Genomic DNA, 54,620 nt, shown 5'->3' with positions numbered 1-54,620 from the left:
CTTGTGCGGCGCCAACTGCTGGCGCAGCGCCGCGGCCGCCTGGCGCTGGGCTTTCTTGTCGGTCTTGTCCGGGTTGGCCGGCGTGCTGCTCACCGGCGCGTTGCGCTGGCGGAACTCGACAAGCCAGCGGCTGTAGTCGTCGAGGTCGCCGTCGAAGGTATCGACCTTGCCGTCGGCCACCAGCAGGAAGTCGTTGGTGGTGCTCTTGAGCAGGTGACGGTCGTGGGAGACCACCACCACGGCACCCGCGAATTCCTGCAGCGCCATGGTCAGCGCCAGACGCATCTCGAGGTCCAGGTGGTTGGTCGGCTCGTCGAGCAGCAACAGGTTCGGCCGCTCCCAGGCGATCAACGCCAGGGCCAGGCGGGCCTTTTCGCCACCGGAGAAGTTCACCACCGGTTCGTCGACACGGTTGCCATGGAAGTCGAAACCACCAAGGAAGTCACGCAGGGTCTGCTCGCGCTCACCCGGGGCAATGCGCTGCAGGTGCAGCAGCGGGCTGGCCTTGTCGTCCAGCGAGTCGAGCTGGTGCTGGGCGAAGTAGCCGACGGCGAGGTTTTCGCCACGCACCAGGCGCCCGGACAATGGCTGCAGCTCACCGGCGAGGTTCTTGATCAGGGTCGACTTGCCCGCGCCGTTGGGGCCGAGCAGACCGATGCGCGCACCCGGCGCCAGCTGCAGCTTGACCTTCTCGAGGATGGCCTTGTCGCCATAGCCCAGACGGCCTTCGGACAGGTCGAGCAAGGGGCTGGAGATCTTCTCGGACTCACGGAAAACGAAGTCGAAGGGCGAGTCGACGTGGGCCGCCGACAGCTCCTCCATGCGTTCCAGGGCCTTGATCCGGCTCTGCGCCTGGCGGGCCTTGGTGGCCTGGGCCTTGAAGCGGGCGATGTACTTTTCCATGTGCGCGCGCTGCGCCTGCTGCTTCTCGTAGGCCTGCTGCTGCTGCGCCAGGCGTTCGGCGCGAGTGCGCTCGAAGGCGCTGTAGCCGCCCTTGTAGAGATTGAGCTTGCGCTGTTCGACGTGCAGCACATGGTCGACCACGGCATCGAGGAAGTCGCGGTCGTGGGAGATCAGCAGCAGCGTGCCCGGGTAGCCCTTGAGCCAATCCTCCAGCCAGAGGATGGCGTCGAGATCCAGGTGGTTGGTCGGCTCGTCGAGCAGCAGCAGGTCGGACGGGCACATCAGTGCCTGGGCCAGGTTCAGGCGCATCCGCCAGCCACCTGAGAAGTCGCCGACGCGGCGGTCCATCTGCTCGTTGCTGAAGCCAAGGCCGGCCAGCAACTTGCGCGCGCGGGCGTCGGCAGTGTAGCCGTCGGCGCTGTCCAGTTCACTGTGCAGGCGCGCCAGGGCAGTGCCATCGTGGGCCAGTTCGGCGGCGGCCAGATCTGCCTGGACCTTGCGCAGGCGCACGTCGCCATCGAGGACATAGTCCACGGCGATACGGTCGAGGGTATCGACCTCCTGGCGCATATGGGCGATGCGCCAGTCGCCGGGCAGCTGGCAGTCACCGGCATCGGGCGACAGCTCGCCGCGCAGCAAGGCGAACAGGCTGGATTTGCCGGCACCATTGGCACCGATCAGGCCGGCCTTGTGGCCGGTGTGCAGGGTCATCTCGGCGCCTTCTAGCAGGCGCTGGGGACCACGCTGTAAAGTGAGGTTCGATAGTCTGATCATGATGGTCGCGGAGTCTACCAGCTTCCCCGATCACTGGCGCGAGTGAAACCATGCACACCGACCTGTGGAATCATGCGCTGGCCCTGTATGCCCGGCCGGGTGTCGAGGCAGCTTGCCTGGCCCTCCAGGAACTGGGCGGTGATGTCTGCCTGCTGCTCTGCGGCACCTGGCTACAGGCCCGCGGCATAGCCCCCAACGAACAACGGATTGCCACCCTGCAGGCGCTGGCCCGGCCCTGGCAGCGCGATGTTGTGGCGCCGTTACGCGCCCTGCGCCGGCAATGGCGCGAACATGCGCTGGCCGACCCGCAACTGAGCGTGATGCGTGAGCAGGTGAAAGCCCTGGAACTGCAGGCTGAACGCACGTTGCTGGAACGCCTGGAGGCGTTGGCGCGTGAGTGGCCGGCGCAAGCGGGCGCGGCGCCGGACTGGTTAGCCTGGCTGGCGCCGGACCAGGCCAGGAACCACGACGCGCTGCATCAGCTGCGCGCCGCGGCCCGTGGGCTTCAGGACGCCGAAGTCGGCGACTGAGTCGGAGTGCCGGTGGCCGCAGGCGCGGTGCCGCCGGTCACTGGTGCCGGAGTGGCGCTGGCGGCCGGAGTGGCAGGCTTGCTTTCGGCGGGTTTGCTGGCGGCAGGTTTGGCCGGGGCTTTGGCGGCGGCCGGTCTGGCTGCAGGTTTGGCTGCCGGCTTCGGGGCGGCTTTGGCAGCAGCAGGCTTGGCCACTGGCTTGGCGGTGGCAGGCTTCGCCGGGGCCTTGGCGGCAGCAGGCTTGGTCGCTGGCTTGGCGGCAGCAGTCTTCGCCGGAGCCTTGGCAGCAGCAGGCTTGGCCGCTGGCTTGGCAGCCGGTTTGGCGGCGGCAGTCTTCGCCGGAGCCTTGGCGGCAGCAGGCTTGGCCGCTGGCTTGGCAGCTGGTTTGGCCGCGGCAGTCTTCGCCGGAGCCTTGGCGGCAGCGGGCCTGGCCGCTGGCTTGGCAGCCGGTTTGGCGGCGGCAGTCTTCGCCGGAGCCTTGGCGGCAACAGGCTTGGCCGCTGGCTTGACGGCTGGCTTGGCGGCGGCAGTCTTGGTCGCTGCCTTGGCAGCAGCAGGCTTGGCCGTTGGACGGGTTGCCGGCTTGGCAGCAGCCTTGACCGGGGCTTTGGTTGCAGCGGGCTTGGCGGCAGCTTTCGGTGTTGCCGTACGTGCGCCCAGGGCCTTGGCGGCCGCCTCGCGCACCTTGCCGACACCCTGGGCCAGCTTCAGGCTCTCCTGGGCATCACGCTTGAGTTGCTGGATATAAGTACGGGTCTGCGCCTGGCGATCCTTGAGCGAATCGAGCAAGTCTTCAAGTTCGCCAGCAGCTTTTTGTGCCTTGCCTTGTGCCTTGGCTTTACCGGCCTTGGCGGCGTCCTGCAACTTCAGGCGGGCGTTGTGCAGTTTCTCCTGGGCCTTGCCACGTTGTTTTTCCAACTTGGCCAAGAGTTTCTCGGCATCCGCCAGCGCTTGGGAGCAGGCATCTTCCAAATGTTCGAGCAGGCTACCCGAAAGTTGCTGGAGCAGGTGCAACGGCGTACTTACTGGCTTCTTTTTGGCCGACATGGTTTACCTCCTGGCTGACGAGAGTGCGGCTCATACTATGCTTCTGCTGCTACCGCCGCTAGGGCATGTTGACAGTCTCGGTAGCGCCGCGTTGCATGCCTGGGCAAAGTTGTTGTCTTGCAGCTGGAAACAAGTGTAGTTGCCCATTAGTGCAGTGCCGATATTTACACATCTCTGGCCAACAACGCTGGCATACTTCGCGCTCATTGCCGCAGGAGACCTCCATGCCTCGTTATCTGATTCTCGGCCTGTGCCTGGTGACGCCGCTCTCCCTGGCCAATGCCGAGACCACCCCCGTCAACGACAGCGACCTGGCCTATAGCCTGGGCAGCAGCCTCGGTGAGCGGTTGCGTCAGGAAGTGCCCGGCCTGCAGCTCGACGCACTGGTCGAAGGGCTGCGCCAGGCCTACCAGGGCGAGCCGCCACGGATTGCCAAGTCACGCATGCAGGCCATCCTCGAACAGCACGAAACACAAGCCAACGCCGCCGCAGAGCAGGCCCAGGTGGACAAGCTGGGGGAGGCCGAAAAGCGCTTTATCGCGGGTGAGCGGGCCAAGGCCGGAGCCCGTGAGTTGCCCGAGGGCGTTCTCTACAGCGAACTGGCCAGCGGCAGCGGTGCGCAGCCCAAGACCAATGGACGCGTGCAAGTACGGTATGTGGGCAAGCTGCCGGATGGCACGGTGTTCGACCAGAACCTGCAACCTCAGTGGTTCAAGCTGGACTCGGTGATCGAGGGCTGGCAGGTGGCGCTGCCACGAATGAAAGCGGGGGCCAAATGGCGCCTGGTGATCCCGTCGGCGCAAGCCTACGGCGCCGACGGTGCGGGTGACCTGATCGCACCCTATACCCCACTGGTGTTCGAGATCGAACTGCTGGACGTGGCCGACTGAATCAGGCCTGCACCGGATCCTCTACCTTGTGCGCAGTGTGCAGCACTTCGATGAGACAGTCCTCCAGCTCGAAGCGCTCTCGCAGCAAGCTTCCTAGCTTTCCCAGCTTCTCGGCGAAGCGCTCGATATCGGTGCATTCGCCCTTCTCGCAGTGGTCATTAAAGGCCAGTGCGATCTGGGTGCTGTCGTTGATTCGCGGGTTGATCTCTTCAGCCAGTTTCAGGGCCTTCTGATCACCGAATGCCTTGGCCTCGGTGACCAACTGCTCACTGACTTCGAAATGCCAGGCTGACACGTAATCGACCAGCACAGCGCAAAAATCGCGGTTCTTATCCTTGTCCGCAAAAGCCGGCTTGGCATCGCGCAAGGTGCGGAAGGCTTGCACCAGCTCCTCGCGCTCCTTGAGCCAACGGTCGATCAGCTTGTGAACACCGCCCCAGCGTTCCTGGGCGTTCTGGCAACTATCGAGCATGGCGATCTCTTCCCTTCTGGGTAGATGCCGCTGCACCTCGCGACACAACACCGTGGCACAAAGGTGACATCAGCAAACGGCATCGAGCAGTTGTATTTTCGGTATGCGTGCTGGGAGATTATTCCCGCGCGACCTGCCCATCAAGGTACGCAGCAGACTAAGTTCATACAAGCGTTTAATCCCTCTGCCGGCCACCACTGGTCGCGCAATCCCCGGCTCGTTGCGCTGGATCAAGCCACCGCGCCGTGGCGCAATCGATACACCACCAGCCACGACAGTGGTTGCGCGGCCAGCAACAGGAACGCCAGCAGGCTCCATTCAGGCAGGGTCAGGTCGAGAAAGCTCCAGTTGATCGACACGCATTCCGGGCTGCCCAGCAGGAAGGTTCGCAGGATCTCGCCCCAGGGACGCTCCATCAGGTGCGCCAGCGGCAGATGACAACCGCTGAGCGGCAACGGCTCGGCCTGCAACCAGACATGTCGACCGGCGAGCAAGGCGCCGGCAACCGAGAACCCCAAGGCCAACCGGGCATGCAATCGCTGCTGACCGGCGTGGACGACCGCACCCAGGCAAGCCAGCGCATAGAGCCCCAGCATCAGGCGCTGGCTGAAGCACAGCGCGCAAGGGTCGAGGCCGACCACGTTCTCGAGGCGAAACGACGCCACCAGCACAGCGACGGCGGCCAGGAAGGCGGGAAAGAAAAAGCTGCGCAGGCAGGCCAGCGACATGGGCGAAGGTGATCCGAAAAGAGGAGATGTGATTTGAAACGGTAGAGGAAAGGGGCGCTTTGTATCAAGTCGCTACAGCGCAGACAAGTCGCTGAATGGATAGGGAATCATTTTCGTAGAAAGTGGGAACATTCCGACACGGACGAAGGAAAGTTCAGCGCCCGCCATTTACGCATGCCAAGGCAACAAAACCGGTGCCAGGCACGGCCCCACGAGGGCAATGAGCTCTGCGTGGGGCGAGCCCAGGCCCCTTCAGGCCCGAACCCCCTCCGGCAACGGCAGCGCCAGCAGACGTTCATCCAGCAACCCCAAGCCTTCCTGGAACAGCTGGTTGCTGCGCTCGGTCTCGCCAAGGCCAGCCAGAAGCCGCGCCAGCTCCGCGCAAGCCTCTGGATTGCGCTCCATGCGCAGGCTGCTCTCCAGGTAGTCACGGGCCTTGCCCCACAGGCGATTCTGCAGGCTCAGGCGCCCTAGGGTAAGCAACAGACTAGGGTCCTGCGGATGCTCCTTCAGCCAGCCTTCGGCCGTCTGCAACTGGCGCCCAGGATCATCGCCGCGCACCAGCCCATACAAGCGGGCCAGATGGCTTTCGTAGCCACGCTTGAGCGCGCCGCGCAACACCTGCTCGGCTTCACCCTGGGCGCCGATTTGGCGCAGCTGCTCGGCATAGGCCGACACCAGTTGCGGCTCCTGGCGCTGGGCGTTGGTCAACTGCTGCCAGGCGCGCTCGAGCGCCTGGCGCGCCGTCTGCGGGTCCTCGTCACGGGTCGCCGCCAGGCCCAGGTTCTGGCCCCAGGCACGCTGCTCCAGGTCGGCCAGTTCGGCCGCTGGCAGCACCTTGTGCTTGCGCAGGTCAGGCAGCAGGCGGATCAGCGCCGGCCAGTCACCACGCTCCAGGTGCAGGCGGTGCAGCAGGCGCAGCACCTGCGCATTATGCGGATGGCGCTCCTGCATGGCCTGCAGGGCCTCCAGCGCCCCGTCGCTTTCGCCGCGGTCCATCTGCAGTTGGGCATGGGTCAGGGCCACGGCAAGCTCTGCCTGGGGTTGGCGCTCCAGGGCGCGCTCGAGCAACTGGTCACGCTCCTCGACCCGGCCCAGTTCGTTGGCGGCACGGGCGGCGCCGAGGTAGTAGAGCAGTGGCTGGCGATCGGATTCGGCGGCACGCTGCAGGTGGCGTTGGGCACTTGCCCAGCGCCCCTCGGCCAGGTCCAGCTGCCCCTGCTCGATGGCGATGCGCTTGCGGCGGCTGCGGTTGCGCCGCGACCAGGGGTTGACCACCCCGGAGGACGTCAGCACCAGCCCGACCAGGTAACGCGCCAGCAGCAACAGCAGGACGATCCCGACCAGCGCGCCCAGTGCCGCCCACAGCCCCGACTGATAGCGGAAGCCGCCGTAGGCGATCAGCACGTAGCCGCTGTGCTTGGCGATCGCGATACCCAGCGCCGCGGCAATAACGATCGCCAACACTGCCAGCAGGTAAACGCGCTTCATGGCTTGGCCCCTTCCGTGGTAGCCGGCAGGTGGCGACGCTGGATATAGGCCTGCACCGCAGCCAGGCTCTCGCTCAGGTCAGGCGTGACCACCGACACCGGCTGGTCGGCCAGCTGGTTGAGGTTGTCGAGCATCGCCTTGCTCTGCGGATTGTCCGGGTTGAAGTTGGCCAGCAACACACTGCGCGCATCGTCCAGGGCCTGGGTGTAGACCTTGGCTTCGCCATTGAGCGCCGCCCATTGCGCCTGTTCGATGGTCAGGCTCAGGGCCAGGCGCAGCTGGTTGAGCGACTGGCCGGACAGCAGCGGGCGAACGTTGTCGTCGGCATTGAACTCGATCTGGAAGTACTTGGACATTTCCGCCCACCACTGTGACCAGCGGCTGGCGCCATCGCCATCGGCGGTCAGGGCGCCCATGGCGTCGGCCTGGCTGTCGAACTCGGGCGACTGGGCGCTGAGCTGCTGGACCATCTCACGCTGCGCGGCGAGCTTGAGGAACAGGCCGGTACGGTCCGGCTGCTGGGTGCTGGAAAGCGTCGCCAGGCTACGTGCCAACTGCTCGCGGGCAGCGAAGGCGCCCGGGTCGCTCTGCTCACGAAGAATTTCATCGGCGCCCTCGACCAACGCCTTGGCACTGGTGATGTCCTGCAACGCCGACAGGCGCAGGGTCGCCAGGCGCAGCAAGTGCTCGGCCTCGGCCAGGCGCCACTCCTTGCGGCTTTCGCCCAATACGGTCTCCAGGCGCTGGCTCAGGCGCTGCTGGTCGCCCTGCAGTTGCGCTACAAGGCGACGGCGATCTTCCAGTTCGCTGGCAGCCGGCAGGCTGGCCAGCTGCGCGCTGAGCTGCTGCTCGCGCTGCTGCAGCGCGTCGGCGCGCTGGTTGAGGGCTTGCAGGTGTTCGCCCTGGCCTTGTTCGCTGCCTTGCAGCTGGCGAACCTGCCAGACGCCCCAGCCGCCGACCGCGACGCCTGCGGCGCCCAGTAGCAGAGCCAGCAGCGCCAGGCCGTTGCCGGAGCGTCGGGCGGGCTTGGCGGTGGCGGATTCCGGCGCCTCGGACGCCACGGGCTGTTCGGTGTTGGACAAGACAGTTTCGCTCACGTATCCATCCTTTGCATGGTGGCGCATCGCTCTCTAGCTTAGCGCCTTAAGAGGCAGGCGCAGCGGTTCGCTGCACGGCTGCCAGCAAGGCCGCGGCGCTGGCGCCACGGCAATCCACAATATCCAGCGCCCCGAGTGCGCGGGCCTGTTCAGCGACCCGTGGGCTGGGCACGAACAGCGGCAATCGGGAAAACCGCGGCCAGTGCGCACCCGCGAGTCGATGCAAGTGTTCCAGCCCCTGCCCACTGCTGACCACCAGGCCATTGAGGCGTTCCCCATCGATGCGTCGGGCGAGGGTTCCGGCAGGGTAGTCGGGCAGGCAGCGGCGATACAATTCCAGATAATCGACACTAGCACCTTGCTCGGCAAGACGCTCGGCCAGCAGTTCACGACCTCCGACGCCGCGCACGATCAGGACGCGAGGCCTCGGTGACTCAGCAATAGCCTCGCGCAAGGCGGGCAGCCCGAGCAAGGCCTCGCTGTCGTCACCGGCCGCTGGAAAGGCCACTTGCAGCCCATGCTCCTGAAGAATTCGCGCCGTCGCCTCACCTACCGTGAACCAACCTGCGGAAGGCGGCTTCACTCCCGCCTGGGCGAGCTGCTCCAGCAGCAGGCGGGCCGCCGGCTTGCTGACCACGATGATGGCCTGAGCCCCGGCGATCGTCCGCAGGCACTGCATCTGCGCCGGGTCCGGCGCGAGCGCCTCGATCACCAGCAAAGGCAGGCTGGCGCTGGCGATACCCGCGTCGGCCAGCGTCTGCGCCAGTGCCGCACAGTCCTCTTCAGGGCGGGTCAGCAGCAGGCGCCAGGGGCTCACGGGTGGCCGGCCTCGCCGTAGACTTCCTTGAGGATCGCCTCGGCGCCCTGCCCCAGCAGGTCTTCGGCGACCTGTATGCCCAAGGCCTCGGCATCCACGCGCGCAGCGCGGGCTTCGGCCACCAGCAAGGTGCCACCGGAGGGCTGGCCAACCAGGCCACGCAGCCACAGCTGCTCGCCTTCAAGCACCGCGTAGCAGGCGATCGGCACCTGGCAGCCACCATTAAGGCGCTTGTTCAGGGCACGCTCGGCCACCACCCGGTCAGCGGTGTCGGCATGGTGCAGCGGCGCCAGCAAGGCATGAATCTCGGTATCAGCGCTACGGCACTCGATCCCCACCGCGCCCTGGCCACCAGCCGGCAGGCTGTCATCGACACTGATGGAGGCGGTAATGCGGTCCTCGAAGCCGAGGCGGATCAGGCCGGCGGCGGCGAGGATGATGGCGTCGTACTCGCCGGCATCGAGCTTGGCCAGGCGCGTATTGACGTTGCCGCGCAGGAAGCGGATCTGAAGATCGGGCCGACGCGCCAGCAGTTGCGCCTGGCGGCGCAGGCTCGAAGTGCCGACAACACTGCCGGCCGGCAGTGCCTCGAGGCTTGCAAAGGTATTGGAAACAAAGGCATCGCGCGGGTCTTCGCGCTCGCAGATGCAGTACAGGCCCAGGCCTTCGGGGAAGTCCATGGGCACGTCTTTCATCGAATGCACGGCGATGTCGGCTTCGTTGTCGAGCAGGGCGGTTTCCAGCTCCTTGACGAACAGGCCCTTGCCGCCGATCTTCGCCAGCGGCGCGTCGAGCAGCTTGTCGCCGCGGCTGACCATGGGCACCAGGGTTACGACGAGACCTGGGTGCGCCTGCTCCAGGCGGGCTTTTACATATTCGGCCTGCCACAGGGCCAAGGCACTTTTACGGGTGGCAATGCGGATTTCGCGAGTGGACATGAAACGCCCCGAACCAGAGAAATGCCGTCGATGATAACAGCTCCTCCGGGTGTGCCCGCAGATTCAGATCAGCAAAGCGCCACGTGGGAACGGGCTTGACCCGCGATTGCGATGGTGGGCAATGCACCTTATCGCGGGGCAAGGCCGCTCTCACGCTGTCGAAGGGTATTCAGTGCAAGGACTGCATCATCTTGCGCACCCCGGCCACATGCCGACGGCTGACGGTCAGGGCATCGCCCTCTAGCCCCTTCAGGTAGAGCTGGAAATGCCCCAGCGGCGTGCGCTGCAACCGTTCGATGCGCTCACGGGCAACCAGTGCGTTGCGGTGAATACGCACAAACCGCTCGCCGAACTCGTCTTCCAGAGCCTTGAGGGGTTCGTCGAGCAGCACTTCGCCTGCCTCGTGGCGCAAGGTGACGTACTTGTGGTCGGCGATGAAATAGATGACCTGGGGAATAGGGATCAACTCGATGCCCTTGCGCGTGCGGGCACTGATATGGCTGCGTGGGCCGCCGCCGGTATCGCCTGCGGGGCGGGTCAACGCCGCCAGCTGGGCGCGGTTGGGTTTTTCAGCCCGACGCAAGGCGTCACGCAGCGCCTGGGGCTGGATGGGCTTCTCGACATGGCTCAAAGTGCTGTCCCTGAACGCTTCGCTGCCGTATTCGTCGTCGCCGGTGCAGAACACCACCGCCGGCGGCGACTCGCGCTCGCACAGCCGGGCGGCGACCTGCAGGCCATCGAGGCCCGGCATGCCGATGTCCAGCACCACCACGTCGGGCTTGAGGCTTTCGATCAGGGTCAGGGCCTCCTCGCCGTTGGTGGCGCTGGGCTCCATCACGGTGTAACCCTCCAGCTCGCCAAGCAGCCGGCTCAGGCGCTCGCGGGCCTGGGGTTCATCATCAACGATCAGGACATTCATAATTGCGCTGGATTCCTGAGTGAGTCTCGCACGGGTATAGCGTAGACAAGTGTGGGGCGACCGAAACGCGGTCACGCTACAGACCGGTGCGAAGGCCAAAGATTCACTGGCCTGGCAGATTCACCGCCAGTCCTTTGTCCAACTGTAGACGCTCCGTGGAACACTGCCGTTCAATCGTTGAATATGCCGCACCCCCTTGTTACCGGACGATTCTCGCGACCAGCGCCCTGCGGCGGCGGGCGCAACCCTGCTATGATCGGCGCCACTTTTCCGTTCACGCCTTCAACGAGTGAATCCATGAGCACCGACAAGACCAATCAGTCCTGGGGCGGCCGCTTCAGTGAGCCCGTCGACGCCTTCGTCGCCCGCTTCACCGCCTCGGTCGATTTCGACAAGCGCCTGTACCGCCACGACATCATGGGTTCGATCGCCCACGCCACCATGCTGGCGCAGGTCGGCGTACTCAGCGACGCCGAGCGCGACACCATCATCGATGGCCTGAAGACCATCCAGGGCGAGATCGAGGCCGGCACCTTCGACTGGCGCGTCGACCTGGAAGACGTGCACATGAACATCGAGGCGCGCCTGACCGACCGCATCGGCATCACCGGCAAGAAGCTGCACACTGGCCGCAGCCGCAACGACCAGGTGGCCACCGACATCCGCCTGTGGCTGCGTGACGAGATCGACCTGATCCTGGCCGAGATCACCCGCCTGCAAAAGGGCCTGCTGGAACAGGCCGAGCGTGAAGCCGAAACCATCATGCCCGGTTTCACCCACCTGCAGACCGCCCAGCCGGTTACCTTTGGCCACCACCTGCTGGCCTGGTTCGAAATGCTCAGCCGCGACTACGAGCGCCTGGTCGACTGCCGCAAGCGCGCCAACCGCATGCCCCTGGGCAGCGCCGCGCTGGCCGGCACCACCTACCCGATCGACCGCGAGCTGACCTGCAAGTTGCTGGGCTTCGAAGCCGTGGCCGGCAACTCGCTGGACGGCGTCTCGGACCGCGACTTCGCCATCGAATTCTGCGCCGCCGCCAGCATCGCCATGATGCACCTGTCGCGCTTCTCCGAAGAGCTGGTGCTGTGGACCAGCGCGCAGTTCCAGTTCATCGACCTGCCCGACCGCTTCTGCACCGGCAGCTCGATCATGCCGCAGAAGAAGAACCCGGACGTACCCGAGCTGGTACGTGGCAAGAGCGGCCGCGTGTTCGGCGCCCTGACCGGCCTGCTGACCCTGATGAAAGGCCAGCCGCTGGCCTACAACAAGGACAACCAGGAAGATAAAGAGCCGCTGTTCGACGCCGCCGACACCCTGCGCGACTCGCTGCGCGCCTTCGCCGACATGATCCCGGCGATCAAGCCCAAGCACGCGATCATGCGCGAAGCGGCCCTGCGCGGCTTCTCCACCGCCACGGACCTCGCCGACTACCTGGTGCGCCGCGGCCTGCCGTTCCGTGACTGCCACGAGATCGTCGGCCACGCGGTGAAGCATGGCGTCGACACCGGCAAGGACCTGGCCGAGATGAGCCTGGAAGAGCTGCGCCAGTTCAGCGACCAGATCGAGCAGGACGTGTTTGCCGTGCTGACCCTGGAAGGTTCGGTCAACGCCCGCAACCACATCGGTGGCACCGCGCCGGCCCAGGTGCGCGCGGCAGTGGCTCGCGGCCAGGCACTGCTGGCTTCGCGCTGACAACGCACTCGCGGGGCAAGCTCGCTCCCACAAGGCCTGGACAAGGCTCGTGGGAGCGGCGATGCGGCGGCCCGACTTGCCCCGCGATTGTTTACAGCGTTAGCGCTTGTTCTTGATCATTTCGAGGAATGCCGGCATCGCCGCGTCCTTGTCCGCCACGATCCGCGCCATGTGCGGGTTCTCGCCCAACAACTGCAACAGCGCCTTCGCTTCCGGGAAATCCGCCAGGAAGTCGATGTTCAGCACCTTCTTGCCCACCGCGCAGGCCAGGTCGACCGAGAAACAGAACATCAGGTCGGCGATGGTCAGCTGCTCACCGGCCACATAAGGCGCGAACCTGCCATTGCGCTTGAGGGTGGCAAAACCCGCCAGCAGGTCGGCCCGCGCCCGCTCCTTGATCAGCGGCTCCACCGCCGCGCCGAAGAACGCCTCGGCGTAGCAGGTACGCGCTGGCAGCTCGATATACAGCTCGATTTCCCGCAGCAGCTCGCGCACCTTGGCCTGCCCGAAGGCATCGGCCGGCAGCAGCGCCTTGCCCGGCTGGGTCTGCTCGATGTAGTCGAGGATGACCCCGGTCTCGCTGATGAAACCGTGCTCGGTCTGCAGCACCGGCACCTTGCCACGGGGGCTGATGGCCAGGGCTTGAGGCAACTGGCCGCCGAAGAACGGCACCTCTTCGAAGGGCACGCCTTTCTCCAGCAAGGCCAGCTTGACCATGTTGTAGTAGTTGCTGACCGCGAATCCATGAAGCTTGAGCATTGAGACAGCCTCCAAGGCCGTATGGGGTTGGCCCGGCTGTTATAGCTCCCTTGCCCACCCTTGGCCAGTGCCATGCCCGGCGCTGATGGCCGGGCATTGCCAGCGCAGGCGTGGCACACTGTGCGCCTTACCACAGGAGCACCGCCATGAGCGAACCCCAAGACATCGACAGCAATGATGAAGAAGACTTCGCCGAGGCCACCCTGACCCAGGCGATCGAGAACCAGATCGAAAGCGGCGAGCCGCCGGCCGCCAAGGCCACCTTCAACAAGCTGACACTGGTCGGCTACGAGCGTGAAGACATCCTCAACCTCATGGCCCACGTGCTGGCCATCGAGATCGACGCCATGCTCGACGAAGATCGCCCGTTCGATACCGAGTGGTACGAAACCGCCCTGCGCGCCCTGCCGGAGCTGCCACCTGAGGCGGATCAAGGCGCCATCGAATAAACCTGACTACACTCCTGACTTCCATCCTTGTCTCGAAGTCAGGAGTAGCCCATGCCCTTCAACCCCGAACTGATCGCCGAACTGGAAGTCCTTTCCCAGTTCAACCTGGACAGTCACCAGGAAGGCATCAAGGTGTGCAGTGACGCCTCCCCGGCATTGGTCGCCGCAGCCAAGCGTCTGCACGACAAAGGCCTTACCGACCAGCCCGACGGCGGCTATCTCACCAGCCTGGGCACTGACGCCGCCGAGAGTGTGCAGTTGCTCCTCAGGGTTCTGAAAACGCCTCAGCCTGCCTGAAATTCGCCAAGCCCGCCCCCGCAAAAACATGGGGGCGGGCCTACCCCGTTGCAGAAGCCAAGCAAGATGTGTGCAATCTGACGTCAAAAAGCCACCAACCCCTTATCCGACCGCGCCACTCAGGCTAAACTCGCCAGTGCTTCCCCCGGCCTGCCTGAGCGCGCAATGAACCACCCCCACGAAATCCGCCCCGACCTGGAACAAGGCATCGACCGCAAGGAGCTGGCCAAGCTGCGCGCGCGCTTCCTGAAGATCAACCAGGGCCGTCTGGCACGGGCGATGGAAGGGTTATCCACACGCCAGCAACAGGTCCTTACGCTGCTGCCGCTGTTCTTCCACGTCAATCATCCGCTGCTACCAGGCTATGTTTCCGGCACCACCCCCGCCGGTGTCTCCGGTTTCGAGCCCGACGACGAGCTGCTCGCCGAAGCCCAGCGCCTGACCCGCTCATTCACCTACAAGCCACGCCACGGCAAACCACCGCAGCCGATCCACGGCCTGTTCCTGATGGGCAGCCTCGGCACGCTGGCCCAGGCCGAGCAGAGCGACATGGACCTGTGGGTGTGCCATGCACCGGACCTGGACGAGCAGGCCGTGGCCGACTTGCGACGCAAGTGCCAGCTGCTCGAAACCTGGGCGGCCAGCCAAGGCGCCGAAGCTCATTTTTTCCTGATCGAACCCCGGGGCTTCGTCCAGGGCGAGCGCGATGGCCAGCTCAGCTCCGACGACTGCGGCACCACCCAGCATTACCTGCTGCTCGACGAGTTCTACCGCACCGCCATCTGGCTGGCCGGGCGCACGCCGCTGTGGTGGCTGGTGCCGGTGTACCAGGAACACAACTACCGCGACTACACCCAGACCCTGCTGTCCAAGCGCTTCGTCCGCGCCCAGGACGATCTCGACCTGGGTCACCTGGCGCACATTCCGTCGGGCGAGTTCGTCGGCGCCGGGCTGTGGCAGCTGTTCAAGGGTATCGACTCACCCTACAAGTCGCTGCTCAAGCTGCTGCTCACCGAGGCCTACGCCAGCGAGCACCCGCAGGTGCGTTGCCTGAGCCTGGACTACAAGCGGGCCGTGTTCGCCAACCAGCTGGATCTGGATGAGCTCGACCCCTACGTGATGGTCTACCGCCGCATCGAACGCTACCTGCTCCTGCGCGGCGAGCCGGCACGCCTGGAGCTGGTGCGGCGCAGCCTGTACCTGAAGGTAAACAAGAAGCTCGGCGACCAGGGCCGCACACGTAGCGGGGGCTGGCAACGCCAGCTCCTGGGGCGCCTGACCGAAGAATGGGGCTGGGACGAGCGCCAACTGGCACTGCTCGACAGTCGCAGCCAGTGGAAAGTGCGCCAGGTGGCGGTCGAGCGCCGCGAACTGGTGGCAGAGCTGAACCACAGCTACCGCTTCCTGACCCAGTTTGCCCGCCAGCAGAACGCCAACAGCCGCGCCGACCAGCGTGACCTCAATGTGCTTGGCCGCCGCCTCTACGCCGCCTTCGAGCGCCGGGCCGGCAAGATCGAGGTGATCAACCCGGGCATCGCCCCGGACCTGGCCGAGGATACCCTGACCCTGGTGCAATCACCCAACCGCAAGGAACCGGGCACACACCACTGGGGGCTGTACAACGGCAACCTGGGCGTGCACGAGTGGGAGCACTTCAGCCCGATCAAGCGCTGCCGCGAACTGTTAGAGCTACTCACCTGGGCCCATCGCAACGGCGTGATCGACAGCAGCACCCGCCTGGCCCTGCACCCAGGTGTCAGCGACCTGAGCGAGTTCGAGCTGTTCAACCTGATAGGCAGCCTGCAGCAGAGCATCCCTCTGCCCCTGGAGACAGTCAGCGAGGTGCGCCTGCTGCAGCCGAGCGTGGCCGACGAGATCCTGCTGTTGGTGAATGTCGGCGTCGACCCGCTGCGCCATCAGCGCGACCTGAACATTCTGATGACCACTGAGCGCACCGACTCGCTGAGCTACGCCGGGGTGCGCGAGAACCTGGTGCTGACCCTCGACCAGATCACCCTCAACAGCTGGAACGAGGTGCTGGTGCAACGCTACGACGGCGAGCATGCGCTGGCGCGCTGCCTGCGCGACTTCCTCAACAGCCTGGGCCAGCGCAGCCACCGCCCGCGGGTGCGGGTACGCTGCTATTGCCACAACCGCGCCCAGGCCATCAGCCAGCGGGTCGAGGAGATCTTCGACACCGTGCAATTGCTGCTCGACCAGGGCCTGAATCACCGTTACCTGCTGCAGGTGGCCCAGCACACCCACATCCTCGACCTGCAGCCCGGGCAGGTGACCCTGGCCAGCCTCGCCGACCACGACGCGGTGCTGGCGGCCCTCGGCGAGGAGCGCGGCAGATACAGCCCGTTGCACCTGGACACCCACGCCCTGCAGGACCACGACCTGCCGCTGGTCCTGGCCCAGGGCCAGCCCGGCTGCATCCAGGTGTTCTACCGCCTGTTCGAGGGCTGGGCCGACCTGTACGTGCTCGATGAGCACAACGCGCTCTGGCAACAACGGCTGCCACTGCAGGACGAGCCGCACCTGCTACTGCCGCTGCAACGCTTCCTGCAATCGATGCTGATGCGCCGCGACGCCCAGTTGCCACTGGACAGCCTGCCGCTGGCATCGCTGCGCATCCTCTATTACCAGTTGCTGCCCTCAGGCATCGGCAAGGCACGCAGCCTGGAGCCAAGACCGGCACCTTCGGACAACCAGAACCAGGCGTATTTCGAAGTTCAGGCGATCCTCCAGGCCGGCACGGGCGAAGAGGTGCATGTCACCCTTTACTGCGACCAGCAGGAGTTTTCCGAACTGGAGCATGGCGACCAGCTGTATGCCGTGGTCGCCCGGCAGATCCTCCGCCAGCGCCGCGGCAGCGGCAGTTACCGCTGCTACATCACCGACCTCGACCTGTCCGAGCTGCTGGAGGACGAGCAAGGGTCCACCAGCCTCTACCTGCGCTACAAACGCGAGCTGGAGCAGGCACTCAACGATGGGCTGGAGCAACTGCAGGCGCGGCTGGAGCCCTGATCAACTCAGAGATCGAAATCGCCTGCCGCTTCCGGCTGGTACTCGACTGCCAGCAGCTCGAGCTTGAGCGTCTTGCCGCCCGGCGCCGGCCAGTCGATCTGGTCGCCCACCGACAGGCCCAGCAGTGCGCAGCCGATCGGCGCAAGGATCGAGACGTTGCCTTCAGGGCCAGCGTCCTTCGGATACACCAGGGTCAGGTGGTAATCCTTGCCACTGGCGATCTCGCGGCAGTGCACGCGGGAGTTCATGGTCACCACGCCGGCCGGGACTTCCTCGTGACCCACCACGTTCTCGGCGCGGTCCAGCTCGTCCTGCAGGGCGAGCACACCCGGGGTGCTTTCATCGAGGGCGTCGAGCAGGCGCTCGAGACGCTGCACGTCCAGTCGGGTGAGGATGAGGGAAGGCTTGGTGCTCATGATCCAGTCAGACTCCTTTGAACAGGCAATTTACTAAAGGCAGATAAAGCAAAACCCCGCCCAAGGGCGGGGTTTGTGAAATGCTTGGCGTCACCGACGCAGACCCTGACACTACCACAGCGGGGCAAATACTCAAGCCCACACCGTCGTTGTGGCTATGCCGGGCGCCCTGTTTTCAGGGCCAGCGCCTCGCGGCAGATCTGCCGGCGCCGTTCGTCATCGGCCGAGCGCCACTCACGGATATGCTCGACGTGACGGTGGCAGCCGGTACAGACCTTGTACTCATCCAGCCGACATATGCTGATACAAGGTGACGGCACCGCCGGGCTCACATTGCTGTAGAGCGGCTTGGGCGGCCTGGGCTGTTCGCTCATTTCAGATCTCGTCGAAGTCCAGCTTCTCGCCGGCCCGCTCCCAGACGATGCGCTCGAGCATCTCGCCGAGCAGCTCTTCGCTCTTCTCGCACACCCACTTGCCGCTCTCTTCGTCGTAATCGAAGTGGAAACCACCGGACTTGTCCGCCAGCCACAATTGGCGCAGCGGCTCCTGGCGGCTGAAGATCAGCTGGCTGCCGTTATCGAACTTGATGGTCAGGACGCCAGCGGAGTTCTCCATGTCCAGGTCCATGCCGCTTTCATCGAACAGATCTTCCAGGGCCTGTTGGGTCGCGTCGACCAGGTCGTGGAAACGCGCTTCGCTCAAACTCATTGCAAGGACCTCGAAAAATGGCTGTACACACGCAAGCCGGGCACGATAAGGGCGAAAGCCTCAAGCTACAAGCTAATAGCTGTAAGAAAAAGCCGCATCGCCTTTGGTCGCCGCACCGCCGCCAAGGGGGTGCCCCTTGCATAGGCAATCAGGTGGTCGCTCGGTATACTCGGCCGCAATACTGCATATTTCCAAGGATTTCACCCATGAAACGCCTGATTTCCTCCCTCGCGGCGCTGGTCGCGGTCGCCTGCCTCGTTTCGGCCTGCGGTCAGAAAGGCCCCCTGTACCTGCCAGAAGACGGCAAGGACGGCAAAGGCCCGCGCAAGTCGCACCAGCATGCCAAGCCAGTCCAGCCGCAACCTGTGCTGGAGCAGCAGCAAGAGCAGCCAGAAGAGTCGCCCGCGCAGTAAGGAAATCCCATGGATGCATTCAACTACCGCGGCGGTGAGCTGTTCGCGGAAGGGGTGGCCCTGTCGGCGATCGCCGAACGCTTCGGTACGCCCACCTACGTGTACTCGCGTGCCCATATCGAGGCGCAGTACCGCAACTACACCGATGCCCTGCACGGGGTGGAGCACCTGGTCTGCTTCGCGGTCAAGGCCAATTCCAACCTGGGCGTGCTGAACCTGCTGGCGCGCCTGGGCGCGGGCTTCGACATCGTTTCCGGCGGTGAGCTGGAGCGCGTGCTGGCCGCCGGTGGCCGCGCCGATCGCGTGGTGTTCTCCGGTGTCGGCAAGACCCGCGAGGACATGCGCCGCGCCCTGGAAGTGGGCGTGCACTGTTTCAACGTCGAGTCCACCGACGAGCTCGAGCGCCTGCAAGTGGTGGCCGCCGAGATGGGCAAGGTCGCGCCGGTGTCGCTGCGCGTGAACCCGGACGTCGACGCCGGCACCCACCCTTACATCTCCACTGGCCTCAAGGAAAACAAGTTCGGCATCGCCATTGCGGACGCCGAGGCCATCTACGTGCGCGCCGCGCAGTTGCCGAACCTCGACGTGGTCGGTGTTGACTGCCACATCGGCTCACAGCTGACCACCGTCGAACCGTTCCTCGATGCCCTCGACCGCCTGCTGGTGCTGGTCGATCGCCTGGCCGAGTGCGGCATCCACCTGCGCCATCTCGACCTGGGTGGCGGTGTCGGCGTGCGCTATCGCGACGAACAGCCGCCGGAGCTTGCCGACTACATCAAGGCCATTCGCGAGCGCATCGGCAGCCGCGACCTGGCCCTGGTGTTCGAGCCGGGCCGCTACATCGTCGCCAACGGCGGCGTGCTGCTGACCCGCGTGGAATACCTCAAGCACACCGAGCACAAGGACTTCGCCATCATCGACGCGGCGATGAACGACCTGATCCGCCCGGCCTTGTACCAGGCCTGGATGGACATCAGCGCAGTCAAGCCTCGCGAAGGCGAAGGTCGGGCCTACGACTTGGTCGGCCCGATCTGCGAGACCGGCGACTTCCTGGGCAAGGACCGCGTGCTGGACCTGGCCGAGGGCGACCTGCTGGCCGTGCGCTCCGCGGGCGCCTATGGTTTCGTCATGAGCTCCAACTACAACACCCGTGGCCGCTGCGCCGAAGTGCTGGTCGATGGCGATCAGGCCTTCGAAGTGCGTCGCCGCGAGACCATCACCGAACTGTTCGCCGGCGAAAGCCTGCTGCCGGAGTGAACCCATGCTGCTGCGTTTTACCAAGATGCACGGGCTGGGCAACGACTTCATGGTCCTCGACCTGGTCAGCCAGCACGCACACATCCAACCCAAGCACGCCAAGCAATGGGGTGACCGCAACACCGGCATCGGCTTCGACCAGCTGCTGATCGTCGAGGCGCCGAACAACCCGGATGTCGACTTCCGCTACCGGATCTTCAACGCCGATGGCTCCGAGGTCGAACAGTGCGGCAACGGCGCGCGCTGCTTCGCCCGTTTCGTCCTGGACAAGCGCCTGACCGCGAAGAAGCGCATCCGCGTCGAGACCAAGGGCGGCATCATCGTGCTCGATGTGCGCAACGACGGACAGATCTGCGTCGACATGGGCCCGCCGCGCTTCACGCCGGCCGAGGTCCCGTTCATCGCCGATGAGCAGGCGAGCAGCTACGCACTCGAAGTCGACGGCCAGGTGCACCAGATCGCCGCAGTGTCCATGGGCAACCCGCATTCGGTGTTGCGCGTGGACGATGTGCGCAGCGCTCCGGTCCATGAGCTGGGGCCGAAGATCGAGCATCACCCGCGCTTCCCGCAGCGGGTCAATGCCGGCTTCATCCAGGTAGTCGACCGCCACCGCGCCAACCTGCGCGTATGGGAGCGTGGCGCGGGCGAGACCCAGGCCTGCGGCACAGGCGCCTGCGCCGCCGCCGTGGCGGCGATCAGCCAAGGCTGGATGGACTCACCGGTGACCATCGAGCTGCCGGGCGGGCGCCTGAGTATCGAGTGGGCCGGCCCCGGCAAGCCGGTGCTGATGACCGGCCCTGCCGTTCGTGTGTTCGAAGGACAAGTTCGTCTCTAAGCGAGTATCCGCCATGACCGATCAGCCTAACGTTGCATCCCCGCAGGCCAGTGAGCTCGATGCCGAAGCGGTGGTCGCCTACCTGCGCGCCCACCCGACCTTCTTCGCCGAGCACGACGAGCTGCTGGTCGAACAGCGCATTCCTCACCAGCGCGGCGACAGCGTGTCGCTGGTGGAACGCCAGCTCAAGCTGCTGCGCGACCGCAACATCGAGATGCGCCATCGCCTGTCGCAACTGATGGACGTGGCCCGCGACAACGACCGGCTGTTCGACAAGACCCGCCGGCTGATCCTCGACCTGCTCGACGCCAGCACCCTGGAAGAGGTGGTGATGGCGGTCGAGGACAGCCTGCGCCAGGAGTTCCAGGTACCCTTCGTCAGCCTGATCCTGTTCGGCGAAAACGCGGCGCCCGTGGGGCGCTGGGTTTCCGGGGCCGAGGCGCAACAGGCCATCGGCGGCCTGATCGGCGGCGGCAAGACCATCAGCGGCAGCCTGCGCGAACATGAGCTGGCGTTCCTGTTCGGCAACGATCAGCACAAGGAAGTCGGCTCCAGCGCCGTGGCCACCCTCGAGTACCAGGGCCTGCACGGCGTACTGGCGATCGGCAGCCGCGATCCGCAGCACTACAAGAGCAGTGTCGGCACACTGTTCCTCAGCTACATCGCCGAAGTGCTCGGCCGCGTGGTGCCGCGCTTTACCCAGACTCTGCGCTCGGTGCGCTGATGGAACGCCAGCTGGAGGCTTATTGCGCACACCTGCGCAACGAGCGCCAGGTGTCCGAGCACACCCTGCTGGCCTACCGTCGTGACCTCGAGAAGGTCATCGAATTCTGCAACGCCCAGGGCATCGCCGGCTGGGCTGCCCTGCAGGTCCAGCAACTGCGCCAGCTGGTCGCCCGCCAGCACCATCACGGCCAGTCCTCGCGCAGCCTGGCGCGCCTGCTCTCGGCGGTGCGCGGGCTGTACCGCTACCTCAACCGCGAAGGGCTGTGCCAGCACGATCCGGCCAACGGCCTGGCGCCACCCAAGGGTGAGCGGCGCCTGCCCAAGGTGTTGGACACCGACCGCGCCCTGCAGTTGCTCGACGGCGGCGTCGACGACGCGTTCATCGCCCGCCGCGACCAGGCCATCCTCGAACTGTTCTATTCGTCCGGCCTGCGCCTGTCGGAGCTGACCGGGCTCGACCTCGAGCACCTGGACCTGGCTGCCGGGCTGGTGCAGGTGCAAGGCAAGGGCGGCAAGAGCCGCGTGCTGCCGATTGGCCGCAAGGCCCGGGAGGCGCTGCAGGCCTGGTTGAAACTGCGCGGCATCGCCGGCCCGCGGGACAGCGCCGTGTTCCTCAGCCGCCAGGGCAAGCGCCTCGGTCCCCGAGCCATCCAGCTGCGGGTCAAGGCCGCCGGCGAGCGCGAGCTCGGCCAGCACCTGCACCCGCACATGCTTCGCCATTCCTTCGCCAGCCATTTGCTGGAATCGTCCCAGGACCTGCGCGCGGTGCAGGAGATGCTCGGCCACGCCGACATCAGCACCACGCAGATCTATACCCACCTGGACTTCCAGCACCTGGCTGCGGTGTACGACAGCGCCCACCCCCGGGCCAAACGCAGCAAGGACACAGACGCATGAGCATCAAGCTGATCACCTTCGACCTGGACGACACCCTCTGGGATACCGCGCCGGTCATCGCCAGCGCCGAAGTCGTCCTGCGCGACTGGCTCGAAGCCAACGCGCCGATCCTCGGCGGCGTGCCGGTCGAGCACCTGTTCGCCATCCGCGAGCGCTTGGTACAGGCCGAGCCGGGCCTCAAGCACCGCATCAGCGCCCTGCGCCGGCGGGTGCTGTTCCATGCCCTGGAAGAGGTCGGCTACAGCGAGAAACACGCCCAGGAACTGGCCAACGAAGGTTTCGAGGTGTTCCTGCATGCGCGGCACCAGGTCGAGGTGTTCCCAGAGGTGCAGCCGGTGCTGGAGATCCTGCGCCACCACTACGTTCTCGGCGTGGTGACCAACGGCAATGCCGACGTGCGCAGGCTCGGCCTGGCGGACTACTTCCGCTTCGCCCTGTGCGCGGAAGACCTGGGGATTGGCAAGCCGGACCCTGCACCTTTCCTCGAAGCGCTGAAGCGCGGCGAGGTGGACGCAGGAGCGGCGGTGCACGTCGGCGACCACCCGGGCGACGACATAGCCGGCGCCCAGCGCGCCGGGCTGCGGGCGGTGTGGTTCAACCCCCAGCACAAGCCCTGGAGCGGCGAACAGGCGCCGGATGCGGAGATCCAGCGTTTGTCGCAGTTGCCAGACGTGCTAGCACGCTGGCGCTGACTGACAGTCGCCCACAAAAAAGCCCGCAGCGACGGCGGGCTTCTTTGCGCTCAGCCACTCAGATAGGGCGGCTGCCGTACTTGTTGTCCGGCTTCTTGGGCGGATCGGCGACCACGTTGGCCTCCACTTCCTGCACCTTGCCACCGCGCGAAAGGAACTCTTCCATCGCCTTGGCCAGCGCGTCGCGCTCTTTCTGCTTGGCTTCCATGCTCGGCATCTCGTCTACCGAGACAGCCGCCTTGGACTTGCCCTTGGCAGCAGGTGCCGGGCTGCTGTCGTCATCGCCGGCATCTTCCGCGCCATCGTCGGCCGCAGCTTCCAGGCCGTCATCAGCCTCGTCTTCGTCGCCTACTTCGAGGTCATCATTTTCCAGATCGTCGTCGCTCATGTTCTACCTCATGACTTGCAAAAAGCAGGTTAGTTATAGACCGGTGCAGCCGTAGACCGGCAGCCACCAGTGAAAATTCAACTGGCCGTGGGTTGGCCACTGCCCTGGGTGTCCGCCCCCTCATGGGAGGCCCGGCACCCTGCAGGCCCTGCTCCTGGCAAGGCCTGACAAAATCCTTTGAACCCTTGCTGGCCACAGGCTATTGGCAAGCCTAGCAAAGGGTGGCGAAGTGTGTGGACTACTCGTCCAGCTCCCTTCGGCGCGCATTCTAGCGCGCTCGCAGAAAAAGCAAAGCTCCAGAAACGCCCAATGACTTGTAAGTTTTCTACCTGCGTCGCGATCACGACAGAGAAACCGTTTGCCCGGCGCGAATCGGCAAACTACAGGCAAAAAAAATGCCCGGCGAGCCGGGCAAGTTTTCCAGCGTGGCGGTTACAGGTTGTAGCCGCGCTCGTTGTGCTGAGCCAGGTCGAGGCCGACCGACTCTTCTTCTTCGCTGACCCGCAGGCCCATCACCAGGTCCAGGACCTTGAGAATCACGTAGGTGACGATGGCGGTGTAGACCACGGTGAAGATCACGCCCTTGGCCTGGATCCAGAACTGCGCGGCGATATCGGTGACCGCGCCGAAGCCGCCCAGGGCAGGTGCCGCGAACACACCGGTGAGCAGGGCGCCGATGATGCCGCCGATACCGTGCACGCCGAAGGCGTCGAGGGAGTCGTCATAACCCAGCTTGCGCTTGAGGCTGGTGGCGCAGAAGTAGCAGACCACGCCGGATACCAGGCCGATCACCAGGGCGCCCATCGGGCCGACGGTACCCGCGGCAGGGGTGATGGCGACCAGACCGGCGACCACTCCCGAAGCAATGCCCAGTGCGCTCGGTTTACCGTGGAAGACCCACTCGGCGAACATCCAGCCCAAGGCGGCGGCGGCGGTAGCGATCTGGGTCACCAGCATGGCCATGCCGGCGGTACCGTTGGCCGCCGCAGCGGAACCTGCGTTGAAGCCGAACCAGCCGATCCACAGCATGGCCGCACCCATCAACGTGTAGCCCAAGTTGTGCGGAGCCATCGGCGTAGTCGGGTAGCCCTTGCGCTTGCCCAGCACCAGGCAGCAGACCAGGCCGGCGATACCGGCATTGATGTGCACCACGGTGCCGCCCGCGAAGTCCAGCACGCCCCAGTCCCACATCAGCGCGCCGTCACCACTCCAGACCATGTGCGCGATCGGCGCGTAGACCAGGGTGAACCATACACCCATGAAAATCAGCATGGCCGAGAACTTCATGCGTTCTGCGAAGGCACCGACGATCAGCGCCGGGGTGATGATGGCGAAAGTCATCTGGAAGGTGATGAATACCGCCTCGGGGAACAACGCGGTAGCCGAGGTCAGGCCCGACGGCGTGACGCCGCTGAGGAAGGCCTTGGAGAAGCCACCGATGAAGGAGTTGAAATTGAGCACGCCCTTTTCCATACCGGCGGTATCGAAAGCCAGGCTGTAGCCGTAGATGACCCAGAGGATGCTGATCAGGCCGGTGATGGCAAAGCACTGCATCATCACCGACAGCACGTTCTTCGAGCGCACCATGCCGCCGTAGAACAGGGCCAGGCCCGGGATGGTCATGAACAGGACCAGTGCCGTCGAAGTGAGCATCCAGGCGGTGTCGCCGGAGTTCAGCACAGGGGCGGCAGTTTCCTCGGCCAGGGCCAGCCCTGGCATTACGAGGGACAATAGGGCTCCTAGCCCTGCGATCTTGCGCAGAGTCATGTTGTTTTCTCCTGGGGCGTTGGGTTTGGTGAGGCTTTGCTTGGCGCTTAGATCGCGTCGGTATCGGTTTCGCCGGTACGGATGCGGATCGCCTGCTCCAGATTGACCACGAAGATCTTGCCGTCGCCGATCTTGCCGGTGTTGGCTGCCTTGGTGATGGCTTCGATCACCCGATCGAGGTCCTTGTCGTCGATGGCGACATCGATCTTCACCTTGGGCAGGAAATCGACCACGTATTCAGCGCCGCGATACAGCTCGGTGTGACCCTTCTGCCGGCCGAAACCTTTGACCTCGGTCACGGTAATGCCCTGCACGCCGATTTCCGACAGCGACTCGCGCACGTCGTCCAGCTTGAACGGCTTGATGATGGCAGTGACTAGCTTCATGAAACTCTCTCCCGATTTGATGGACTTGCCCCAGGAAAACAAACCCGTCTCAAGTCTAAGCGCAGCGCCTGGCTTTGTAACGCGTCGTCGGCTCCATTCTCCCCGCCGACACACGATCCACCTGTGACGAAGGACCTTGCGGCTCCGCCTGCGCACTGCCTGGTCACAAGGGACTGCATCAGTGCATGGCTCACTCGGGTCTTTGCAGAAACCTTGCCAGTTCGAACAACGATCGGGAAAACAGGGAGTTGCGTGAATCGGTAGGGATTGGCCAGTTGCCAGCAGCGAAAAAGCGCACAAAATCGGTGCGCGACCTTTGGCCGCCCTGCGCGAAAAGCGTGCAGGGCAAGCGGGCAAAAGCGGCGTGCTACACTGCGACACTTTCAGTGATCAGCGGATACCAGACATGCTCGCGCCCAAAGCCTTCCTCGATGCCCTGAGCGACCAGGCCTCGCGCCTGTTCAGCGGCGACACCGCCGCGCCCCGTGCCGAACTGGAGAGCCAGTTCAAGGTGCTGATGCAAGGGGCCTTCAGCAAACTCGACCTGGTCAGCCGCGAGGAATTCGACAGCCAGATGGTGGTGCTGGCCCGTACACGCGCCCGCCTCGAAGCCCTCGAGCAGCAATTCGCCGAGCTGGAAGCCAGGATGGCGCCGTCCGCCAAAGAATAACGATCGATACACGGAGTATTTGCCTCCAAGTCCTGATCGCCTGCCCGCTTCTACATTGCTCGGGTAGGAGCAGGATTTTCTCGCGATACATTCGCGCGATGCACTGTCCTTCCCGGCAGATGAAACTTATTTAAGTTATGTCTTCACGGTTGACTTACCCGCTATGCTTTGCATAAAGTTCACCCGCCCCGAAAAACGGGCCTTTATTTCAACTCACGAAGAATTCAATGGACACAGTATCTAGTCGCTGTCTGGCAGCTCCTGGCCGCCAGGCACTTGAACCGGAACTCCGGGCCCGCCCCTAGGTCGGGCAAGCCGCGCCAGAGCCTGATGCTCCGCCGTAGCTTGCCGCCCCGGGTGCCCGCCCGGTCGGAGGCAAGCTCATGAACCTTGATATCGCTACCCCTCGCCTGCGCGCCTTTGCGCACAAGGCCCCGTACCGTCCTGTCCGCGACTGGGGCTTGTCCTCGCCCCTGAAACCGCCCAGTCGATAGCGTGCCCGTTGCTGCCTGCAGTGACGCACGCGATGCTGTCTGTTCGCTGAACTGACGCCATTTTAAATCGTCAGAAACTTCCGAACTTTAAGTAATTAAAGTTCTTTGGAACTCTATTGCCCGCCATTTAACAGATGGGATTAACCGACCATGGAATCAGCCAGTAGAAAGTTCGCTGCCGATCTTATTTCCGGCATTCGCCAGCGAACACGTAAATGTCGGAAAAACCACGCTTTTCATTGTTTGAATCATTGCGACACGGGACACGTTCACTCACCTTCCCCACCGTGAGTCGACTGTGTGTCGTGCCGCCTCCTGCGGCAGGAGCACAGCCAAATGACCGTAAAAGACCACAACACCCGCAGCAAAGCCGGCGAAGACACCCGCCTGTCCATGCGCGCCGCCCGCGAGGCACGCAACGGCCTGGCCGTGACCCTGGCCAACCTCGACGCCAGCGAACTGGGCCTGACCGAGCACGAAGCCGCCAAGCGCCTGCAGCGCGACGGCGCCAACCAAGTCGCCCATGACAAGCCGCAACCGGCCCTGGTGCAATTGCTCAAGGCCTTGCACAACCCCTTTATCTACGTGCTGCTCACCCTCGCCGGCATCAGCTTCGTTACCGACTACTGGCTGCCGGTACGCGCAGGCGACATGGAAGAAGCGGACCTGACCAAGGTCATCATCATCATGACCATGGTCAGCCTCAGCAGCCTGCTGCGCTTCTGGCAGGAGTACCGTTCGGGCAAGGCCGCCGACGCCCTCAAGGCCATTGTCCGTACCACCGCCACCGTGCTGCGCCGCGAGCGCCACGACCAGCCAGCGCGCCTGCGCGAAGTGCCCATGAACGAACTGGTGGCCGGCGATATCGTGCAACTGGCCGCCGGCGACATGATCCCCGCCGATATCCGCCTGATCGAGTCCCGCGACCTGTTCATCAGCCAGGCGGTGCTGACCGGCGAAGCGCTGCCGGTGGAGAAGTACGACACCCTCGGCCACGTCGCGCAGAAGTCCGCCGCCGACAGCGCCAACGATGAAAGCGGCCTGCTGGATCTGCCCAACATCGGCTTCATGGGGACCAACGTGGTCAGCGGCCGCGCCCGCGCCGTGGTGGTGGCCACCGGCAAGCGCACATATTTCGGCTCGCTGGCCAAGGCCATCGTCGGCTCGCGTAGCCAGACCGCCTTCGACCGTGGCGTGAACAGCGTCAGCCGGCTGTTGATCCGTTTCATGCTGGTGATGGTGCCGGTGGTGTTCATGCTCAACGGCGTGGTCAAGGGCGACTGGAGCGACGCCTTCCTGTTCGCGCTGGCCGTGGCCGTGGGCCTGACCCCGGAGATGCTGCCGATGATCGTCAGCGCCAACCTGGCCAAGGGCGCCGTCGCCATGGCCCGGCGCAAGGTGGTGGTCAAGCGGCTGAACGCTATCCAGAACTTCGGTTCGATGGATGTCCTGTGCACCGACAAGACCGGTACCCTGACCCAGGACCGCATCATCCTCGAACACCACGTCGACCCCAGCGGCCACAGGGACCCGCGCCTGCTGGAACTGGCCTGGCTCAATAGCCACCACCAGAGCGGCGTGAAGAACCTGATGGACCAGGCCGTACTGCGCTTTGCCGGCGAAGACCAGGGTTTCCAGCCACCCTATGCTTACGCCAAGGTCGACGAACTGCCCTTCGACTTCATCCGCCGTCGCCTGTCGGTGATCGTCAAGGATGCCCTGGGCGATCATCTGCTGGTGAGCAAGGGCGCCGTCGAGGAAATGCTGGCCATCGCCACCCATGTCGAAGAAGGCGGCCAGCGGATCGCTCTGGATGGCGAGCGACGCCAGCAATTGCTGGCCACCGCCAGCGCCTACAACCAGGAAGGTTTCCGCGTGCTGCTGGTTGGCACCCGTGATATTCCGGCCGTTGACGGCAAACCCCAGTACCACACCGATGACGAACGCGAGCTGGTGATCCGTGGCTTCCTGACCTTCCTCGACCCGCCCAAGGAAACCGCAGGCCCGGCCATCGCCGCCCTGCGCGAGATGGGCGTGAAAGTGAAGGTGCTGACCGGCGACAACCCGGTGGTCACCTGCAAGGTCTGCCGCGAAGTGGGCCTGGAGCCCGGCCAGCCGCTGCTCGGCCAGGACATCGAACGCCTGGACGACACCCAGCTCAAGGCCCTGGTCGAAGAACGCACGGTTTTCGCCAAGCTCACCCCACTGCAGAAGTCGCGGGTGCTCAAGGCGCTGCAGGCCAACGGCCACACCGTGGGTTTCCTCGGTGACGGCATCAACGACGCCCCGGCGTTGCGCGATGCCGACGTGGGCATCTCGGTGGACAGCGGCACCGATATCGCCAAGGAATCGGCCGATATCATCCTCCTGGAAAAGAGCCTGATGGTGCTGGAGGAAGGCGTGCTCAAGGGCCGCGAAACCTTCGGCAACATCATGAAGTACCTGTGCATGACCGCCAGCTCGAACTTCGGCAACGTGTTCTCGGTACTGGTGGCCAGCGCGTTCATCCCGTTCATGCCGATGCTGGCGATCCACCTGCTGCTGCAGAACCTGATGTACGACTTCTCCCAGCTGTCGCTGCCGTGGGATCGCATGGACAAGGAGTTCCTGCGCGAACCACGCAAGTGGGATGCGCGCAACATCGGCCGTTTCATGCTGTGGATCGGCCCCACTTCGTCGATCTTCGACATCACCACGTTTGCGCTGATGTGGTACGTGTTCGCCGCAAACAGCGTGGAAATGCAGGCGTTGTTCCAGTCCGGCTGGTTCATCGAGGGGTTGCTGTCGCAAACGCTGGTGGTGCACATGCTGCGCACCCGCAAGGTGCCGTTCTTCCAGAGCACTGCGACGCTGCCGGTGATCCTGGCCACCGGCCTGGTGATGTGCCTGGGCATCTACATCCCGTTCTCGCCACTGGGGGCGATGGTCGGGCTGGTGCCGCTGCCGTGGGAATACTTCCCATGGCTGGCCGCTACCCTGCTCGGCTACTGCCTGGTGGCCCAGGGCATGAAGACCCTGTACATCCGCCGCTTCGGCCAGTGGTTCTGAGGGGGTGGGCATGCGCGTACTGATCTGCGCTGGGCGCAACTACGCCGACAGCCAACGCTGCCGCCAGGCGCTGGACGCCCTCCAGCGCCAGCAACCGATCCGGGTGCTGATCCACGGCGGCAGCCAGCACCTGGGCGGCGAAATCGAAGGCTGGGCCCGCGAACAGGGCGCCGACATCGTGCGCTACCCGCCCAACTGGCAGCTGCACGGCAAGCTGGCCGAGCGCCTGCGCAACGTCTTCATGCTGCGCGACAGCCGGCCCGACCTGGTGCTGGCGCTGCCGGGCGGCGACGATACCGAGGAACTGCTGGCGCGGGCGCGGGGTTCGGGGATTCCCGTGATCTGTGGCAGGCAGCCCCGGACGGCAGGCGCCCACAGTCCTGGATGCCAGGCCGGACAAAATTCGACGCACTCTTCTCGTCCACCTGCACAGGAGCGCCACTAAGCTTTGCCAGGCCGCAGGACGCGGCCATCAACTGCAAACACGGAGTGCCCCATGTCCCTCGCCCTCGTCCACAGCCGCGCCCAGGTCGGGGTACAGGCACCGGCTGTCAGCGTCGAAACCCACCTGGCCAACGGCCTGCCCACGCTCACCTTGGTCGGTCTGCCGGAGACCACGGTCAAGGAAAGCAAGGACCGGGTCCGCAGTGCCATCGTCAACTCCGGCCTGGACTACCCGGCCCGGCGCATCACCCAGAGCCTCGCCCCGGCCGATCTACCCAAGGACGGTGGCCGCTACGACCTGGCCATCGCCCTGGGCATCCTGGCCGCCAATGGCCAGGTACCGGTTGCCGCCCTCGACAGCATCGAATGCCTGGGCGAACTGGCGCTGTCGGGTACTTTGCGCCCGGTACAGGGCGTACTGCCTGCGGCACTGGCGGCGCGAGACGCGGGTCGAGCGCTGGTGGTCCCCAGGGAAAACGCCGAAGAGGCGAGCCTGGCCAGCGGCCTGGTGGTGTACGCGGCGGGGCATCTGCGGGAACTGGTGGCCCACCTGAATGCGCAACCGGCATTGTCACCCTATGCCGCGAATGGCCTATTGCTGGAGCAACGCCCCTACCCGGACCTCAGCGAAGTACAAGGCCAGATCGCTGCCAAGCGGGCGCTGCTGGTCGCCGCAGCCGGCGCGCACAACCTGCTGTTCTCCGGCCCGCCGGGCACCGGCAAGACCCTGCTCGCCAGCCGCCTGCCCGGGCTGCTGCCACCGCTGGACGAGCGCGAGGCGCTGGAGGTGGCGGCGATTCGCTCGGTCAGCGGCCATGCCCCGCTCGATTGCTGGCCACAGCGGCCGTTTCGCCACCCCCACCATTCAGCCTCTGGCCCGGCACTGGTAGGCGGTGGCAGCCGACCGCAACCCGGCGAGATCACCCTGGCGCACCACGGCGTGTTGTTTCTCGACGAGCTGCCCGAGTTCGAACGACGCGTGCTGGAGGTACTGCGCGAGCCGCTGGAGTCGGGCGAGATCGTGGTGGCCCGGGCCAAGGACCGGGTGCGCTTCCCGGCGCGCTTTCAGCTGGTGGCGGCCATGAACCCTTGCCCCTGCGGCTACCTGGGTGACCCCACCGGCCGCTGTCGCTGCAGCAGCGAGCAGATCCAGCGCTACCGCAACAAGCTGTCCGGCCCCCTGCTCGACCGCATCGACCTGCACCTGACGGTGGCCCGGGAAAGCACCGTGCTGACCCACCAGCCCAGCGGCGAGACCAGCGCCAGTGTTGGCCAGCAGGTGGCCGAGGCACGGGAGCTGCAGCAGCGCCGGCAGGGCTGCGCCAATGCCTTCCTCGACCTCAAGGGGCTGCGCCGGCACTGCCCGCTGGAGCCGGTCGACCAGGCCTGGCTGGAGCAGGCCTGCGAACGGTTGACGTTGTCGTTGCGGGCAGCGCACCGGCTGTTGAAGGTGGCCCGCACCCTGGCGGACCTGGAGGGGGCGCAATCCATCGCCAGGTCGCACCTGGCGGAGGCGCTGCAGTACCGGCCCAGCGCCTGATCTTTTACGGCGGGTTTCCGCGTGGCTGAGCCCCTTCGACAGATCCACTCAATCGGTCTCATAGCGGAAATATATTTTGTGCACTAAATATTTGCGCGCATCATTCATCTCAAGCAGAAAGCAGTCGCCAACCCCACTCAGCAGAACCCGGAGAACGATCATGACCCTTCGCAAAGCCTTCGCCGTCACCGTCACCACCCTGGCCCTCGGCACCAGCGTCAGCAGCTTCGCCAGCGAAGCCACCTCGTACCGCTACGGCATGGACCTGGACATCGCCAAGGTCGTCAGCGTCGATGCCCCCGTCAGCGCCCAAGGCCAGACCAGCACCGCCACCCTGACCTACCGCGACAGTAGCGGCCAGCTGCGCGCCGTGAGCTACGTGCAACCCACCGTCCTCGCCAACCAGAACTGAGCCGCGGCTCGCCCGCCAAAGGAGCTAGAACATGAAACTGTCCCACACCCTGACCGCCGGCCTGCTGGCCCTTGCCGTGAACAGCGCCTTCGCCGCTGGCAGCCCCGGCGTCGAGCACACCACCCAAGGCTTCCTCGACGCCCTGGCCGCTGGTGGCGGCAAGCCACTGGAGACCCTCGCGCCCAAGGATGCCCGTGCGGTGCTGAGCGGTGCCCAGGCCGGGGTGAAGGCCGATGTGTCGGGGATCCGCGTCGAACGCCGGACCATCCAGGCCGACGGCCAGCCGCTGGAAATCCGCGTGGTGCGGCCCGAAGGGTCCAAGGGCGAGCTGCCAGTGTTCATGTTCTTCCACGGCGGCGGCTGGGTGCTGGGCGACTACCCGACCCACGAACGCCTGATCCGTGACCTGGTGGTGGGCTCCGGTGCCGCGGCGGTGTATGTCGACTACACGCCGTCACCGGAAGCCAAGTACCCCACCGCGATCAACCAGGCCTACGCCGCCACCCGCTGGGTCGCCGAGCACGGCAAGGAGATCGGGGTTGACGGTAGCCGCCTGGCGGTAGCCGGCAACAGCGTCGGCGGCAACATGGCCGCGGTGGTGGCACTGAAGGCCAAGGAGGCCGGCACGCCAAAGCTGCGCTTCCAGGCCCTGCTGTGGCCGGTGACCGACGCCAACTTCAACAATGCGTCCTACAACCAGTTCGCCGAAGGCCACTTCCTGACCCGAAACATGATGCAGTGGTTCTGGAACAGCTACACCACCGACCCGCGCCAACGCGACGACATCCACGCCTCGCCACTGCGCGCCAGCCTGGAGCAGTTGAAAGGCCTGCCGCCAGCGCTGGTGCAGACCGCCGAAATGGACGTGCTGCGTGACGAAGGCGAGGCTTACGCCCGCAAGCTGGACGCTGCCGGGGTACCGGTGACCGCCGTGCGCTATAACGGCATGATCCATGACTATGGCCTGCTCAACGTGCTGAGCACCGTGCCCAGTGTGCGCAGTGCCATGGACCAGGCGGCACAGGCCTTGAAAAACCATCTGCAATAAGTGGCCGATCACCATCGCGGGACAAGCCCGCTCTCACGCAAGGTATAAGACCTTCGTGGGAGCGGCGATGCGGCGGTCCGACTTGCCCCGCGATGGATTCAGCAAAGGTCCTACTTTCAGAACGCTGCTTCCTGTAACCCAAGGATTGTCCTATTTCCCTCCCCGCCCGAAAATGCCCGCCTCTTTCATTGATGGCATAAGCTGTTGCATCAAGCGCTGCCGCACGCAGTTCAAGGAGTCCGAGCAATGCCACACGAAGGCAGCCTTTTACAAACCGCCGTCATCTTCCTCCTCGCCGCCGTGGTCGCCGTGCCGCTGGCCAAGCGCCTGCAGCTGGGCGCCGTGCTCGGCTACCTGCTGGCCGGCGTGGCCATCGGCCCGCAGGCCCTGGGGCTGATCCGCGATACTGAGAGCGTCGCGCACATCTCCGAGCTGGGTGTTGTCCTGCTGCTGTTCATCATCGGCCTGGAGCTCTCACCACGACGCCTGTGGCTGATGCGCAAGTCGGTGTTCGGCGTGGGTGCCGCGCAGGTAGTCCTGACCGGCGCGGTACTCGGCGCAATCGCCCTGTTCGGCTTCAGCCAGACGCTGCCGGCGGCCATCGTACTCGGCCTTGGCCTGGCCCTGTCATCCACCGCGCTGGGCCTGCAGAGCCTGGCCGAAAGCAAGCAGCTCAATGCGCCCCACGGTCGGCTGGCCTTCGCCATCCTGCTGTTCCAGGACATCGCCGCCATCCCGTTGATCGCCCTGATGCCGCTGCTGGCCGCCAGCGGCCCCGACACCAGCCACGGCGACAGCCTCGAACATGGCCTGAAGGTGTTCGCCAGCATCGCCATCGTCATCGTCGGCGGCCGCTACCTGCTGCGCCCGTTGTTCCGTATCGTCGCCCGCACTGGTTTGCCGGAAGTGTCCACCGCCACCGCGCTGCTGGTGGTGATCGGCACCGCCTGGTTGATGGAAGAGGCCGGCGTGTCCATGGCCCTGGGCGCCTTCCTTGCCGGCCTGCTGCTGGCCGACTCCGAATACCGCCATGAGCTGGAATCGCAGATCGAACCGTTCAAGGGCCTGCTGCTGGGCCTGTTCTTCATCAGCGTCGGCATGGGCGCCAACCTGCGCCTGCTGCTGGAAATGCCGCTGGTGCTGCTGGGCCTGACCCTGCTGTTGATCGGCGTGAAGCTTGCGTTGCTGATTGGCGTCGGCCGCCTGGCCGGTGGCCTGAACAGCGCCAGCGCCCTGCGCCTGGGGATGGTACTGGCTGCCGGCGGCGAGTTCGCCTTCGTGGTGTTCAAGCTGGGCAAGGACCAGGGCCTGTTCGACACCCAGACCTACGACCTGCTGCTGATGACCATCACCCTGTCGATGGCCCTAACGCCGCTGCTGATGCTCGGCTGCGCCCGCGCCCTCAAGCGCCCGCAGCCTGCCCGCGAGGTGCCCGAGCAGTACAAGGCCATCGACGCTGGCACCCCGCGCGTAGTGATCGCCGGCATGGGCCGCATGGGCCAGATCGTCGCGCGCATCCTGCGGGCGCAGAAGATCCCGTTCATAGCCCTGGAGACCTCGGTGGACGCCATCGAGATGACCCGCATGTTCGAACAGGTGCCGGTGTTCTATGGCGACCCCCTGCGCCCCGAAGTGCTGCACGCGGCCAAGGTTGGCGAGGCCGAGTACTTCATCATCACCATCGACGACCCCGAGGTGGCCATTCACACCGCGGAGCGGGCCAAGCGCCTGTACCCGCACCTGAAGGTGATCGCCCGGGCACGCAACCGTCAGCATGTGCACAAGCTGATGGACGTGGGTGCCGAGCCGATCCGCGAGACGTTCTATTCCAGCCTGGAGATGAGCCGCCGCGCGCTGGTCGGGCTGGGGCTCACCGAAGCACAGGCGACAGACCGCATCGCCCGGTTCACCGAGCATGACGAACAGGTGCTGGAGGCCCAAGGGCAGGTCCGCGACGACCGGGCCAAGGTGATGCAGACGGCCAAGGAAGCGCGGGTGGAGCTGGAGCGGTTGTTTGCGTCGGATGAGGATTGAGTCTCAGGCGAACGCCAGCCGCTCGATAGGTGGATGCTCGCGGTGCGCGGCCTGCCACAGGTCGTAGGCCGCCTGTTCGGCCAGGTACTGACGGGCACTGCCAAGCCCGGCCAGTTCGAGGCGATAGGCCAGGTCTGCTGAAATGGCTGCGTGGCCGTTGAGCACTGTGGATAACTGACCACGTGAATAGCCCAGGTGGCGGGCCAGTGAGGAGACGTTCATGCCAATGGCGGGCAGGACGTCTTCGCGCAAGGCTTCGCCGGGGTGGGGAGGGTTGTGCATAGGCATGGTTTCAGCCCCTTAGTGATAGTCCAGGTAATCGACCAGTTCGACATCAGTACCGATAAAACGGAACACCAAACGCCAGTTGCCCGAAACATTCACGGCCCAGAAGGTGTTCAACTGCCCCCGCAACGGATGAAGACGGTTGCCTGGACGGTCCAGGTCCGAAGGGCTTTGCGCGACATCCAGCGATGCAAGTAAACGCCGCAGACGTGCTACGTGATCAAATCGGACACCCGAGTTATCACCCCGCAGGTGAAGTGACTTCAGGCCTTTGTGCCTGAAACTCCGAATCATGGTTGAAGAAGTGTAAGGCCATACCTTACACCTATCAAGGCTGCTTGAGTCATGATGCGCTCCTGTGGAATGGGAAGAACGCAGTTTGATCACTCAGGCCAACTCGATGAGAGCCCCCGCTCTCTGGATCTCTTGTCAGATCGTTCCTGAGCAGTTGCGAGTGGCTGGCAACCTCAAGTTAAAACAACCCCATCCACTTCCTACTAGCTATGCGGACCTTTCCCACTGGGCAGCCTACAGCCCAAGAAATACCCTACAAGGTCTGTCGATACCCTTCTGATTGTCCGGGGAAATCATGCCCTCTAGGCTGACCGGGTCGCTGTCCGTTCAGCGATCGGGCGTGGAAACCCGGTAGTCCTGAGAAGGTGCCGTAATGGCAGTTGTATGCGGGAGGCCTCTGGCCTACCGGGTGACCTTCTTTCCGGATTTCCACCCCGTGTACAACTGCCGCCCTCTGCGTGGAAACGGACGGTTGCAGTCAAACCTGAAGAAGGAATCTGCAATGAAAAAAATCGTCCCCGACCCACCCCTTCCCGACACCCGTCACCACGCCTTCGGCAAATGCGACGCCGGCCACCCACCGCTGTTTGCAGTCAACCCCAATATCAACGCCCACGACGCCCTGGTGCATGTCGCCGAGTACCTGCGCAGCGCCTACAACGTTGGCTACAAGGCGCTGGACCATATGGATGAAACCGGCAGGAGCCTGCTGTGGGCCAGCCTGCATGGGATCGAGATGGCCGAGGGCCTGACCGAAGCGATGCTGGAGGGTATCGAGTCGCCCTGAGCGACATTGCCTTCAGGGAGTTGGATGAAGGCCATCACCGCCCGGTAGACTGCGCCCCATTACCCCGGAGCGCTGCGGAGATCGCCCTTGGAAGACCTCAACTCCCTCTACTACTTCACCCAGGTGGTCGAGCACGGTGGCTTTGCCCCGGCCGGGCGGGCGCTGGACATGCCCAAGTCCAAGCTCAGCCGGCGCATTGCCGACCTCGAGGAGCGCCTCGGCGTGCGCCTGCTGCACCGCACCAGCCGGCACTGCTCGCTGACCGAGATCGGCCAGGCCTACTACAACCGTTGCCTGGCCATGCGCGTGGAGGCCGAGGGCGCCGCCGAGATCATCGAGCGCAACCGCAGCGAACCGAGGGGGCTGGTGCGCATCAGTTGCCCGACCACCCTGCTCAACTCCTGGGTCGGGCCGATGCTCACCCGCTACATGCTCAAATACCCGCAGGTGGAGCTGTTCATCGAGAGCACCAACCGCCGCGTCGACCTGCTGCATGAAGGCTTCGACGTAGCGCTGCGGGTGCGCTTCCCGCCGCTGGAGAACACCGACATGGTGATGAAGGTGCTGAGCAACAGCACCCAGTGCCTGGTCGGGCATCCGTCGTTTCTCGAACAGCTTGCCGAAGGCTTCGACCCGCAGCAGCTCAGTGAGCTGCCCAGCGTCCATTGGGGCAGCGCCCAGCGTGAGTACCAGTGGGAGCTGTTCCAGGGCGAGGACATGAGCCGCAGCCTGGTGATCCCGCACACGCCGCGGATGGTCACCGATGATCTGTTTGCCTTGCGACACTTCGTGGTGGCGGGCGTGGGGATCGCGCACCTGCCCAGGGTGGCGGTGCGCGAGGACCTGGCGGCGGGACGCCTGGTGGAGATGCTGCCGGACTGGCATCCGCGATGCGGCATCGTACATGCGATCTTCCCGTCGCGGCGCGGGCTGCTGCCGTCGGTGCGGTCGTTGATCGATCATCTGGCGGAGGAATTCGCCTTCAGCGACATGGCGTAGCGTCCCATCGCGTGGCACATCGGGACGCCACACCGCCGCTCCCACGTCCTGCGCAGGAGCGGGTCACCCTCAGAACGCGAAGCAGGAACAGCCCAGCGCCCCCCAGAACCCCTGGTAATCGCTCACCGGCACACTGGAGTGCCGCGCCTTCTCATGGCTGTGGGCATGCACCCCGCACGGCCCGACGCACTGGTGCAGCGCCGCCGCCATTGGTGCCCCGGCGCGCCAGTGCCCCGGCACCTTGGCCACCGGCGACCACTCGGGCAACACCGGCACCTGCGCCGGGCCCAGCTTGTCGAACTCGGCGGCGCCGTACACCACCTTGCCGTCGACAACGGTCAGCACCGACTCGATGCCCTTGATCGCCTCTTCATCGACGCTGAAGAAGTCCAGCGACAATGCCGCCAGGTCCGCCAGCTGGCCGACCTTGATCTGCCCCTTCTTGCCCTGCTCGCTGGAGAACCAGGCGCTGCCATGGGTGAATAGCTGCAGTGCGGTCTCGCGGCTAAGACCTTCCGGGTACAGCTCCAGGCCACCGACAGTCTTGCCGCTGACCATCCAGTACAGCGACGTCCACGGGTTGTAGCTGGACACCCGCGTCGCGTCAGTCCCAGCCCCCACCGGCACGCCCATGTCGAGCATGCGCTTGATCGGCGGGGTGTGCTCGGCGGCCTTGGCGCCGTAGCGATCGACGAAGTATTCACCCTGGAAGGCCATGCGGTCCTGGATGGCGATACCGCCGCCCAGTGCCCGCACCCGCTCGATGTTCTGCGGGGTAATGGTCTCGGCATGGTCGAAGAACCATGGCAGGCCATTGAACGGAATGTCACGGTTGACCTTCTCGAACACGTCGAGCATGCGCGAAATCGACTCGTCGTAGGTGGCGTGCAGACGGAACGGCCAGCGCTGTTCGACCAGGTGGCGCACCACCGGTTCCAGCTCCTGCTCCATGGTTTGCGGCAGGTCCGGGCGCGGTTCGAGGAAGTCCTCGAAGTCGGCGGCGGAGAACACCAGCATCTCGCCGGCGCCGTTGTGGCGGAAGAAGTCGCTGCCGTCGCCCGGCTTGACCTTCTGCGTCCAGTTCTTGAAGTCGGTGAGTTCTTCCTTGGGCTTCTGGGTGAACAGGTTGTAGGCAATGCGCACGGTCAGCTGGTCGTTGTCGGCCAGCTCCTGGATCACCTGGTAGTCGTCCGGGTAGTTCTGGTAGCCGCCGCCGGCATCGATGGCGCTGGTCAGGCCGAGGCGGTTGAGCTCGCGCATGAACTGGCGGGTGGAGTTGACCTGGTACTCCAGCGGCAGCTTCGGCCCCTTGGCCAGGGTGGCGTAGAGGATCGTGGCATTGGGCCGGGCGATGAGCATGCCGGTGGGGTTGCCGAACTTGTCACGCTGGATCTCGCCACCCGGCGGATTCGGCGTGTCCTTGGTGTAGCCCACGGCCTTGAGCGCGGCGCGGTTGAGCAAGGCGCGATCGTACAGGTGCAGCAGGAACACCGGGGTGTCCGGCGCGGCCTGGTTGATCTCTTGCAAGGTGGGCATGCGCTTTTCGGCGAACTGGAATTCGTTCCAGCCGCCGACCACGCGCACCCACTGCGGGCTCGGCGTGCGCTCGGCCTGGTCCTTGAGCATGCGCAGGGCGTCGGCCAGCGATGGCACGCCTTCCCAGCGCAGTTCGAGGTTGTAGTTCAGGCCGCCGCGGATCAGGTGCAGGTGCGAGTCGTTCAGGCCTGGGATGACCGTGCGCTGTTTGAGGTCGATGATCTGCGTGGCGGCGCCTTTGTGGGCCATGGCTTCGGCGTCGCTGCCCACGGCGAGGAACTTGCCGTCCTTGATGGCGACGGCGCTGGCGGTGGGCTTCTCGCGGTCAACGGTGTGCAACTTGCCATTGAACAAGATGAGGTCGGCGGACATGGGATCTCCTGAAAGGGCGGCATGGGCGGAATCGGTGAACGGCAATGCGCTCCACAGCGCACCGGCGGCACCGAGTACAGTGCTGGTGGCGAGGAACTTGCGGCGACTCTGGTCGGTAGGGTCCTGGCTCATGGTGCTTTCCGTCCGGATGGGTGATCGGCAGGCGGTTGAAGGCTAGCAATGGATCACGGCTGGCGCTCAGCGGCGCAGCCAGCCGGCACAGCGGCGCGTCACCCAGGGCATGATGTAGAACACCACGGGCAGGATGACGAACAGGTTGGTGATCAAGTTGCCGGTGATCTGGCCACCCAACAGCGGATAGCGGGCAAACAGCGGCGCCAGTAATTGCGGAATGACCAGGGTCATCGGGCAGATCACCAGGTAGGTCAGCAAGGCCTGCTTCCAGCGCGGCGGTTGCGCGGCGCCGACGCTGGGCGGGGTGAACCAGAACTCCGGGTCATCGTGCACCTGGGTCTGATCGCCGTCTTCCAACAATGGCAGCACTTCACTGATCAACGCCTGGCGCTCGGCAGAGTTGACCCAGGCCTGCAGCAGGCCGGCGTCGGCGAAGCGCACCACGGTGGTGAAGTGGCGGCCGCCGTCGTCCGGTCGGATGACATTGACGTCCAGATGACCGGGCTGTTGGCGAGCGGTGGTCACGGCGCGCTTGAGCCAGGTTTCGTAGTGCGCCAGCGCCTGGGCACGGACCTTGTGCTGGATCACAAGCGTGACGACGCTGCGGTTGCCTTCGGCTGCGGTGTTCATCGCTGACATTCCCTGGAGGTGAGCTGGCCTGTAACCACTGTGCAACGGCAGACGAGCGCTGGATTGGATGAGTGTGCTGCCTTGCCTGGCACCTCGCGGGTACCAGGCTGTCGGCGGCTTACTTGCCGGCGGTCAGGGCGTTGTAGCTGGTGATCAGGTTGCGGTAATCAGGGATGTGGTTGGAGAACAGCGCCGCCAGCCCTTCGACGTCGTTGCGCCAGTCGCGGTGCAGCTCACAGGCCACGCCGAACCAGGTCATCAGCTGGGCACCGGCCTGGCTCATGCGGTCGTGGGCGGCGTCGCGGGTCATTTCGTTGAAGGTGCCGGAGGCGTCGGTGACCACGAACACATCGAACTCTTCTTCAAGGGCCGCCAGGGCCGGGAAGGCCACGCAGACTTCGGTCACCACGCCGGCGATGATCAGTTGCTTCTTGCCGGTGGCCTTCACCGCCTTGACGAAATCTTCGTTGTCCCAGGCGTTGATCTGGCCGGGGCGGGCGATGTATGGGGCTTCCGGGAACAGCTCCTTGAGCTCCGGCACCAGCGGGCCGTTGGGGCCTTGCTCGAAGCTGGTGGTGAGGATGGTCGGCAGGTTGAAGTACTTGGCCAGGTCGGCCAGGGCCAGCACGTTGTTCTTGAAGCGGTCCGGCTCGATGTCGCGGACCAGGGACAGCAGGCCGGCCTGGTGGTCGACCAGCAGTACGGCGGCGTCGTCTTTGTTCAGGCGGTTGTATTTGAAGTTGTTCATTGCCGGTGCTCCTTGGGTTTCGATCTTCAGTGGGTTGGGTGTTTCGCGTTGATGGGAGAAGATTAAAACCAGGACCTTTGTAGCGGTAGATAGCGAAATTTGGCTTTAGCGTTCTGTTTTATGAACGATGCAGCGGCATTGGCTGCACCGGCCTCATCGCCGGCAAGTCGCAGCGGCGAACCGCGGCTCCCACAGGGACGGCGTTGCCCCCATTGCCTGGCACCTCAAGCTGCTCTATTACTACGGACAGCCCTCCCCCGCACCGAGACCACCATGCTGGCGTTCATCCAGTCGTACCCGCTGTTGCTCGGCACCTTGCTGATCTTCCTCGACGTGTTGCTCTGGCAGTTGATCCCGCTGCAGCACAGGGTCTGGCGCATCGCCACACGGCTGGTGATCTTCCTGTTGTTCAGCGCGGTGTTGCTGACGGCCGGCATGAGCCCGCTGCAACCGCCACCCTGGGCCGACGACGTGTCACGCAACCTGATGGCCACGGTGCTGGCGATCGGCTGGTGGCTGTTCGGCGCGCGCACGGTGACCGTGGTGTTCGGCCAGTTGCTGGTGGCCCGCGGCAGCCACGGCGGGCGCCTGCTGCAGGATGTGCTCGGGGCGTTGATCTTCCTCGCCGCAGTGGTGGCTGCGGCGGCCTATGTGATGCAACTGCCGGTCAAGGGGCTGCTGGCCACCTCAGGGGTCATGGCCATCGTCATCGGCCTTGCGTTGCAGAGCACGCTGGCCGACGTGTTCTCGGGCATCGTGCTGAACACCACGCGGCCCTACCAGATCGGCGACTCGATCTCGATCGACGGTACCGAGGGCAAGGTGGTTGATATCGACTGGCGGGCCACCCGCCTGATCACTGGCAACAGCAGCCTGGCGGTGATCCCCAACTCGGTGGCGGCCAAGGCCAAGATCCTCAACTTCAGCCGCCCGGCCGAAGTGCACGGGGTGTCGATCAGCGTCGTGGTGCCGGCCAAGGTGCGCCCGCAACGGGTGTTCGATGCACTGGAGAAGAGCCTGCAAGGCACCAGCATCCTGCTGGACAAGCCGGCGCCCAAGGTCACGGTGAAGGCTTCGACACTTGAGTCAGTGGAGTACGAAGCCAGCGGTTTCATCGCCGAGATGTCGCGCAAGACCGAAGTGCGCAACCAGTTGTTCGACCTGGCCCACCGCCACCTTGAAGCCAGCGGCGTGACCTGGAACTCCGAGCAGGGCGCCCCGGTGCGCAGCCGCCAGCGCGAGCTGCTGGACGAGGTGCGGGTGTTCCGCTCGCTGAGCAACGAAGAGCGCGACGCCCTGAGCCAGCGCATGACCACGGTGGAATACCTCGCTGACCAGGTGATCCTCGACATCGGCGAGCGCTCGGAACATGTGCTGCTGATCAGCCGCGGCGTGGTGCTGGCGTCGGTTCGCGATGGCGAGCGGCTTATCGAAGGTGGCCGCATGGGGCCTGGCGAGGTGCTGGGGCTCGAGGGCCTGGTGGATGACGAGGCCTCGCCTGTCGAGTTTCGCGCCCTCAGTGGCTGCATGCTGTATCGCATCGACAAGGAACAGGTGCGCGGTTGCCTGGCCGAGAGCGGCGATGTGAAGTCGGCACTGACCAAACTGCAGCGGTTCCGGCGGCAGAAGCGCGAGTCACTGTTGTTGCAGAAGCCAGCGGTTGTGAAGAAGGGTGGCTTCCTCAGCTGGTTGCACAAATGACCGAGCTTCGTCGCTCGCACGGGCCCTATCGCCGGCAAGCCGGCTCCCACAGGGTACGCGCAAAAGCCTGTGGGAGCTGGGGTTCGCCGCCGCGGCTTGCCAGCGATGAGGCCGGCACAGGAACTACAGCACCACCCGCAGGCACTGCCCGGCGTGATACAGCGAGAACCCCGACTCGTAGAACGCCGTGCGCAACGATGGCGCGCTCACCGGCTTCATCGGCGAGAACGGAATCGGCAGGCTGTCCGGGTCGTCCTTGAGCAAGAACTCGGCGAATGCCCGGCCGATCACCGTGCCGGTGGTGTTGCCGCGACCGTTGTAGCCGGTCACCGCCACCAGCCCCGGCGCGGGTTCGAACAGGCGCATCAGGTGGTCCGGGGTGAAATCGATGCAGCCGGTCCAGTGCATCTCCCATTCGACCTTGCCCAACGCCGGGTAGTAGTGGCTCTGGATGCGGTCGGCCCAGCTGCGCACGAACCAGTCTGGCTTGTTGTCGACTCGGCCAAGGCTGCCGAGCAGCAGCCGGCCCTGGTCGTCGCGGCGGATGCTGCTGAGCACGGTGCGGGTGTCCCACGAGCCCTGGCCATGGGGCAGGACCTGGTCGGCGGCGGCGCCGTGCAACGGCTTGGAAGCGACCTGGTAGTAGTAGCCGCGGAAAAAGTGCTTCTGCAAATTGCTCCAGTCGCCTTCGGTGTAGGCACCGGTAGAGATCACCACCTTGTCGGCGCGCACCGCGCCGCGCGCCGTTTTCACCCGCCAGGCATCGCCGTCGCGCTCCAGGCCTTCAACCGCGGACTGCTGGAACAGCTTGCCGCCCAGCCGGCTCACGGCAGCGGCGAGGCCCTGGGTATATCCCATGGGGTTGATGGTACCCGCGCGGCGGTCGAGCAGCGCGGCGGAAATCTTGTCGGTACCGCAGTACTCCTGGCATTGCGCGCCGGTCAGTAGCTCGACGTCGGCGCCGCGCCGGGCCCATTGCTGGTGGCGGGCCTCGAGGTCGGCGATGCCGGTGGCATTGTGTGCCATGTGCAGGGTGCCCTGATGACGGGCCTGGCAGTCGATACCTAATCGTTCGATCATGGCGAACACTTCGCCCGGCGCCTCGCCGAGCACCTTGTTCAGGCGTCCGCCCTGCTTGTGCCCGAGGGTGGCCTCGACATCGTCGGGGCGGATCCAGGTGCCGGCGTTGACCAGGCCGACGTTGCGCCCGGAGCCGCCATGGCCGATTTTCCAGGCCTCCAGCAGGATCACCGACTTGCCCTGCTCCAGCAGGTGGATCGCCGCGGACAGGCCGGTGATGCCGCCGCCGATCACGCAGACATCGGCCTTGTGCTCGCCGGCCAGGGCCTGGGCGGCAACGGTCGGTTGGGTGAGGTGTTCCCACAAGCATTCTTGACGCAGTTCGGACATGACCGGCTCCAGCAAATTTTATTCTTGTTGCGGCCCCATCGTCGCGGTTCGTCGCCACGACAAGCCGGCTCCCACAGAGATCGACGCGGTCGCTGTGGGAGCCGGCTTGCCGGCGAAACGGGGGCAAAGCCCCCGCGACGATCATCAGTCGAACACGATCCCTTGCGCCAGTGGCAGTTCGCGAGAGTAGTTCACGGTGTTGGTCTGGCGACGCATGTAGCCTTTCCAGGCATCGGAACCGGATTCACGGCCACCGCCGGTTTCCTTCTCGCCACCGAACGCCCCGCCGATCTCCGCGCCGCTGGTGCCGATGTTGACGTTGGCGATGCCGCAGTCGCTGCCCGAGGCGCTCTGGAAACGTTCGGCCTCGCGCAGGTCGGTGGTGAAGATGCACGACGACAGGCCTTGCGGCACTTCGTTGTTCAGGCGCAGGGCCTCTTCGAAGTCGTCGTAGGCCAGCACGTAGAGAATCGGCGCGAAGGTCTCGTGGCGCACCACCTCGCTCTGGGCCGGCATCTCGGCAATGGCCGGCGACACGTAGTAGGCGTTCGGGTATTGCTCGGCGAGCTGGCGCTCGCCACCGAAAACCTGCCCGCCTTCGTCGCGGGCCTTGGCCAGCGCGCCCTGCATGGCATCGAACGACTGCTTGTCGATCAGCGGGCCGACCAGGTTGTCCTTGCGCGGGTCACCGATGCGCACCTTGCCGTAGGCGGCTTTGACGCGGGCGACTACGTCGTCCTTGATCGAGCGGTGCACGATCAGGCGGCGCAGGGTGGTGCAGCGCTGGCCGGCGGTGCCGACGGCAGAGAACAGGATGCCGCGCACGGCCAGGTCGAGGTCGGCGCTCGGGGCCAGGATCATGGCGTTGTTGCCACCCAGCTCGAGGATGCTGCGGCCGAAACGCGCCGCTACACGCGGGCCCACTTCGCGGCCCATGCGGGTGCTGCCGGTGGCACTGACCAACGCCACGCGTGAATCGTCGACCAGGGCTTCGCCGGCGTCGCGACCGCCAATCACCAGTTGCGCCACACCTGCCGGGGCGTCGCCGAAGGCTTTCAGGGCTTTGTCGAACAGCGCCTGGCACGCCAACGCGGTGAGTGGGGTCTTCTCGGACGGCTTCCACACCACGGCGTTACCCGCCACCAGCGCCAGCGCGGTGTTCCACGCCCACACCGCGACCGGGAAGTTGAAGGCGCTGATCACCCCGACCACGCCCAGCGGGTGCCAGGTTTCACGCATATGGTGGCCCGGGCGCTCGGAGGCGATGGTCAGGCCGTACAGCTGGCGCGACAGGCCGACGGCGAAGTCGCAGATATCGATCATTTCCTGCACTTCGCCCAGGCCTTCCTGGGTGATCTTGCCAGCTTCGATCGAGACCAGCTCGCCGAGGTCAGCCTTGTGCTCGCGCAGCACCTCGCCGAACAGGCGCACCAGCTCGCCACGACGGGGGGCCGGCACGCTGCGCCAGGCTTCGAAGGCCTGTTGCGCCTGGTCGATGCGGGCAACAGTATCGGCCTTGCCGAGCAACTTCACCGAGGCGATCTGGCTGCCGTCGATCGGGGTATGGACAGGGTAATCGCCCTGGGTGTGGGCCGCGGCGGCAACGCCCAGGCGCTCGAGCAATCCAGCAACCATCATGCTTCTCCTTACATCGGGTGAAGGGGTTGAAAATGTCGTGGGTCAGTATTAATCGGATTACTCGGGTGCAACAAACGACCTTTATTCCGCATATCATTCCACCAGGTAATGATTTCAGCCGCCGAGACCGCTTATGTCCAAACGCCTGGTACCGTCCATGACCGCCCTGCAGTGCTTCGAGGCCGCAGCCCGTCATCTAAGCTTCACCCGCGCCGCCGAGGAACTGCACCTGACGCAGAGCGCGGTAAGCAAGCAAGTGGCGCAGCTCGAGGAAATGCTGCGCCATCACCTGTTCCTGCGCATCCGCCGCCGCCTGCAACTGACGCCGGCCGGCAGCCTGTACCTGGCCGAAGTGAACAAGATCCTCACCCAGGTGGACATGTCCAGCCGCTATGTCCTGAGCTACGGCTCGCAGACCGAAGTGTTGAAGGTAGCCACTCAACCGAGTTTCGGCGTGCGCTGGCTGATCCCGCACCTCAAGGGCTTCGGCAAGCGCCACCCGAACCTGCACCTGGACATCCGCAACGAGATGGAACCGTTCGCCCTGCTGCAGGGCTCGGCCGACGTGGTGTTCTTCTATGGTCAAGGCACCTGGCCCGGGGCGACCTGTATCGAGCTGTTCGGCGAAGAAGTGGTGCCGGTGTGCGCGCCGGAGTTGTTGCAAGGGCGCACGCTGCCTGACGCCGGCGCGGTGGCGGAGCTGGTGCTGCTGCAGAGCACCTCGCGACCGCAGGCGTGGCACGAATGGTTCCTGGAGCAGGGGCTGCATACCGACAACAGCTACCATGGGCCGCGCTTCGACACCTTCTACATGGCCTTGAGCGCGGCGCAGGCCGGATGCGGGGTGGCGTTGGTGCCCAGTTACCTGGTGGCCAAAGAGCTGGCTGAGGGCAGCCTGGTGCTGGCCTGGGACCATGCGATGAAAAGCAATGGCGCGCATTACCTGGCGTATGCCGAGCATGCGGCGGAGGTGCCGAAGGTGCGGGCGTTGGTGGAGTGGGTTGCCGAGCAGATCCAGCGGCGCCACCACTGACGCCATCGTGAGAGCGGGCTTGCCCCGCTATGGGGTCGTCAAGGTCGATCAAAAAAGGAATGAAACCCGCACTTTTTTTCGCTTGTACGGCATCTCCATTCCCAGCTTTCATGTAAGTGTCCTCCACTCACCCAGGAAGCTTGCGATGCCCGCCCACGATTTCGTCAGCCCCGACAGCATCCGCGCGCAGTTCTCTGCCGCCATGTCGCTCATGTACAAGCAGGAAGTCCCCCTGTACGGCACGCTGCTTGAACTGGTGAGCGAAACCAACCGGCGGGTGATGGCCGCGCAGCCCAAGGTGGCCGAGGCCCTGCGCTGGACCGGCGAGATCGAACGTCTCGACCAGGAGCGCCATGGCGCCATCCGCGTGGGCACCGCCAAGGAGCTCGCCACCATCGCCCGCCTGTTCGCGGTCATGGGCATGGCGCCGGTCGGCTATTACGACCTGAGCTCGGCCGGCGTACCGGTGCATTCCACTGCGTTCCGTGCCGTGCACGAGCAGTCGCTGCATGTCAGCCCGTTCCGCGTGTTCACTTCGCTGCTGCGCCTGGAACTTATCCACAACCCGCAACTGCGCAAACTGGCCCAGGGCATCCTCGACAAGCGGCAGATCTTCACCGCCCGTGTACTGGAACTGATCGCCCAATGCGAACGCGATGGTGGCCTGAACGCGAGCGATGCCGACACGTTCGTCGACGAAGCACTCCACACCTTCCGCTGGCACCAGGACGCCACCGTCACCGCCGAGCAGTACCAGCAATTGCACGACCAGCACCGCCTGATCGCTGACGTGGTGGCGTTCAAAGGCCCCCACATCAACCACCTGACCCCGCGCACCCTGGACATCGACGCCATCCAGCTCGGCATGCCAGCCAAGGGCATTCCACCCAAGGCCGTGGTCGAAGGGCCACCCACCCGCCGCCAGCCGATCCTGCTACGCCAGACCAGCTTCAAGGCGCTACAGGAAAAGGTCGCTTTCAGCGATGCCCAGGGCAGTCACACGGCGCGCTTCGGCGAGATCGAACAACGCGGCGCAGCGCTGACGCCCAAGGGGCGCCAGCTGTACGACCGCCTGCTGGACGCGACCCGCGCGGCCCTGGGAGGCGTGCCCGCCGAGGCCAACGCAGAACGCTACATGAGCCTGCTCGCCGAGCATTTCGCCGAATTTCCGGACGACCTGGGGCAGATGCGCGAACAAGGGCTGGCCTACTTCCGCTATTTCGCCACCGACAAGGGACTGGCGGCGTGTGGGCAGCCTGGCCGACCTACCACCCTGGAAGGGCTGATCGACGCCGGGCATGTGCATTACGAGGCGCTGGTGTACGAGGACTTCCTGCCGGTGAGTGCGGCGGGGATTTTCCAGTCCAACCTGGGAGACGAGGGGCAGGCCGACTATGGCAGCAACGCCAACCGCGAAGCCTTCGAGCAGGCGCTGGGGCTGACGGTGCAGGATGAGCTGGCGCTGTATGCGCAGAGCGAGCGGCGCTCGTTGCAGGCGTGTGCGCAGGCGTTGGGTCTGAGCGCGATGTAGGGCTTCGCAAAGCCGGGGCCGCTTTGCGGCCCCAATGCGCTACCGATGAGTCCGGAACCGATCCACTTCCTGGCGCAACTGCCCCGCCAGTCCTTCCAGCTCGCGGGCCGTCATGGCCAGTTCATTGGCCACATCGCGCTGTTCGCTGTTGGCCTGGGCGATGCTCTGCAGGTTGCGGCTGAGCACCGTCGCGGTGCTGCTCTGCTCCTGGGTCGCGGTGCTGATCACGGCGAACTGCTCGCCCGCCACCCGGCTCTGCTCATCGATGCGCGCCAGGGCTTCGGCCACCTTGTCGTTGCGCGCCAGGCCTTCCTGCATCAGCTGGTTGCCCTGCTCCAGCGTGCTGATGGCATGGCCGGTCTGCTGCTGGATGCTGGCGATCATGCCCGAGATCTCGTCAGTGGCCTGGCGGGTGCGCGCGGCCAGGCCGCGGACCTCGTCGGCGACCACGGCGAAACCACGGCCCTGCTCGCCAGCCCGGGCCGCTTCGATGGCGGCATTGAGCGCCAGCAGGTTGGTCTGCTCGGCAATCGAGGTGATCACGCCGACAATACCGCCGATCTCCTGCGAGCGAGCGCCCAAGGTATCCATCACACTGGCGGTACCACCCAGTGCCTCGGCGATCTGCCGCAGGGAAACCGAGGCTTCGTCCATGGCGCTGCGACCGATACGGGTCTGCTGGGCGTTGTCACGGGCCATGCGCTCGGTGCCGGCCATGTTGTCGGCGATATTCATCGAGGTGGCGCTGAATTCTTCCACCGCGCCGGCCATGCTGGTGATCTCGCCGGACTGCTGGTCCATGCCCTCGCAGGCGCCGGACGACAGGCCCGACAGCGAGCGGGCGCGACCACTGACCTGGTCGGAGGCGGTGCGGATATGCTCGACCATGGTCGCCAGCGCATCGCCCATCTGGTTGAAGCTGCGGGCCAACTGGCCGATCTCGTCATGGCTGGTGACGCTCAGGCGGGCGTTGAGGTCGCCGGCACCCAGGGCTTCGGCCTGGCGCACCAGGTCGCCGAGCGGGCGCAACTTGCGGCGCAGTAGCCAGAGGGTCGCGGCCACGGCCAGCAGCATCGCCAGCAGGCTGCCAATGGCCAGGCGCAGGCCGACGCTCCAGGTCACTTCGCGGATTTCGCCCTCGGGCATGCTTGCCACCACGGTCCAAGGGCCTTCGGCGAACGGTTCGGTGACACTGAACAGTTGCTCGCCGGCACTGCTCCAGAACCGCCCTGCCCCCGGCTTGATCGCCTTGATCGCCTGGGCCGCCGCCTCGCCGTCACGCACCTCGGCCGGTGGCACCAGCCACTTGCCCTGCTCGTCCAGCAACGCCAGAGAGCCGGTCTGGCCAATGCGGAAACGCTTGAGGTTGGCGAACTGGGCATTCTGCGCGTCGGTGTAGTCGAAGCCGACGAACAGCACCGCGATCACCCGGCCACTCCCATCACGCACTGGCACATAGCGGGTCATGTAGTTGCGTTCGAACAGCACGGCGCGGCCGACGTAGTTCTGCCCGGCCATCAGTTTCGGATAGGCCGGGTGCTGGCGGTCGAGCTGGGTGCCGATGGCGCGGCTACCGTCCTGCTTGGTCAGGCTGGTGCTGATGCGTACGAAGTCGTCACCGCTGCGCACGAACAGGGTCGCAACACCGGCCGTCATCTGCTGGAACTCGTCGACCTGGTGGAAATCGTTGTTCAACAGGTGGTCACCCAGGTACAGCGCAGGCGTCGCGGCACCTGCGACGTTGACCGTTTCCCCCGCGTGCAGCGCCAGTCCGCTGGCGAACCGCCGCTCGAACAGACCGCTCAGGCGCTGGGTATTGTCCTTTAGCGAACCGTGGAAGGTATCGAGCTGATCGGCCAGCAGCCGCGCCTCGCTGGCCAGGTGCGCCTGGCGCGTGGTGAGGTTGGCGTCGTCCAGCGAACGCAGGGCGAACAGGGTGCTACCGGTGATCACCAGCGCCAGCACGATGGCGAGGGCAATCCCGAGCTGCGAGGCGATTCGGGCACGCGGTTGAGACATGGCAAGGCTCCTGGCAAGAGGCCGGGATCGTCCTGATCACGCTGACCGCCCGCTGCATATCGACGGGGAATCGCGTCCTCTTCCGGGACGCTGGTGCAAGTTGATCGGCGTCTGTAGGAAATACTTGAGTGCGGGACCGGGATATTCGCAAACGTTTTCTTGCCGTGGCCTCAGAGGGGTTGTCAGCCCTGTGCCGACAGGATTTGCACAGCCGGTAAATCCATCGCCGCCGCCTCCTCCTGCAAAAACACACTGAGCCGGCGCAACCGCTCCCCGCCCGGCCGGGTCCGTGGCCACACCAGGTAGTAGTCCATGCCGCTGGCTACCGCAGTCGGCCAGGGCAGGCTCAACCGCCGCTGCGCCACATCCTCGGCCACCATCAGCAGGTCGCCCATGGAGATTCCGTAGCCCCGCGCGGCGGCGATCATGCCCAGCTCCAAGGTGTCGAACACCTGCCCGCCCTTGAGCGAGATCTTGTCGGTCAGGCCCATGCGCGCCAGCCAAGCCCGCCAGTCGCGCTTGTCCGGCGTGGGATGCAGCAGCTCGATACCGGCCAGGCGCCGCTCGTCCCAAGGCGCATCATCGAGCAGGTCCGGCGCACCTACCGGAATCAGCAACTCGGAGAACAACCGGCGCACTTCCCAGTCCGCCGGGAAGCTGCCATCGCTGAGCAGCACTGCACAGTCGAACGGCTCCTGGTTGAAGTCCACATGGTCGACATCCATCCAGGCACTGGTGAGTTGCACCTCGTTGCCGGGCTGCAGATGGCGGAAGCGACTCAGGCGCGCCAGCAGCCAGCGCATGGTCAGGGTCGAAGGGGCCTTCATGCGCAGGATGTCATCTTCACCGCGCAAGGTTTCGCAGGCCCGCTCCAGGGAAGCAAAACCATCACGCACACCGGGCAGCAACATGCGTGCAGCTTCAGTCAGCTGCAGGCTGCGGCCATTGCGCACGAACAGGCGACAGGCGAAATGCTCCTCCAGGGTGCGGATATGCCGGCTCACCGCGCTCTGGGTAATCGCCAGCTCTTCCCCGGCACGGGTGAACGAGCTCAGCCGAGCAGCGGCTTCAAATGCGCGCAACGCATAAAGCGGAGGCAGTTGGCGAATCATGGCGCACCTGTCATACGGGAGCTGGATCGGTGCCAATGATCATACAGGCATGAGTCAGACTCATGACACCGATCGCATTTATCCTTTTGTGCAAAGCTGACCGAAGCCTCAGAATCGACGGCTCGCTTCCAGAATCATCAAGAAGGACCGCCCCCATGCACGTCGCGCCCACCACCGAACTCAAGGCTTTGCTGCGCCTGGCCGGGCCGCTGATCGCCTCGCAGTTGGCGCACATGCTGATGGTGCTCACCGACACCCTGATGATGGCCCGCATCAGCCCGCAGGCCCTGGCCGGTGGTGGCCTGGGCGCGGCAAGCTATTCGTTCGTGTCGATCTTCTGCCTGGGCGTGATCGCCGCGGTGGGCACGCTGGTAGCCATCCGCAAGGGCGCCAACGACATCGAGGGCGTCACCCGCCTGGCGCAGAGCGGCCTGTGGCTGGCCTGGGGCCTGGCGTTGGTCTCGGCGCTGGTGATGTGGAACCTCAAGCCGGTGCTGCTGCTATTCGGCCAGAAACCGGAGAACGTCGACTCGGCGATGCAGTTGCTGACCCTGCTGCCGCTCGCCCTGCCCGGCTACATGACTTTCATGGCCCTGCGCGGTTTTACCAGCGCCCTGGGCCACTCCACGCCGGTGATGGTCATCAGCCTGGTAGGCACGGTGTTCAACTACCTGTTCAACCACGCCCTGATCGAAGGCATGTTCGGCCTGCCCAAGCTGGGGCTGATGGGTATTGGCCTGGTCACGGCGGTGGTGACCCTGGGCATGGCCATCGCGCTCGCACTGTATATCCGCTGGCACAAGGCCTATGCCGCCTACCCGCTGCGCAAGGGCCTGCTGCGCCCTTCCCTGCCGGCACTGCGCGAGCTGTGGCGGCTGGGCCTGCCGATCGGCGGCACCTATATGGTCGAAGTTGGTCTGTTCGCCTTTGCCGCCCTGTGCATGGGCGTGCTCGGCAGCACGGAACTGGCGGCGCACCAGATCGCCCTGCAGATCGTCTCCACCGCGTTCATGGTGCCGACGGGCCTTTCATATGCGGTGACCATGCGCGTCGGCCTTTATTACGGCGCCGGCAACTTGCTGGCGGCCCGCAGCGCCGGGCGCGTAGGGATTGGTTTTGGCGCTTCGCTGATGTTTGCCTTCGCCGCACTGTTCTGGTTGCTGCCGGATGCGCTGGTCGGGCTTTTCATCGATCGCAAGGACCCGGCCTTCGCCGCGATCTTCATGCTGGCGGTGCAACTGGTGATGGTGGCGGCGTGGTTCGAGCTGTTCGATGGCGTGCAGACCATCGCCATGGGTTCGATCCGCGGCCTGAAAGATGCCAAGACCACCTTCCTGATCGGCCTGGTGTGCTACTGGCTGGTGGGCGCGCCCAGCGCCTGGCTGTTCGCCTTCACCTTCGGTGGCGGTGCACAGGGTATCTGGTGGGGGCTGGCTCTTGGTCTGGCCTGCGCGGCGGTGGCGCTGACGTTCGGCTTCGAATGGCGGATGAAGCGGCTGCTGGGCAAGGCTGAACGTGCGCGGCGGGCGGCGGTGTCAGTCTGAGACACCCGGGGCCGCTGCGCGCGCCATCGCCGCGCGGGCGGCGCTTGATTTCACAAGCGGCGCAACTGTGTCGCTGAACACTTTGAAGCCAGTATCCATCTGAAACTGTACTACTGTACCGCCATATACATCACTTCCTGCTGACCATTTCCCTGCCAACACCACAAACCGCACCAAAAAAGTGCGCACCAGTACAGTTCCCTCAATAACTGGTGCAACAGTCGCTTTCAACAATTAACTGGCCCATCACAATACACCTGAACTGTACCTACTGTTCTGGACGAGAGAGGAGGAAGATGGGCACCAGTTAAATCACTCCCTAATGCCGCCACAAGCGGAAGGATGACACATCATGGAACGTACCCTCAGTTCCGACCTGGTTTTCGAAAACGCCCAAGCTTCCAACGCTGCCCTGCCGCTGCGCGTCCTGTCCACCCTGGTACTGTGGCAGCGCCGCATGGCCAGCCGCCGCCAGCTGGCGCGCCTGGACTCCCGCCTGCTGGCCGACGCCGGTATCAGCGAGTCGCAGCGCTACGAAGAGCTGAGCAAGCCTTTCTGGCGCTAAGCGCCGGCCGCCGGCCCAGGCCGGCACCGTGATTCTCAAGAACCCGCCGCAGGCAACTGCGGCGGGTTTTTTGTTATGAGCCGCGCAATAGAGCTCTCGCGCAAGCAACCGTAACAGTTTTATAAAACTCAAATTCTATAGATACAGTTACGATTTGATCTGTTTTGCGCGCCCAGGCGTCAGAACCGCCGCGTGTTACGCTTGTCTTACGCGCCTGGCATATAACGTACCGTGACGAGCCAAGCGAGCGTCCGATAACCAGAACCACCCTTGACCCTGTGCAGGAGTCCACCAACATGTCCCGTTATCACCTGATTGGCGCCGCCTTGCTGCTGTCCCTCACCGGTGCCGCCCACGCCACCAGCTTCGTCGTCACCACCGATGCCGTCGTCGGCGCCGTAGCCGCCTCGACCGATGCCACGTCCGATATCTCCTCCTCGTTCCGCGACGACAAGATCGTCAAGGCCGCCCGTGACGATGCCGCCAGCTTCGTCGGCAGCGATGGCGCCATCCGCGGCGCCAAGCTGGAAAGCGCATTCGTGCACATCCGCCAGCAGTTGCCGGCCCTGCAAGCCAGCGATGCGCAGCTGGCGCGCGCCATCCTCGCCATCTGACCTTGCCCTTGCCCCGGATTCACTGGCCCCGAGCCGTGCATCCGGGGTAGCCTTCGCAGCCCGAGACAATCGCCACTTCAAAGCCCATGCGTTACCTACTGCTTTCCTTTGTCGCCCTGGCCTGCATGAACAGCGCCCAGGCGATGGATGCCACCACCCAGAGCCTGGTCATCACGGGTTACGTCACCAGCCAGGTGACTGCCGCCCCCTTCGACCGCAAACGGATCATCGCGGCCCGTGACGATGCCGCCATGTTCGTCGCCAGCGACGGCCTGATCCGTGGCGCGCGCCTGGAGGCAGCGTTCGACGCCCTGCGCCACGGCTGCGCCCGGCACTCTGTCGGCGACCGTGAACTGGCCGAGGCGATTCTCGTCCAATAACTACACCCGCTCCCTTGCATTTCCGGAGATGCTCCATGCGTAAACCGCTGATCGCCGCCACCCTCGGCATGCTGCTGCTCGCCGACCTGGCCCAGGCACACACCCTGGTGGCCACCAGCAACATCATCGTCCGCGCCTTTGGCCGTTCGATCGACTTCACCTCTGACACCACCACTTCGATCCGCGACTCGAAAGTGGTGCGTGAAGCCCACGACGACGCCGCCAGCTTCGTCGCCAGCAATGGCGACATCCGCGGCGCGCAGCTCGAAGCCGCCTTCGA

General features: G+C 65.0%; 54 protein-coding genes and 1 pseudogene (2 of these 55 running past the window's edge). 29 read left to right on the top strand and 26 right to left on the bottom strand.

Annotated elements, in window-relative coordinates:
* Window positions 1-1,677 carry the 5' portion of an ATP-binding cassette domain-containing protein gene (locus AC3WL2_RS03845; protein ID WP_102683511.1) on the bottom strand. It extends 234 nt beyond the left edge of the window, so 1,677 of the gene's 1,911 nt are visible here — the first part of the coding sequence; the start codon lies at window positions 1,675-1,677; its stop codon lies off the left edge, out of view.
* Between the two features lie 50 nt (window positions 1,678-1,727).
* Here AC3WL2_RS03845 and AC3WL2_RS03840 point away from each other — a divergent pair, with 50 nt between their 5' ends.
* Window positions 1,728-2,207 carry a TIGR02444 family protein gene (locus AC3WL2_RS03840; protein ID WP_102683512.1) on the top strand — a complete coding sequence of 160 codons (480 nt, stop codon included), beginning with the start codon at window positions 1,728-1,730 and terminating at the stop codon, window positions 2,205-2,207.
* Here the strand turns inward: AC3WL2_RS03840 and AC3WL2_RS03835 are convergent.
* Window positions 2,183-3,253 carry an AlgP family protein gene (locus AC3WL2_RS03835; protein ID WP_102690649.1) on the bottom strand — a complete coding sequence of 357 codons (1,071 nt, stop codon included), beginning with the start codon at window positions 3,251-3,253 and terminating at the stop codon, window positions 2,183-2,185. The two genes, AC3WL2_RS03840 and AC3WL2_RS03835, sit on opposite strands and share 25 nt — an antisense overlap.
* A 224-nt stretch (window positions 3,254-3,477) precedes the next feature.
* Between AC3WL2_RS03835 and AC3WL2_RS03830 the strand changes: the two genes are divergently transcribed.
* Complete coding sequence (locus AC3WL2_RS03830) at window positions 3,478-4,143, top strand: FKBP-type peptidyl-prolyl cis-trans isomerase (RefSeq protein WP_102683514.1); 666 nt, start codon at window positions 3,478-3,480, stop codon at window positions 4,141-4,143.
* Window position 4,144: 1 nt separating this feature from the next.
* On the opposite strand, the gene rsd is transcribed toward AC3WL2_RS03830, so the two are convergent.
* From rsd to AC3WL2_RS03795, 7 genes are all read right to left on the bottom strand, one after another.
* Window positions 4,145-4,615 carry a sigma D regulator gene (rsd, locus tag AC3WL2_RS03825; protein WP_102683515.1) on the bottom strand — a complete coding sequence of 157 codons (471 nt, stop codon included), beginning with the start codon at window positions 4,613-4,615 and terminating at the stop codon, window positions 4,145-4,147.
* A 230-nt stretch (window positions 4,616-4,845) separates the two neighbouring features.
* On the bottom strand, window positions 4,846-5,343 hold the full coding sequence (locus AC3WL2_RS03820; protein WP_102683516.1) for a disulfide bond formation protein B: 498 nt from the start codon (window positions 5,341-5,343) through the stop codon (window positions 4,846-4,848).
* 252 nt (window positions 5,344-5,595) lie between these two features.
* Window positions 5,596-6,834, bottom strand: a complete 1,239-nt coding sequence (locus AC3WL2_RS03815; protein WP_102683517.1) for a heme biosynthesis protein HemY — start codon at window positions 6,832-6,834, stop codon at window positions 5,596-5,598.
* Window positions 6,831-7,931, bottom strand: a complete 1,101-nt coding sequence (locus AC3WL2_RS03810; protein WP_102683518.1) for a uroporphyrinogen-III C-methyltransferase — start codon at window positions 7,929-7,931, stop codon at window positions 6,831-6,833. The genes AC3WL2_RS03815 and AC3WL2_RS03810 overlap by 4 nt, the downstream gene beginning before the upstream one ends.
* 46 nt (window positions 7,932-7,977) lie before the next feature.
* Window positions 7,978-8,748 carry a uroporphyrinogen-III synthase gene (locus AC3WL2_RS03805; RefSeq protein WP_102683519.1) on the bottom strand — a complete coding sequence of 257 codons (771 nt, stop codon included), beginning with the start codon at window positions 8,746-8,748 and terminating at the stop codon, window positions 7,978-7,980.
* Entirely contained in the window at window positions 8,745-9,686 is a 942-nt protein-coding gene (hemC, locus tag AC3WL2_RS03800) for a hydroxymethylbilane synthase (protein ID WP_102683520.1), read from the bottom strand. The genes AC3WL2_RS03805 and hemC overlap by 4 nt, the downstream gene beginning before the upstream one ends.
* 169 nt (window positions 9,687-9,855) lie before the next feature.
* Window positions 9,856-10,605: a LytR/AlgR family response regulator transcription factor gene (locus AC3WL2_RS03795; RefSeq protein WP_102683521.1), complete on the bottom strand. Its 750-nt coding sequence runs from the start codon at window positions 10,603-10,605 to the stop codon at window positions 9,856-9,858.
* Between the two features lie 297 nt (window positions 10,606-10,902).
* Here AC3WL2_RS03795 and argH point away from each other — a divergent pair, with 297 nt between their 5' ends.
* A complete protein-coding gene (argH, locus tag AC3WL2_RS03790; RefSeq protein ID WP_102683522.1) occupies window positions 10,903-12,297 on the top strand; it encodes an argininosuccinate lyase in 1,395 nt (464 codons plus the stop codon).
* Window positions 12,298-12,396: 99 nt separating this feature from the next.
* On the opposite strand, the gene AC3WL2_RS03785 is transcribed toward argH, so the two are convergent.
* The gene (locus AC3WL2_RS03785; protein ID WP_102683523.1) at window positions 12,397-13,056 is read right to left on the bottom strand and encodes a glutathione S-transferase; all 660 of its coding nucleotides are present in this window, start codon (window positions 13,054-13,056) and stop codon (window positions 12,397-12,399) included.
* A 146-nt stretch (window positions 13,057-13,202) separates the two neighbouring features.
* Between AC3WL2_RS03785 and AC3WL2_RS03780 the strand changes: the two genes are divergently transcribed.
* The 3 genes from AC3WL2_RS03780 to AC3WL2_RS03770 all read left to right on the top strand — a co-directional run bounded on the left by AC3WL2_RS03780 (window position 13,203) and on the right by AC3WL2_RS03770 (window position 16,832).
* Window positions 13,203-13,505, top strand: a complete 303-nt coding sequence (locus AC3WL2_RS03780) for a hypothetical protein (RefSeq protein WP_102683524.1) — start codon at window positions 13,203-13,205, stop codon at window positions 13,503-13,505.
* A gap of 51 nt (window positions 13,506-13,556) precedes the next feature.
* On the top strand, window positions 13,557-13,802 hold the full coding sequence (locus AC3WL2_RS03775) for a TIGR02647 family protein (protein ID WP_102683525.1): 246 nt from the start codon (window positions 13,557-13,559) through the stop codon (window positions 13,800-13,802).
* Between the two features lie 165 nt (window positions 13,803-13,967).
* Entirely contained in the window at window positions 13,968-16,832 is a 2,865-nt protein-coding gene (locus AC3WL2_RS03770) for a class I adenylate cyclase (RefSeq protein WP_102683526.1), read from the top strand.
* A gap of 5 nt (window positions 16,833-16,837) precedes the next feature.
* On the opposite strand, the gene rnk is transcribed toward AC3WL2_RS03770, so the two are convergent.
* The 3 genes from rnk to cyaY all read right to left on the bottom strand — a co-directional run bounded on the left by rnk (window position 16,838) and on the right by cyaY (window position 17,956).
* Window positions 16,838-17,248 carry a nucleoside diphosphate kinase regulator gene (rnk, locus tag AC3WL2_RS03765; RefSeq protein WP_102683527.1) on the bottom strand — a complete coding sequence of 137 codons (411 nt, stop codon included), beginning with the start codon at window positions 17,246-17,248 and terminating at the stop codon, window positions 16,838-16,840.
* Between the two features lie 155 nt (window positions 17,249-17,403).
* Window positions 17,404-17,622 (bottom strand): DUF1289 domain-containing protein, encoded by a 219-nt coding sequence (locus AC3WL2_RS03760; RefSeq protein WP_102683528.1) that lies wholly within the window; start codon window positions 17,620-17,622, stop codon window positions 17,404-17,406.
* Between the two features lies 1 nt (window position 17,623).
* Entirely contained in the window at window positions 17,624-17,956 is a 333-nt protein-coding gene (gene cyaY / locus AC3WL2_RS03755; protein ID WP_102683529.1) for an iron donor protein CyaY, read from the bottom strand.
* A 206-nt stretch (window positions 17,957-18,162) separates the two neighbouring features.
* Between cyaY and lptM the strand changes: the two genes are divergently transcribed.
* Genes lptM through AC3WL2_RS03725 form a run of 6 tightly spaced genes read left to right on the top strand, consistent with a single transcriptional unit; the run spans window position 18,163 to window position 22,776 of the window.
* Window positions 18,163-18,369 carry an LPS translocon maturation chaperone LptM gene (gene lptM / locus AC3WL2_RS03750; RefSeq protein WP_102683530.1) on the top strand — a complete coding sequence of 69 codons (207 nt, stop codon included), beginning with the start codon at window positions 18,163-18,165 and terminating at the stop codon, window positions 18,367-18,369.
* 9 nt (window positions 18,370-18,378) lie between these two features.
* Window positions 18,379-19,626: a diaminopimelate decarboxylase gene (lysA, locus tag AC3WL2_RS03745; protein ID WP_102683531.1), complete on the top strand. Its 1,248-nt coding sequence runs from the start codon at window positions 18,379-18,381 to the stop codon at window positions 19,624-19,626.
* A 4-nt stretch (window positions 19,627-19,630) separates the two neighbouring features.
* On the top strand, window positions 19,631-20,461 hold the full coding sequence (gene dapF / locus AC3WL2_RS03740) for a diaminopimelate epimerase (RefSeq protein ID WP_102683532.1): 831 nt from the start codon (window positions 19,631-19,633) through the stop codon (window positions 20,459-20,461).
* A 13-nt stretch (window positions 20,462-20,474) separates the two neighbouring features.
* Entirely contained in the window at window positions 20,475-21,185 is a 711-nt protein-coding gene (locus AC3WL2_RS03735) for a DUF484 family protein (protein WP_046853676.1), read from the top strand.
* Window positions 21,185-22,084 carry a tyrosine recombinase XerC gene (xerC, locus tag AC3WL2_RS03730; protein WP_102683533.1) on the top strand — a complete coding sequence of 300 codons (900 nt, stop codon included), beginning with the start codon at window positions 21,185-21,187 and terminating at the stop codon, window positions 22,082-22,084. Before AC3WL2_RS03735 ends, xerC begins: the two co-directional genes overlap by 1 nt.
* Window positions 22,081-22,776, top strand: a complete 696-nt coding sequence (locus tag AC3WL2_RS03725) for an HAD family hydrolase (protein ID WP_102683534.1) — start codon at window positions 22,081-22,083, stop codon at window positions 22,774-22,776. Before xerC ends, AC3WL2_RS03725 begins: the two co-directional genes overlap by 4 nt.
* A gap of 58 nt (window positions 22,777-22,834) precedes the next feature.
* Here the strand turns inward: AC3WL2_RS03725 and sutA are convergent, their stop codons facing one another.
* The 3 genes from sutA to glnK all read right to left on the bottom strand — a co-directional run bounded on the left by sutA (window position 22,835) and on the right by glnK (window position 25,317).
* On the bottom strand, window positions 22,835-23,164 hold the full coding sequence (sutA, locus tag AC3WL2_RS03720) for a dormancy-specific transcriptional regulator SutA (RefSeq protein WP_023632536.1): 330 nt from the start codon (window positions 23,162-23,164) through the stop codon (window positions 22,835-22,837).
* Between the two features lie 432 nt (window positions 23,165-23,596).
* Window positions 23,597-24,931, bottom strand: a complete 1,335-nt coding sequence (locus tag AC3WL2_RS03715) for an ammonium transporter (RefSeq protein WP_102683535.1) — start codon at window positions 24,929-24,931, stop codon at window positions 23,597-23,599.
* 47 nt (window positions 24,932-24,978) lie between these two features.
* Complete coding sequence (gene glnK, locus AC3WL2_RS03710; protein ID WP_002555808.1) at window positions 24,979-25,317, bottom strand: P-II family nitrogen regulator; 339 nt, start codon at window positions 25,315-25,317, stop codon at window positions 24,979-24,981.
* Window positions 25,318-25,723: 406 nt separating this feature from the next.
* Here glnK and AC3WL2_RS03705 point away from each other — a divergent pair, with 406 nt between their 5' ends.
* The 7 genes from AC3WL2_RS03705 to AC3WL2_RS03675 all read left to right on the top strand — a co-directional run bounded on the left by AC3WL2_RS03705 (window position 25,724) and on the right by AC3WL2_RS03675 (window position 35,007).
* Window positions 25,724-25,987 (top strand): accessory factor UbiK family protein, encoded by a 264-nt coding sequence (locus AC3WL2_RS03705; protein WP_102683536.1) that lies wholly within the window; start codon window positions 25,724-25,726, stop codon window positions 25,985-25,987.
* Window positions 25,988-26,817: 830 nt separating this feature from the next.
* A complete protein-coding gene (gene mgtA / locus AC3WL2_RS03700; RefSeq protein WP_102683537.1) occupies window positions 26,818-29,529 on the top strand; it encodes a magnesium-translocating P-type ATPase in 2,712 nt (903 codons plus the stop codon).
* Window positions 29,530-29,539: 10 nt separating this feature from the next.
* Entirely contained in the window at window positions 29,540-29,974 is a 435-nt protein-coding gene (locus AC3WL2_RS03695) for a DUF2493 domain-containing protein (RefSeq protein WP_232968073.1), read from the top strand.
* Window positions 29,975-30,025: 51 nt separating this feature from the next.
* Window positions 30,026-31,513: a YifB family Mg chelatase-like AAA ATPase gene (locus AC3WL2_RS03690; RefSeq protein WP_102683538.1), complete on the top strand. Its 1,488-nt coding sequence runs from the start codon at window positions 30,026-30,028 to the stop codon at window positions 31,511-31,513.
* A gap of 160 nt (window positions 31,514-31,673) precedes the next feature.
* Entirely contained in the window at window positions 31,674-31,925 is a 252-nt protein-coding gene (locus tag AC3WL2_RS03685) for a DUF2790 domain-containing protein (RefSeq protein ID WP_102683539.1), read from the top strand.
* 31 nt (window positions 31,926-31,956) lie between these two features.
* Window positions 31,957-32,973, top strand: coding sequence for an alpha/beta hydrolase (locus AC3WL2_RS03680; RefSeq protein WP_102683540.1), 1,017 nt, complete (start codon window positions 31,957-31,959; stop codon window positions 32,971-32,973).
* Between the two features lie 246 nt (window positions 32,974-33,219).
* Window positions 33,220-35,007: a monovalent cation:proton antiporter-2 (CPA2) family protein gene (locus tag AC3WL2_RS03675; protein ID WP_102683541.1), complete on the top strand. Its 1,788-nt coding sequence runs from the start codon at window positions 33,220-33,222 to the stop codon at window positions 35,005-35,007.
* A 3-nt stretch (window positions 35,008-35,010) separates the two neighbouring features.
* Here the strand turns inward: AC3WL2_RS03675 and AC3WL2_RS03670 are convergent, their stop codons facing one another.
* Window positions 35,011-35,295 carry a HigA family addiction module antitoxin gene (locus tag AC3WL2_RS03670; protein ID WP_046853662.1) on the bottom strand — a complete coding sequence of 95 codons (285 nt, stop codon included), beginning with the start codon at window positions 35,293-35,295 and terminating at the stop codon, window positions 35,011-35,013.
* 12 nt (window positions 35,296-35,307) lie between these two features.
* Window positions 35,308-35,586, bottom strand: a complete 279-nt coding sequence (locus tag AC3WL2_RS03665; protein ID WP_102683542.1) for a type II toxin-antitoxin system RelE/ParE family toxin — start codon at window positions 35,584-35,586, stop codon at window positions 35,308-35,310.
* A gap of 502 nt (window positions 35,587-36,088) precedes the next feature.
* Between AC3WL2_RS03665 and AC3WL2_RS03660 the strand changes: the two genes are divergently transcribed.
* Both AC3WL2_RS03660 and AC3WL2_RS03655 read left to right on the top strand, forming a co-directional pair.
* Complete coding sequence (locus tag AC3WL2_RS03660; protein ID WP_102690648.1) at window positions 36,089-36,373, top strand: DUF6124 family protein; 285 nt, start codon at window positions 36,089-36,091, stop codon at window positions 36,371-36,373.
* An 87-nt stretch (window positions 36,374-36,460) separates the two neighbouring features.
* On the top strand, window positions 36,461-37,372 hold the full coding sequence (locus AC3WL2_RS03655; protein WP_102683047.1) for a LysR substrate-binding domain-containing protein: 912 nt from the start codon (window positions 36,461-36,463) through the stop codon (window positions 37,370-37,372).
* Between the two features lie 69 nt (window positions 37,373-37,441).
* On the opposite strand, the gene AC3WL2_RS03650 is transcribed toward AC3WL2_RS03655, so the two are convergent.
* The 3 genes from AC3WL2_RS03650 to ycaC form a co-directional block, all read right to left on the bottom strand.
* A complete protein-coding gene (locus tag AC3WL2_RS03650) occupies window positions 37,442-39,412 on the bottom strand; it encodes an amidohydrolase (protein ID WP_146022583.1) in 1,971 nt (656 codons plus the stop codon).
* Window positions 39,413-39,478: 66 nt separating this feature from the next.
* Entirely contained in the window at window positions 39,479-40,045 is a 567-nt protein-coding gene (locus AC3WL2_RS03645) for an antibiotic biosynthesis monooxygenase (protein ID WP_102683046.1), read from the bottom strand.
* 118 nt (window positions 40,046-40,163) lie between these two features.
* Window positions 40,164-40,793 (bottom strand): isochorismate family cysteine hydrolase YcaC, encoded by a 630-nt coding sequence (gene ycaC, locus AC3WL2_RS03640; protein ID WP_102683045.1) that lies wholly within the window; start codon window positions 40,791-40,793, stop codon window positions 40,164-40,166.
* Window positions 40,794-41,066: 273 nt separating this feature from the next.
* Here ycaC and AC3WL2_RS03635 point away from each other — a divergent pair, with 273 nt between their 5' ends.
* Window positions 41,067-42,494 (top strand): mechanosensitive ion channel domain-containing protein, encoded by a 1,428-nt coding sequence (locus AC3WL2_RS03635; protein WP_102683044.1) that lies wholly within the window; start codon window positions 41,067-41,069, stop codon window positions 42,492-42,494.
* A 123-nt stretch (window positions 42,495-42,617) separates the two neighbouring features.
* Here the strand turns inward: AC3WL2_RS03635 and amaA are convergent, their stop codons facing one another.
* Window positions 42,618-43,904, bottom strand: coding sequence for an L-pipecolate oxidase (gene amaA / locus AC3WL2_RS03630; RefSeq protein ID WP_102683043.1), 1,287 nt, complete (start codon window positions 43,902-43,904; stop codon window positions 42,618-42,620).
* Between the two features lie 144 nt (window positions 43,905-44,048).
* Entirely contained in the window at window positions 44,049-45,539 is a 1,491-nt protein-coding gene (amaB, locus tag AC3WL2_RS03625; protein ID WP_102683042.1) for an L-piperidine-6-carboxylate dehydrogenase, read from the bottom strand.
* Between the two features lie 136 nt (window positions 45,540-45,675).
* On the opposite strand from amaB, the gene AC3WL2_RS03620 reads away from it, so the two are divergent.
* Both AC3WL2_RS03620 and hglS read left to right on the top strand, forming a co-directional pair.
* Window positions 45,676-46,575 carry a LysR family transcriptional regulator gene (locus tag AC3WL2_RS03620; RefSeq protein ID WP_102683041.1) on the top strand — a complete coding sequence of 300 codons (900 nt, stop codon included), beginning with the start codon at window positions 45,676-45,678 and terminating at the stop codon, window positions 46,573-46,575.
* A gap of 145 nt (window positions 46,576-46,720) precedes the next feature.
* A complete protein-coding gene (gene hglS / locus AC3WL2_RS03615; protein WP_102683040.1) occupies window positions 46,721-48,106 on the top strand; it encodes a 2-oxoadipate dioxygenase/decarboxylase HglS in 1,386 nt (461 codons plus the stop codon).
* A gap of 39 nt (window positions 48,107-48,145) precedes the next feature.
* On the opposite strand, the gene AC3WL2_RS03610 is transcribed toward hglS, so the two are convergent.
* The 3 genes and pseudogenes from AC3WL2_RS03610 to AC3WL2_RS03600 all read right to left on the bottom strand — a co-directional run bounded on the left by AC3WL2_RS03610 (window position 48,146) and on the right by AC3WL2_RS03600 (window position 51,237).
* The gene (locus tag AC3WL2_RS03610) at window positions 48,146-48,877 is read right to left on the bottom strand and encodes a methyl-accepting chemotaxis protein (RefSeq protein ID WP_371918076.1); all 732 of its coding nucleotides are present in this window, start codon (window positions 48,875-48,877) and stop codon (window positions 48,146-48,148) included.
* A 135-nt stretch (window positions 48,878-49,012) separates the two neighbouring features.
* Window positions 49,013-50,125 (bottom strand): annotated as a pseudogene (locus AC3WL2_RS03605) (Cache 3/Cache 2 fusion domain-containing protein); the annotation flags it as partial.
* Window positions 50,126-50,307: 182 nt separating this feature from the next.
* Window positions 50,308-51,237, bottom strand: coding sequence for a LysR substrate-binding domain-containing protein (locus AC3WL2_RS03600; protein ID WP_102683038.1), 930 nt, complete (start codon window positions 51,235-51,237; stop codon window positions 50,308-50,310).
* A 155-nt stretch (window positions 51,238-51,392) separates the two neighbouring features.
* On the opposite strand from AC3WL2_RS03600, the gene AC3WL2_RS03595 reads away from it, so the two are divergent.
* From AC3WL2_RS03595 to AC3WL2_RS03575, 5 genes are all read left to right on the top strand, one after another.
* Complete coding sequence (locus AC3WL2_RS03595) at window positions 51,393-52,781, top strand: NorM family multidrug efflux MATE transporter (RefSeq protein ID WP_102683037.1); 1,389 nt, start codon at window positions 51,393-51,395, stop codon at window positions 52,779-52,781.
* A gap of 352 nt (window positions 52,782-53,133) precedes the next feature.
* A complete protein-coding gene (locus AC3WL2_RS03590; RefSeq protein ID WP_011531561.1) occupies window positions 53,134-53,346 on the top strand; it encodes a DUF1127 domain-containing protein in 213 nt (70 codons plus the stop codon).
* A 296-nt stretch (window positions 53,347-53,642) separates the two neighbouring features.
* A complete protein-coding gene (locus tag AC3WL2_RS03585; protein WP_102683036.1) occupies window positions 53,643-53,960 on the top strand; it encodes a DUF2388 domain-containing protein in 318 nt (105 codons plus the stop codon).
* Between the two features lie 86 nt (window positions 53,961-54,046).
* Complete coding sequence (locus AC3WL2_RS03580; RefSeq protein ID WP_102683035.1) at window positions 54,047-54,340, top strand: DUF2388 domain-containing protein; 294 nt, start codon at window positions 54,047-54,049, stop codon at window positions 54,338-54,340.
* A gap of 35 nt (window positions 54,341-54,375) precedes the next feature.
* Window positions 54,376-54,620, top strand: partial view of a DUF2388 domain-containing protein gene (locus AC3WL2_RS03575; protein WP_011531558.1) — the 5' portion only. Its footprint extends 76 nt past the window's final position; 245 of the gene's 321 nt are visible here — the first part of the coding sequence; its start codon is at window positions 54,376-54,378; its stop codon lies beyond the right edge, outside the window.

It is taken from the genome of Pseudomonas sp. FW305-96 (assembly GCF_058783825.1).
This window is presented reverse-complemented; position numbering and strand designations above follow the sequence as displayed.

Coding starts and splice junctions, on each gene's coding strand:
- AC3WL2_RS03840 (WP_102683512.1), top strand. CDS start 1,728: ATGCACACCGACCTGTGGAATCATGCGCTGGCCCTGTATGCCCGGCCG.
- AC3WL2_RS03835 (WP_102690649.1), bottom strand. CDS start 3,253: ATGTCGGCCAAAAAGAAGCCAGTAAGTACGCCGTTGCACCTGCTCCAG.
- AC3WL2_RS03830 (WP_102683514.1), top strand. CDS start 3,478: ATGCCTCGTTATCTGATTCTCGGCCTGTGCCTGGTGACGCCGCTCTCC.
- rsd (WP_102683515.1), bottom strand. CDS start 4,615: ATGCTCGATAGTTGCCAGAACGCCCAGGAACGCTGGGGCGGTGTTCAC.
- AC3WL2_RS03820 (WP_102683516.1), bottom strand. CDS start 5,343: ATGTCGCTGGCCTGCCTGCGCAGCTTTTTCTTTCCCGCCTTCCTGGCC.
- AC3WL2_RS03815 (WP_102683517.1), bottom strand. CDS start 6,834: ATGAAGCGCGTTTACCTGCTGGCAGTGTTGGCGATCGTTATTGCCGCG.
- hemC (WP_102683520.1), bottom strand. CDS start 9,686: ATGTCCACTCGCGAAATCCGCATTGCCACCCGTAAAAGTGCCTTGGCC.
- AC3WL2_RS03795 (WP_102683521.1), bottom strand. CDS start 10,605: ATGAATGTCCTGATCGTTGATGATGAACCCCAGGCCCGCGAGCGCCTG.
- argH (WP_102683522.1), top strand. CDS start 10,903: ATGAGCACCGACAAGACCAATCAGTCCTGGGGCGGCCGCTTCAGTGAG.
- AC3WL2_RS03785 (WP_102683523.1), bottom strand. CDS start 13,056: ATGCTCAAGCTTCATGGATTCGCGGTCAGCAACTACTACAACATGGTC.
- AC3WL2_RS03780 (WP_102683524.1), top strand. CDS start 13,203: ATGAGCGAACCCCAAGACATCGACAGCAATGATGAAGAAGACTTCGCC.
- AC3WL2_RS03775 (WP_102683525.1), top strand. CDS start 13,557: ATGCCCTTCAACCCCGAACTGATCGCCGAACTGGAAGTCCTTTCCCAG.
- AC3WL2_RS03770 (WP_102683526.1), top strand. CDS start 13,968: ATGAACCACCCCCACGAAATCCGCCCCGACCTGGAACAAGGCATCGAC.
- rnk (WP_102683527.1), bottom strand. CDS start 17,248: ATGAGCACCAAGCCTTCCCTCATCCTCACCCGACTGGACGTGCAGCGT.
- AC3WL2_RS03760 (WP_102683528.1), bottom strand. CDS start 17,622: ATGAGCGAACAGCCCAGGCCGCCCAAGCCGCTCTACAGCAATGTGAGC.
- cyaY (WP_102683529.1), bottom strand. CDS start 17,956: ATGAGTTTGAGCGAAGCGCGTTTCCACGACCTGGTCGACGCGACCCAA.
- lptM (WP_102683530.1), top strand. CDS start 18,163: ATGAAACGCCTGATTTCCTCCCTCGCGGCGCTGGTCGCGGTCGCCTGC.
- lysA (WP_102683531.1), top strand. CDS start 18,379: ATGGATGCATTCAACTACCGCGGCGGTGAGCTGTTCGCGGAAGGGGTG.
- dapF (WP_102683532.1), top strand. CDS start 19,631: ATGCTGCTGCGTTTTACCAAGATGCACGGGCTGGGCAACGACTTCATG.
- AC3WL2_RS03735 (WP_046853676.1), top strand. CDS start 20,475: ATGACCGATCAGCCTAACGTTGCATCCCCGCAGGCCAGTGAGCTCGAT.
- xerC (WP_102683533.1), top strand. CDS start 21,185: ATGGAACGCCAGCTGGAGGCTTATTGCGCACACCTGCGCAACGAGCGC.
- AC3WL2_RS03725 (WP_102683534.1), top strand. CDS start 22,081: ATGAGCATCAAGCTGATCACCTTCGACCTGGACGACACCCTCTGGGAT.
- sutA (WP_023632536.1), bottom strand. CDS start 23,164: ATGAGCGACGACGATCTGGAAAATGATGACCTCGAAGTAGGCGACGAA.
- AC3WL2_RS03715 (WP_102683535.1), bottom strand. CDS start 24,931: ATGACTCTGCGCAAGATCGCAGGGCTAGGAGCCCTATTGTCCCTCGTA.
- glnK (WP_002555808.1), bottom strand. CDS start 25,317: ATGAAGCTAGTCACTGCCATCATCAAGCCGTTCAAGCTGGACGACGTG.
- AC3WL2_RS03705 (WP_102683536.1), top strand. CDS start 25,724: ATGCTCGCGCCCAAAGCCTTCCTCGATGCCCTGAGCGACCAGGCCTCG.
- mgtA (WP_102683537.1), top strand. CDS start 26,818: ATGACCGTAAAAGACCACAACACCCGCAGCAAAGCCGGCGAAGACACC.
- AC3WL2_RS03695 (WP_232968073.1), top strand. CDS start 29,540: ATGCGCGTACTGATCTGCGCTGGGCGCAACTACGCCGACAGCCAACGC.
- AC3WL2_RS03690 (WP_102683538.1), top strand. CDS start 30,026: ATGTCCCTCGCCCTCGTCCACAGCCGCGCCCAGGTCGGGGTACAGGCA.
- AC3WL2_RS03685 (WP_102683539.1), top strand. CDS start 31,674: ATGACCCTTCGCAAAGCCTTCGCCGTCACCGTCACCACCCTGGCCCTC.
- AC3WL2_RS03680 (WP_102683540.1), top strand. CDS start 31,957: ATGAAACTGTCCCACACCCTGACCGCCGGCCTGCTGGCCCTTGCCGTG.
- AC3WL2_RS03675 (WP_102683541.1), top strand. CDS start 33,220: ATGCCACACGAAGGCAGCCTTTTACAAACCGCCGTCATCTTCCTCCTC.
- AC3WL2_RS03670 (WP_046853662.1), bottom strand. CDS start 35,295: ATGCCTATGCACAACCCTCCCCACCCCGGCGAAGCCTTGCGCGAAGAC.
- AC3WL2_RS03665 (WP_102683542.1), bottom strand. CDS start 35,586: ATGATTCGGAGTTTCAGGCACAAAGGCCTGAAGTCACTTCACCTGCGG.
- AC3WL2_RS03660 (WP_102690648.1), top strand. CDS start 36,089: ATGAAAAAAATCGTCCCCGACCCACCCCTTCCCGACACCCGTCACCAC.
- AC3WL2_RS03650 (WP_146022583.1), bottom strand. CDS start 39,412: ATGAGCCAGGACCCTACCGACCAGAGTCGCCGCAAGTTCCTCGCCACC.
- AC3WL2_RS03645 (WP_102683046.1), bottom strand. CDS start 40,045: ATGAACACCGCAGCCGAAGGCAACCGCAGCGTCGTCACGCTTGTGATC.
- ycaC (WP_102683045.1), bottom strand. CDS start 40,793: ATGAACAACTTCAAATACAACCGCCTGAACAAAGACGACGCCGCCGTA.
- AC3WL2_RS03635 (WP_102683044.1), top strand. CDS start 41,067: ATGCTGGCGTTCATCCAGTCGTACCCGCTGTTGCTCGGCACCTTGCTG.
- amaA (WP_102683043.1), bottom strand. CDS start 43,904: ATGTCCGAACTGCGTCAAGAATGCTTGTGGGAACACCTCACCCAACCG.
- amaB (WP_102683042.1), bottom strand. CDS start 45,539: ATGGTTGCTGGATTGCTCGAGCGCCTGGGCGTTGCCGCCGCGGCCCAC.
- AC3WL2_RS03620 (WP_102683041.1), top strand. CDS start 45,676: ATGTCCAAACGCCTGGTACCGTCCATGACCGCCCTGCAGTGCTTCGAG.
- hglS (WP_102683040.1), top strand. CDS start 46,721: ATGCCCGCCCACGATTTCGTCAGCCCCGACAGCATCCGCGCGCAGTTC.
- AC3WL2_RS03610 (WP_371918076.1), bottom strand. CDS start 48,877: ATGGCCGGCGCGGTGGAAGAATTCAGCGCCACCTCGATGAATATCGCC.
- AC3WL2_RS03600 (WP_102683038.1), bottom strand. CDS start 51,237: ATGATTCGCCAACTGCCTCCGCTTTATGCGTTGCGCGCATTTGAAGCC.
- AC3WL2_RS03595 (WP_102683037.1), top strand. CDS start 51,393: ATGCACGTCGCGCCCACCACCGAACTCAAGGCTTTGCTGCGCCTGGCC.
- AC3WL2_RS03590 (WP_011531561.1), top strand. CDS start 53,134: ATGGAACGTACCCTCAGTTCCGACCTGGTTTTCGAAAACGCCCAAGCT.
- AC3WL2_RS03585 (WP_102683036.1), top strand. CDS start 53,643: ATGTCCCGTTATCACCTGATTGGCGCCGCCTTGCTGCTGTCCCTCACC.
- AC3WL2_RS03580 (WP_102683035.1), top strand. CDS start 54,047: ATGCGTTACCTACTGCTTTCCTTTGTCGCCCTGGCCTGCATGAACAGC.